Genomic DNA, 54,408 nt, shown 5'->3' with positions numbered 1-54,408 from the left:
CTACGACATGATTTCGGCTTTCCATAAATCGGTGCGCGGCTCGTCGCCAGACGCCGCCCTGTATTGGTATTGCCGGATGCTGGAAGGGGGCTGTGACCCTTTGTATGTGGCCCGCCGCCTGTTGGCCATTGCCTCAGAAGATATCGGCAACGCCGACCCAAAAGCGCTCACCATCGGCCTTAACGCCTGGGATACCTTTACTCGGGTTGGCCCCGCCGAAGGGGAGCGGGCCATTGCCCAGGCCGCCGTTTATATGGCCTGCGCCCCAAAATCCAACGCCGTGTACACCGCTTTTAAAGCAGCCCGGCGCGACGCCAAAGAAGCGGGCGACTTGCCGGTGCCGGTGCATATTCGTAACGCCCCCACCAAATTGATGGCCTCGCTCGGCTATGGCGCCGAATACCGCTACGCCCACAATGAACCTGGCGCTTACGCGGCCGGCGAGAACTTTTTTCCCCCCGAGCTTAAAGACAGGCGCTACTATCAACCCTCAAACCGCGGCCTTGAGCAGAAGATCGGCGAAAAGCTCAACTATCTGCTGGATAGGGACCGGCAAAGCCCGGTCAAGCGCTACTCGGACGCCGAGGGCTCTGGTACACTGCCCGAAGACTGAACGGATCTGAATTAACACCATGCTGGATAACAAATTTCTGCGCCAGGAACTCGAAGCGACTGCCGAGCGTCTGGCCTCTCGCGGCTTTAAACTGGATGTGGCCGCCATCCAAGAACTCGAAGAAAAACGCAAAGCCCTGCAGGTGCGCACCCAGGAGCTGCAAAACGAGCGTAACACCCGCTCCAAGGCCATTGGCCAGGCAGCTCGCAGCGGAGAAGACATCGCGCCGCTGAAAGCCGCTGTTACCCAAATCAACGACGAACTGGACAGCGTCAAAGCCGAACTGGACAAAGTGCTGGCCGACTGGGACGCCATCACCATGGCCATTCCCAACCTGCCCCACGAGTCGGTGCCGGTGGGTAAAGACGAAAGCGAAAACGTCGAAGTGCGCCGCTGGGGCACCCCGCGAGAGTTCGATTTTGAGGTCAAAGACCATGTCGATCTCGGCGGCGCCCTGAACGGCCTGTCTTTTGAAGACGGCGTGAAGCTGTCGGGGTCTCGCTTTGTGGTGATGCGCGGCGAGCTGGCCAAGCTGCACCGGGCCCTGGCCCAGTTCATGCTGGATCTTCACACCGAGCAGCACGGTTACCTCGAAACCTACGTGCCTTATCTCGTTAACGAAGACAGCCTCAAAGGCACCGGCCAGCTGCCAAAATTTGGCGACGATCTCTTTAACATCAAACCGGCTACCGAAGAGCGCCAGATGCTGTCGCTTATTCCCACCGCCGAAGTGCCGCTCACCAACCTGGTGCGCGACGAGATAGTTGACGCTGCCAGCCTGCCGCTGAAATTCACCGCCCACAGCCCGTGCTTTCGCTCTGAAGCCGGCTCTTACGGCCGTGACACCCGTGGCCTTATTCGCATGCACCAGTTCGACAAAGTGGAAATGGTGCAAATCGTCCACCCCGACACCTCCTTCGCGGCCCTGGATGAAATGACCCGCCACGCCGAAACCGTGCTGGAAAAACTCGGCCTGCCGTATCGCACCGTGGCCCTTTGCACCGGTGACATGGGCTTTGGCGCCACCAAGACCTTCGATTTGGAAGTGTGGCTGCCGGCGCAAAACACCTACCGCGAGATCTCCAGCTGCTCCAACGTTGGCGACTTCCAGGCCCGCCGCATGCAGGCGCGGTTCCGCAATCCCGAGACCAACAAGCCCGAGCTGGTGCACACCCTCAACGGCTCAGGCCTCGCCGTCGGCCGCACCCTGGTGGCGGTGATGGAAAACTACCAAACTGCCGATGGCCGCATCGAAGTACCCGAAGTACTGCGCGCCTACATGGGCGGCAAGACCCATATCGGTTAACAGCAGGGCGCCTTTGGCGCCCTTTTACCTTGAATAGTGGAAGGATTTAACCCATGTCCATTGAACAAGAGATCCGCGATGAAATGCGCGTGCTGGCGCAGATCGATGTGGAATTTGAAGTGCGCCGCCGTGTCGATTTCATCAAAAACACCCTCAAGGCCTCTGGCCTCTCGACCTTGGTGCTGGGCATCAGTGGCGGGGTGGACTCTTCCACCTGTGGCCGCTTGGCGCAGTTGGCGGTAGAGGAGCTCAATAGCGAGTCCAGCGTCGATAAAACCTACCGCTTTATTGCCGTGCGCCTGCCTTACGGCGTGCAAAAAGACGAAGACGAAGCCCAACTGGCCTTGGAATTTATTCAGCCCAGCCACGCCGTTACCGTCAACATCAAAGCCGGGGTTGATGGCCTTTCTGCCGCCGCCCACGACGGCCTGGCACCCACCGGGCTGGTGCCGGAAGACGATTTTCACCGCGACTTTGTGAAAGGCAACGTCAAGGCCCGTAGCCGGATGATCGCCCAGTACGAAATCGCTGGCCTCACCCGTGGCTTGGTGCTGGGCACTGACCACAGCGCCGAGAACATCACCGGCTTTTACACCAAGTGGGGCGATGGCGCCTGCGACTTGGTGCCGCTCTTTGGCCTTTCCAAGCGTCAGGTGCGGGCGCTCGCCAAACACTTGGGCGCGCCGGATGTGCTGGTTAACAAGGTACCGACTGCGGATCTTGAAACCCTCAACCCGCAATTGGCCGACGAAGCCGCCCTTGGCCTCACTTACGAGCAAATCGACGATTTCCTCGAAGGCAAAGCGGTGGATACCGGCGTGCGTGACCGCCTGGTGGAGATTTACCTTCGCACCCAGCACAAGCGCAAAGCCATCCCCACTATCTATGACTGATAAAGCCGGTACTGCCGACCCAGGCATAACTGAGCAAAGCGGGGCCGAAAGGCCCCTTTTGTTAGGGGAAAAGCCCTGGTTTTTGTATCTGGTGCGCACCAAACGCGGCCATCTTTATACCGGCATTACCCTTGATGTGGCGCGGCGCTTTGCCGAGCACCAGGCAGGGAAGGGCGCCAAGGCGCTGCGCGGCAAAGGCCCGCTGACCCTCGTTTACTCGGAGCTTGTTGGGACGCACTCCGATGCATTGAGGCGCGAATTGGCGGTAAAGCGCTTTACAAAAGCGCGCAAGGAAGCATTGGTGGCGGCTGGCCAAAGGGAGTTTGAGGCAGGCAGGTCTGCTGGTTGAGGTTCTAAGGTACTTCACGCTTCTCGTGTGTACATCAGCCGAGAGCGGAGCACTCACCAGGGAGCTGAATGGACGTACTGGAAGCGGTAAAGGCACTTGCCAGTAAGCCCACCCGAGGCAAGGGCCAGGATGTGGTTGAAAACCCAGCTTTCGAGCATCTTTTTAAAGGGCAGCCATGGCGTTTTGGGGCGATTTTAGGTAGTTATCACAGGGTTTACCGACGAGGAGCAGGTCATGGGACTGGTGGTATTAGCTGTCTTTATTTTGTGTGGCATCTATGTTCAGAATCGTGGCGTAGTGCAGCATGGCAAGTTATTGCGTAAGGTTACGGATCACGCCAACCTGATGGGGCCCATCAACTGCATCTTCTATTTGTTTTCCAGCGTTAAAAATACCCCCTTTCTCAAGGTCAATGATTTTCCCGAGCTGAAAGTCATTGATGACAATTGGGAAATGATCCGCGACGAAGCATTGAGCCTCAATGAAGCTGCGCAAATCAAGGCCTCTGAAGATCTGGACGACCTTGGTTTCAACTCCTTCTTTCGCACCGGCTGGAAACGCTTTTACCTGAAGTGGTATGGCGGTACCAACCTCAAGTCCGCCCAGCAGCTTTGCCCCAAGACGGTGGCGTTGCTGTCCGGTATTCCCAGCGTCAAGGCGGCGGTGTTTACCATGCTGCCGCCGGGTTCTCGCCTCGGTGAGCACCGCGACCCTTATGCCGGCTCCCTGCGTTACCACCTGGGGCTGGTGACGCCAAACTCCGAAGACTGCAACATCGTGGTGGATGGGCAAAAATACCATTGGAAAGATGGCGAGTCGGTAATGTTCGACGAAACCTTCCTCCACCACGCCGAGAACAACACCGATAAAAACCGCATCATCCTGTTTCTGGATGTCAAAAGGCCGGTGCGGTTCTTCCTTGTCGATTGGTTCAACAACGTCTTGTCCTACACGCTGATGGCCGCTTCTGCCACCAAGAACGTGAAGGGCGATAAAGTCGGTATTATCAACAAGGCGTTCCATTACCTGTTCAGGGTGCGCAACTGGGTTCGCCAGCTCAAGGGCATCAACAAGCCCCTGTACAACCTGGTCCAATACGGCTTCTATGCCGCTTTGATTTATCTGATTTTTTTCTAAGTCACATCCAAAGCAAAGACGCGGGCCAAGGCCCGCTTTTTTGTTGCCGGTGACAATGGCGGTGATGCCGAGATGCCCAAACCGGCACCCAGCTAGCCAAGAAAGAGACAAGCCAGAGCGATGGCGTTGCCATTTGCCCTCGCTTTGGGTTGGCAGGCGGTTATCGCGGAAAGACATCGGCACAGCGCTCCCTCTTTGATGCCCGAAGCGGGACTTAAACCCCGCCAAGGGAGCTTAAATCTCTTATGTGTCTTTCCTCCAATGCCCGGTTTTAACCCTTGCATCTTCCGGCTTCCTCGCAGGTGTAGGGCCACACCTTTTGGCCCGCTCCCTAAATAAGCGGTTTACCCTTTCTTTTTAGAGGGTTAGATTACTTGTCAGTGGAGTGACGACAGCCAGCGACTCGCCAGGAACGGCTTCCTGGCACCGGACAAAATCGATAACAAGGACGCTATCAGCATGTGGGGGCTGTAACTCAAGGGCGGTAGCGTGAATTCAATTTGTATCGACGTTCAACCTATTATGCTGATAATTAACTATTTTTTGGTTTAGGTCATGTGTGGTTGTTTCTTTAATGCCGGGATTATTCGGACCGTCTATGGTCTTTACCCAACGGGTCATCGTTGGCATGAGGATGTTCAAGTTTGTTCCTGACAAACTTGCCTGCTCGGCAGGGAAGGTGGGCATCGTAAGTTGCCGGGCCGAATAACTGTTTGGATGCACAGTGTATCTGTTGGTCCAACTACTTCAGGCCATTTATGACGATAAAGAACGCTCGTTTTCCCCGGTTTGACCAGTTTTACTTCATTGAAGTAGAAGACGTTATTTCTCATCCGATGTGATGATAATGAGCGCTTGTCTCGCATAAAAACGAGACCGCTCGCTTTTGTGGAACGATTCTTGGTTTTCACAAGAAAATCTATATGAAGATCAGCTGGTTAAGCTTTTAATGCCGACTGGTCATATGAGTGAAAGCGAGCGCGCTCGCTAATAAAACTGTTATAAGCAAGGAGTGTGAATGAAGCATAAATTGGTACTGGTTTCTTTAAATCAGCAACAAATCGAAAGTGCTAAAAAAGTGAACGGTTCACGCAAGCAGATTACTCATGCTCTTATATGCGGCCCTCATGGAAATTTATTCGGCACTGAGAAATTCTGTCGTAAATATTATTCTGCATGGGTAAGTGTATTTCCCCTCCTGTTTGATGAGGGTGTTGAAACGGATAATTTCGAAATAGTAGATTATGAGTCAACCTTCGATTTAGTTACAAAACTTATCGAAATCCATGACCCATTAGAGAAAGCTTCGAATCCTATATGGCAAGAAATTGAAAAGCCGCAAAAAAAGAAGAAAACAGGTTTTTTTCAAAAGTTGTTTTGTACCAAGTAATGCTTATAACAAGCAAATCATGGCGCTGCTTCGCAGCTGGGACCTACATTCCAGCGCTTCGCGCTTACATTACGGCCCCATATTTGGACGTTAGCCATCATGCCATCGATACCCAACTTCTGGGACATAGGTCCCCACACTGCACTGAACGTCGAGTCCACTTGGCGTGAATTTGTCTGCCATTCAGGTAACACCGTCGTCGAACAAGTTATCCCAAACCCGCGGACCTTTGAAAATGCAGACTTTCTTTTTCAGGAGAAAGGGGTCGTTGCTGAGCTCAAAGAGGTAGCTACTGAGTTCGGTTCCTCAGCTGCGTTCATCGCTGGCTTCGACGGATTAATGTCAAAAGTCATCGCCGAGAATCCACACTGGAAACCCGCTCTACTCGGTGGTAACGCACCGCTGCCGAATTGGTTTAATCGCGAGTTTGTTCGCCTCTTTCGGCCTCCCATTTCCCGAATTCTGAAGAAAGCAAATCGACAAATTCGTGAAACAAAATTGCACTTCGGAATTGAGGCCCCAACAGGAGTTCTCCTATTCGTGAACGATGGGTTTACAACCCTTGGGCCTGAGCCTGTTCGCGCGCTGGCGGCAAGCCTTCTTCAAAACTCCTATTCGTCCATCGACTGCTTCGTGTATCTCACGGTCAATCGCTACATAGCCTTTCCGGGCTCAGATGTACCGCGTCTCGTCTGGGCTCCGGTCTATAGTGACCGCGCTCCCGAATGGTTGGTCGACTTCATAAATTCCCTTGGAAGCTCTTGGTTCACATTCCTTGAGAGCAAAATTGGTCCATTCACGGTACCCAACATAGCGGTTGACGACGCTGATGCTCTCCACGGCAGTCATTCCATAGTGCCGCCGCCATCCAATGACGGCTAACAAATGGTTCAAGCCGTTCGCTTCGCTCACTCGGGACGGGCTAAAGCCCGCCCCTTAACCAAACGTTATGAGTAAAGAGGATGCCAGTGAACAATAGCCTTTTGTCACGTTCCGCCGAACTAGAAAGCGAACTCTCGGCGCTTCTGGGACTTGCCCCGTTCGATGACTCGGAGAGAATCAGGGCAAGCAGAATCATGTGTAGTGTTGCCCTTGAACATGCTGAAAGTGCAAAGGTGCTGATTTCGCTTGGTAACTTAACCTCTGCTACCGGAATTGTCCGTCTTCAGTATGAGGCGCTGGTCAGAGCTATGTGGTTGCTTTATGCGGCCTCAGAAATCGAAGTTTCGAAATTAACTAGTGAGCTAACCCAAGAATCAGCGAATACAGCAAACAAGCTTCCAATGCTCAGCAAAATGCTTGAGAAGCTACAGGGTAAAGCTCCACAGGAGGCTGTAGACATGCTGCTGGAATTCAAAGAGTATTCCTGGAAGCCGCTTAGTTCATATGTTCATGGTGGCATTCATGCAATTCATCGTCACAGCAAGGGATACCCGGCTCCGTTATTGGAACAGATGCTTCGTGCTTCAAACGGGGTTTCTGTAATGGCGGGAATGCTATTGATCATACTGCATGGTAGCGGTGAGCAGCGAGGTAAAATCCCCAAAATTCAAACTGAGTTTGCGGACTGCCTACCTAGTGCCAGACCGCAAAACTCATAACAAGTCACGCAAGGCGGACGCGCTTACGCACGCCGCTTCGTTCAGCGTTAGCTGTTAGCTGTAAAACAGTCAGGGCCAGAGGCTTCTTTCTGACCCTGCTTTGAATTAGTAATCGTCCTCTTCGGAGTAATCGCCATCAATGTAATCTTCTTCGGGAGGCGGGAGCATATGTTGCAGCTCTTCAATATATTCGTTCGCATCATTCAGTTCGCGCTGCAACCCATTAATTTCTTTCTGAAAGCCCACTTCTTTAACCCAATTGGCAACAGTTGCTTGCGAGCAACCGAGCACTGTCGCTACGTCTTTCTGCTTAGCTCCAAATTTTGTTACCAAAGAATAAGCCGCTACCATCGCCCTCTCGCGTGGTTGTCCTGCCTTGTTTTTGTAAACCATAATAAACTTACCCCTTCAGCCGTTATCAGAAATTTAATTTCTGATAAATTGGATCATTTAACCAAGAATTTGTCAAGTTGTTTTTTGGTTCGGTGCTAGCTAACAAACGGCTGTTGTCGCCCCTATGGGGCTGGGACGGCCTTTCCGCCGCTGCGCGGCAACAAGTCCGCCCTAAAGCCGGGCGTTAGAGGGATTCATGGAAACCAAGGAGATTGAGGCTAGATTCAGAGAAAAACTGGAAGACAGAGTTGATATTAAAGTTGCGGTCTATCGAGATGACCATGATGCTCTCTGTGTCTCTACTCGTTCGCCATGCGCCGACATCGGGCAACTGGTCGCACGAGTTGAAGCTACATCTATTACGCTCTCGTGCAACATAATTCACTCCCGCGTGGATCCTGCAGAGATGGAGCGTCGAGGCTATCCAGAGCCAGTAGACGCAATGTTAGATGAGGCGGTTTTGATGTTCGGCGACCTCGTTGAAGGTCGGGCCTTTTTGTCAAAGACGACTGCTCCCGATGGGACGGTCATCTGCAGTGGCTGGGGGCCAATCTCAGCAATTAACGACAAGAATGAGAAGTTCGAGATGATGCTGGTGGAGACTTATGGAAGTCCAATCATCGAAGAAAAATGGCTGTGGTCGGGCAAAATTGATAAATCGCTCTAACCATTGCATGTTGGCGGACTGGTTTTACGCTGCGCTCCAAACCAGCCGCAAATGCAGGCGTTATGCGTAAAGGAAAGAATCGTGAAAAATTTCAAGCTTAAAGCCGAGCAAATAAAGGAATTAGCTAAAGGGCATGGTGGTTGTATCGCTACAGATATGATTACGGTGGAAGGCAAGCCTGTTGGCTACATGTATCGCGAGGCGCCAAATAATCCTCAAGATAGTGGTTGGTGCTTTATGTCAGGCTATGAATCTCAAGAATACATGGATGAGCCAGCGAATCACGAAATTTACGACGTAAATACAATTGCAAACTACGACCCAGAAATTATCCCATTGTTAAATTCGCCTATAGGTAGCGCGTTTGAAAGAAATGAATCTGGCGTGTTCGTAGAAATCGATGAGTAATATACGCATAACAAACAAAGGCAGCATCGCCCTGCGGGCTGGACGCGCTAACGCGCGCCGCTGCTTTGGGCGTTAGGTTCATTGTCATCATTCTGTTTTCATGGGAGTTTAATTTAGATAATGGCAAAGGTTTATCTTTCATATTCTGGTTCTGATAGAGCCGCAGCGATTACATTAAGTGAATCGCTTAAAGACAATGGGCATGAGATCATCATGGATGTTGATTCCTTGCTACCTGGTCAAGACATATCATCTACTCTTTTTCAAAACCTGAGAAAATCTGATTTTATGATCGTGTTAATTTCAGATAACTCCAACAATTCCAAGTGGGTTATGAGCGAAATTGGTGCTGCCTTGTCATATTCGTCAGAACGACCTCAGTTCAGTTTAATCCCAGTGGTGCTTGGAGAGCCTGAAATACCAGACACTATAAAACACAAGCTCTATCTTCAAAGTATAAGTGGAAATATTGAAGAGGTAATCCCGAAAATCCTTGAAAGCATGTCTCTTTTACTTGGTAGGAGGGAAGCTCGAAAAGAGAAAAGCGACAATATTAAAAGAAGTACAGATGATTACATAAAGAGCATTATCAGTGATCTTGAGATTAAGCAAAAAAACTCAAAGCGAACTTATTACCTTTGGAACGTTATTGGCTTTTTGTTCCTAGCTGGTTCCGCTGTTTATTTATTGAGTAACGTATCTTTTACTAGTCCTCATGTTGATATGAAATCATTAGCCTACTCGTTAATAAAGACGGGTTTGGCTCTATCCTTTACTGTAGCTTGCTCTAGATATTCATTCTTGATGAGTAAAATAGCACTAGATGAGTCGATGACTCTTGGAGAGAGAATTCACGCAATTTCCTTTGGGAAAATCTTCATTCAGATGTTTAGTGATGAGTTTACCAAAGATGAAATGTACAAGGTTTTTGAAAACTGGAATACATCGCCGAAAAATACAACTGAACGTTATAAAACTGATGATTACGACCCTAATCTATTAAAAGTTTTCAAAGAGCTTGTTGAATCCATAAAAAAATGAACCTAACAAACTGTTTAAGAGTGATTCGCAACGCGTGGCATTTTTACTATGCGTTGCGTTGCGTTGCGTTGCGTTTAGTGTTTAAGGTGGTATGCGGGAGCTTTTGTATTGCGTTGCTCACACCTTAACAGGGCGTTATACGAAGGTGCAAATGAAAGACTATCTACCATATTTAACCTTAGTAATTGCGATTTATGGTGCAGTATTATCAACTATCACGTTACTTCGTGGTCGTAGAAGGTTGAGGCCAAAATTTGAAATGGGTTTTTTATGTTTTCCTGATAAAACAATAACAACGTTTGGTCTTTTAGAGATCACGAATTGTTCTTCTGTGGCTGTGTATATTAAGGAATATGGTTTTGAGGTTGAAGGAAATGTAATGCAAGTTAAGAAAATACCAAATGAAGTTCATTCTTCCTTAACTGAGGCTGGTTTTGATTCAAAAAAATTGTCTGCTGTAGATCTGCATAAGTCTAAAGAAACCTTCCTTGATGAAGTTCAGCTTATTCAAGGAGGTCAGTCTGCATCTCAATATTTCTATGCAAGAGACATCAAGAGAGTTTTTCTTGAACAACAGAAGGCAAAAATATTTGGCTATTGTGTAGATCAAACAGATAAAAAGTATCGCTGTAAAATTTCCAAAGAACTTATTTTGTCAAGCCAAGAGCCTGTTTAACCCCTAACAGCACGTATAACAAAGCAATCAACCGGATGGTGGACCTCACCCGCTTTAACGGACACGCATCGCTAACTCACCGAGAGGACGTCGATGCCTGCTTACAAGACCGGAAAACGCACCCAGCAGTACAGCCTGGGGTTCAAGAAAAAAGCCGTGCTGTGGAGCCATGAACCGCACCGGATCACAGTCAGGCGGATTGGTTCAGTGGATTTGGGAAACAACGCCCAAGTTGGTTGGCAACTGGCCAATAAAAGGCAGCGTAGCTGGTAGTTTACGCTGCTGTCGTTTTTAAAATAACGCCACTCTCCCCATTGCTCGCTTAGGGTGGCGGGCAAACTCCGGCGAGAGTGGCTGTGGTTTAGTCTGAAAGCTGGTTTGAAAATTGCGAGACGGCGGCCACCACTTTTTGGGCGCCTTCTTGAATTTCTTCGATAACCAGTCCCGCCTGTTTTACCAGCACCATTACCTTCTCTGCTTGCTCCCTGCCACCTTCGATGATCCCTACCGCGTTGGCGGTGAGGGTCTGGTTTTGCCCTACCACGCCGACGATTTCATCCGTTGCAGAGGTGGTGCGAGAGGCCAGCGACCGCACCTCGTCGGCTACAACGGCAAAACCACGGCCTTGTTCGCCGGCGCGGGCTGCTTCAATGGCGGCATTTAGGGCCAGCAGGTTGGTTTGGTCGGCGATGCTGCTGATGCTTTGAATAATGGCGCTGATCTGCTGGGACTGGTTATCCAGATCGGCAATGCCTTTTGAGGCTTTGCTCATTTGCTCTGACAGCCGCTGCATCACCGACTCGGTTTCCTTCATAACCTTGCGGCCATTACGGGCACTGGCATCGGTGGCCTGGGAGGTATCAAAAGCCACATTGGCTGCCTCGGAGATAGCTTCTTCTCGGCTCACCTGCTCGGTCACTATCGAGGCAAACTTAACGACCTTATAAAACTTGCCGTTCATGTCGGAAATCGGGTTGTACGAGGCTTCCAGCCAGACATTATTGCCATTGCAATCGATGCGCTGAAACCGGCCTGACGAGAATTGGCCGCGGCGCAATTCGCTCCAAAATTGCTCGTAGGCAGGGGAGTTAACCTCCTGGCCGGTACAAAACATGCGGTGATGTTTGCCTTTGATGTCCTGCAGGCGATATCCCATAGCCCGAAGAAAAATCTCGTTGGCGGTGAGTACCTGGCCCGTCATATCAAACTCAATGACCGCCGTTGAGCGTTGCAGGGCTTTTATCAGGTTCTCGTAATGCAACGAGCTTTCAATAGTACGGGTCAGGTTGGTCGCATAAAGGGTGAAATGACTAATGCCTTGGCCCCGGTATTGAACGGGGTGGAGAATAGCGCGAAGCCAGAACTGGGCACCTTTGCTGTTACCCAGTTGCAGCGCGCCAACCCAGTGCTCTTGGCTAACGATGGCTTCGCACATCCGTTTGTAATGGTCGGTGCCGCGATGCTCTTTGGGCACCAGTTCCTTGAGTGGCCGACCGGCGATCTCAGCGCCGCTTAATTGCAATTCGCGCTCGAACTCCTCATTAACGGTAAGCACCTTGCCTTGGCTGTCGAGTTGAAGAGACAGCATCTCGTTGTACAGGCCCTCACGCTCCTGCTTCAAGCTATACAGCTCGTCACGTAACGCCTGATTTTCCTTTTTGAGTTTGGAGCCAAACATTGATTGCGCCTCAGCTAAGCCGTGGTGTCAGTTGGATATAGTCTAGGTGCTTGGCCGGGTTTAACCGAACTAAAGTTTTATGCCAGGTCTTCGAAGGCCATGGAGGGAGGATGTATTCCTTGTTCTGTGATGTGAGAGCAGTGCCTACGCATATTTCATGCTATTTTGGCTCTGGCGCCAAAGTTAATCCTCTAGCACCAAAATAATTACAGTTTGTGGCAGGCTAGGTTCTTATCATTTTCATGAAAAAATACCCCGTTGCGCAGTGGTAATTTGGCTCGCTGTTACGTTGAAGTCTATCGTAATAAGATGCTGCGAGTATTTTGGGTTAAGCTCTGCCGGAGGGGGGGATAAAACCAATAGCTGGGCCCTCAGAAGGGGAAATAGCTTTACTTGATACGATTCATTGTCTTGACTTTGGCGATTATTATTGCCTCATTTAGCCGTGTTTGGGGTATCTCATCATCGCGTAGCAACTATCTCAATCAATTCCCCTTAAAATGGGGGGCGGTAGCACCGAGTTGTACGTTCTATGGCAACGGTGGCCCAACTGGCGTTTATCCATCTGTTATCTGGATCGGCCGTGTAAAGGCCATTTTGGAGTTCAGCGCTTTGCCTGTGGGGGCTACTTCATCGGTGGCTGGCAGAATGCCTTTCATTGGCTGATGTGGTGCCGGGACAGCTACTGAGTGTAAGGCTCGGTTCACTTAAGGCACGTAACAGCGCCATTTCGCAGTTCGGAAATGACAACCCAAAAAATACCTATTCCCTTAGTTTAAATAATTGAAAAGAGCAATAAATTCTCCGGATATTTTTTATTGCGGCAACGAAAAAATGAAACTCTAATCGGTCGCACCAATAAATATTTAATTTTCCCTTGCTTTTTTGGATTTTATCATGTCGAAAATGTTCTTATATTTTAATTGCCCTAAAAAGAATATAAAGATTGCCCTTGGGGTGCATTGTCGGTTCTAATAAAAAGGTGAGCAACGATGTATGCTCCAGAATTTTAGTATCTGTTTTCGTCATGGTGATAGCGAACGCAGAATGTTGACGCTCACCCCTTGAGAACAGAGCACATTATGAGTAAAGGTACAGTTAAGTGGTTCAACGCCGATAAAGGCTTTGGTTTTATTACTCCGGAAGATGGTAGCAAAGACCTGTTTGTTCACCACTCAGAAATTCAAGCCGGTGGTGGTTACGCCACTCTGGCAGAGGGCCAAGCCGTTGAATTTGAAGTAGGCCAGGGCCAAAAAGGTCCTTGTGCTAACAAGGTTCGCCCTCTGTAAGACGGCCACCGGTAACAAAAAGGGCGCTGATTCAGCGCCCTTTTTGTTGTACCTGTATCGCTTCTAGCCCTGTGACAATGCTTTATATCGTGCTCGACAAGGCGGGTGATCCCTGTAGAGGTTTCACGAGAAGGGGGTTTGAGATCCCCTCTCTCTTTATCTTGACTGATTAGTCCATAACCTTTAGGGTGCAGGCATGGCTAGACCAAGAGAATTTGATCGCGACAGCGTTTTGCAACTTGCCCGGCAGGTGTTCTGGGCGAGGGGCTACGCCGCGACCTCCACAGACGAGTTGCTAAAGGCGATGGGTATTGGCCGCCAAAGCCTCTACAACGCTTTTGGCGGTAAGTGGCAGTTGTACCTTGAGGTACTGGCTGATTATCAGCAGGGCTCAATCTCCGATCACCTCAGGCGGCTGCAACAGCCGGTATCGGCCCTTGAGGGGATCCGGGCCCTCTTGGAGGGGTTGGCGGTTGACGACGACACCTTGCGAGGCCTCGGGTGCATGGGCCTTGGGTCGACTTCCGAGTTTGGTGCCGGTGAGCCTGAGTTACAGGCCTTGCGCGATAAGGGTTCTGCTGCTCTTTTGGCACGGTTGACCCTTCGCATTAAGGAAGGGCAGGCGAGTGGTGAAATCGATACGCAGCCCGATCCGACGCTGATGGCCAGATATGTACTCATGAGTATGACCGGCATCCAGCTTGCGGCGCGAGGCGGCGCCAAACAGGACGAACTTTGCGAGCTAGCTCGCTTTGCGACAGACAGACTGCAACCCAGATAGCCAAGGGTGCCGATAAGGGTCGGCACTTTTTTTCAATCATTATTGACCAATTAGTCCATAACGAGGTGTTTGATGAAGCAGGTAACAAGTAACAACAAGGTAGCCTTGGTATTTGGCGGCTCAAGAGGGATTGGCGCAGCCGCCGTTCGCCGTCTTGCCAAAGACGGTTTTGCCGTGGGCTTAACCTATGTATCCCGCCCTGACAGTGCCGAGGAGATGGTAGCCGAGGTGATGGCCAATGGCGGGCAGGCACTGGCTATCAAGGCTGACAGTGCCGATGCCGAGGCTATCCAGCAGGCCGTGCAGCAACTGGTGTCCCACTTTGGGCGCTTGGATGTGGTGGTGGTCAATGCCGGGCTGTTGCGGCTGGGCCAGATAGACTCCTTCACCGTGGAGGCGCTGGACGAGATATTGAGCGTCAATATTCGCGGTGTGTACCTGGCAATCCAAGCCGCCGTGGCCAGGATGGGAGACAATGGCCGGGTGATCACCATTGGCAGCAACTCCGCAGTGCGGCCATTGACCCCTATCGGCACCGTCTATGGCATGAGCAAAGCGGCGGTAGCGGCGATGATTAAGGGCCTGGCCCTGGATTTGGCACCGAGGGGGATCCGGGTCAATAACATTCAGCCGGGCCCCATCGAAACCGACATGACCATCGACCAAATCGACATGATAAGGGGCATGGTTCCGCTTAAGCAGGTAGGCCAGCCCAATGACATAGCAGAGCTGGTGTCTTATCTGGCCAGTGAAGAGTCGCGTTATATGACAGGTGCCAGTTTGACCATCGATGGCGGCATGTCGCTGTAAGCTGCCGAAGAGGGGATAAGACAACAATAAAGGCGCCATCTGGCGCCTTTGCTTTTACTGGCTTTATGCCTCGTTATGAATTTCGACGCCAAAGCGCAGCCCACCGTCCAGCACCTGCCAGGCATTGATGTTCTGGCTGGGGGCAAAATTGGGGCGTACCACGGCGGCCAACGTGGCAAAGTGCGTATCGCCAGCGGCTACCGGTTGTGACGTTTGGGGCGGGCTCGGTGCAGTATGAGCCGGCACCCCTGGTGGGAACTTGGGCAGCCTGACAAACCGGTAATCGAGGGTGATATGAGAAGGTGCGTAGCTGTGCATATCGCCAGGGGCGGGCGCGGCGGCGTAGCGGGGCGCAGATACCTGCACCGCATAACGCACCCCATACCAATGGTTGCTGTCCTGATCGTTTCGATCGATTTGGTTGCAGGCCAACAACATGCGTTTGATATGGCCTTCAAAAACCCGGTGGGCGTTGTTGGCCGCCACGGTCAGTGGCGTGAGATTGTTGTCTCTCACGCCACTGCCACCCAAGTCGGCGTTGAGCAGGTGCCCGGCTATCCATTTCTTATTGCTGTGGGCGTTTAAAAGGCCCATCAGGGGTTGCAGGCTGGTGCTGTTGGTTTTGGAGCCCACCATTTGCCCGTCACCCAGGTCAGGCCCCAACAGGGCGGTCATGGTGGTGCCGCCCGTGCAAATTTGCCGATTGGCGGGGGTAGACAGGGGGCAGGGGCCGTAATTGTGGCTGCCGCCGTGTCGCAGCAGCACCACTTTATGGATGATGGACTGCTTACGGGTCCGGTCATTGGCATTAGCCGGTGGGATCTTACGTATCGCCATGCTTGCACTCCATTGCGGCAAAGATGAATTGGGTAGAAGGCAGCCTCGAAAGACGCAAAATTGACGCTAATACAATGGCCCCTGTCGGGAAAAGGCAGGCGAAAAATTAGTGATGGCGGCGATGCTTTAAGAGGGCGGGTAACCAAGCTGACGGCTGCTAGGGTTAGTTGTAGCAAAATGTTTAAAAGGAGTGCGCCATGAAGCCCTACCGCAAGTTTAAATGCAGCCTTTGCGAGCATATCTATGACGAAGAGCGGGGTGACCCTGACACCGGCATTGCCCCCGGCACCCGCTGGGAAGATGTCCCCGATGACTGGTTCTGCCCCGACTGCGGGGCCCCAAAAGCGGCCTTTGACGAGATATGAAAAGGGAGCCTGACGGCTCCCTTTTTTAGTACTGCACTTCCAGCATCAGGCCGAAGGTACGGGGCGCCCCTGCCTGCAAGCGGCTTACGGTGGCGTAGTTGGCCATGTACTCACGGTTGAGAAGGTTTTGGCCGTAAAGAGATAGGGTCCAGTTTGCCGCCTCATACCCCAGCTTGGCGCTCAGCAAGCCATAACTTGGGTAGCGGTCCTGGTTGTAGATGTCGGTATAGCTGCGGCTGCGGTAACTGTATTGCAGGTTGCCAAACCAGTTGGCCCAGCGGCTCTCGGCCCCAACCGAGGCGGTAAAGCGCGGGGCGTTGGCAAAGCTGTTACCGGACAAGTCCACCAACTGGCTACCGGAGGTGTCGAGGGTGGTGAAGTCCTTGAACTCGGTTTTGTTATAGGCGGCGCTGAAAAAGGGCTTAAACCAGTCGGCCAGTTGCCAATCGATGCTGAGCTCAAGGCCTAGGACCGTGGACCTGCCAGCGTTACGCACGTCGTAATCGAGGGAGTTCGTGCTGTCGCCCCTCACTTGCACTTGCTGGTCGCGCCAATCGATGTAATAGAGGTTGGCGTTAACAAAGAGCTGTTCGTCCAGCCAAGCCGAGCGCAGCGCCAGCTCAACGTTGTTGGTGTATTCGGGGTCGTAGCGGTAGTTGTAAATGGGGTTGCCACCGAGGTTGGTGCCGCTGCCGCCAGCCCGGTAGGCGCGTTGGTAGGTAAGGGTGAGGCTCATGTCGGGGTTAATGAGATAACCCAGGCTGAATTTGGGCAGCCATTCGGTGTTGGTGACATCCCCTTGGGCCAGTTGGTCTTCCGGGATAAGGCCACTTAGCGCCGGGGGTACGGCGGGCACGGTGTAGGCGGTAACGAACTCGTCGTTCTGGCGCCGCTCCTGGTCGATGCGAAGGCCGGCGGTGATTTGCCAATGGCTGGCAAAACGATAATCCCACTCGCTAAACAGCGCTTTGTTGGAGGCGTCATAGTGGTTGTACTGCTGGGAGTAGACGATGGGGTCGTACCCTATCATCTGCTCGATGTTGGGAATGTAGACGCTGGTGGCCAGCGCCACGTTCAGATCCTGGTCCCGGTTCATGTTGTAGTAGTAAAGCCCCACCACCCCACGCAAGTTCTCGCCGTTGTCATAGTTGCCCCGCAGTTCAAGCTGGCGCGCATTCTGGCGGTAGCTGCTATGGGTGTGGCCGAGATCGGCGGCGCTGTAGTCGCTGTCTTCGTCGCGGCGAAGGTCCTGATCGCTGTAGTTGGCTTCGCCAAAGATCTGCCAGTAGGGGCTGAGGTCATATTTGACCGTCAGATCGGCAATATTGACGCGGTTGGTCCAGCGGTGCGGCGCATTGGAGTAATCAATGCGGCTGTGGTCTTGCCGCCAGGCGGCGCTGTTGATGGCATTAACGCCGTCGGTGTTGTCGGTGCTGCTGAGGCGCAGGGTGATATCCAGGTCGCTCTTTGGCAGGTAACGCAGCGCTACCCGGCCGCTGCGGTGCACGCTTTTGGCGGCATCATCAATACCTCTGGTGGGGTTGTCGATAAAACCGTCTGAGCGCTGCTCGTCATAGCTGGCTCTAAGGGCCAGAGTGTCATCCAGCACCGGGGTATTGGCCATCACCGAGTAAAGCTGCTGGCCATAGTTGCCAATGCCCAGGCGAGCGGCGGCTTCGGTATCAAAATGTGGGGCGGCGCTTTGCAGCACGATGGCGCCGGCCAGAGCGTTCTGGCCCTGGCTGGTGGATTGCGGGCCGCGATACACCGCCACTTGGTCCATGTCCCACAGGCTAAATGGCCCGTACCAGTTTCCGACGCCGCTGATCACCGCCCCATCAACCCGGGTGCTGATGGTTTCGGCAGTACCGGCGCCGGTGCCGGCCCCCGTCTGGCTGATGCCGCGGATGTGATAACCAAAGGCGTCGCGTTGCACCCCGGGCACCCGATTGAGCAGATCTCCCAGTTCAAAGGAGGGCAGGGCGTTGATTTCCTGGTTGTTAAACACCGCCACGCTGTCGGTGGTTTCCTGCTCGGTGCGGGCGATCTTCTGGCCGATAACGGTCAGGCGTTCTACACCGCTGTCGCGAGGGGTATCGTCAGCTAAAGCAGGGGTGGCCAGCACCAGCGCCATCGCGCTAAAAAGGGGAGTTAAACGAAAAGCATCCATGGTGGGGTAAGGGTTATCAATGAGTTAGTTAATTTATAATATTGATAACTATTATCAATTGCAATAACTGGGATGGATGTGAATGTTAAAAACGCGCCACCAAGGCGCGTTTTTTAAGGGCCTAAAACTGCGGCGGGTAAGGCTCCGGCGCACCGGTGTCGGGGTTGATGCCGTCCAGCGAATGTAACAGCGGCTCACCGGTCAGCAGCGCCAGGGTCGCTTCACCATAGGCGTTAAACCAAAAGCGCCCCAGGGCTTTTAGTTTGTCGATATTCCCGGCACTGATGTCGTCCATCTCATCGCTGGGCGGATGAGGCAGGCCTGGTTGTCGGCGCAGCTCGGCGTTTACCCGAATGTAATTGCCGGTGTTGGCAAGGGTAATGGCCTGGTAGGCCACCACCCGCTCGTCGCTCAGCACATCGAGGATATGGCCTTGGGTCATCCACTGAATGGCGCCCCATTTCTTAGACTCCGGGCCGTTTATTTTGCGGGTGCGATGGCCGGTACCGATAGACAGCACCTTGATGTCGGCCAGGGGCGTGCCCCATTTGCGGCGCACTTCGGCAATGGCGCACAGGGTGGGGTTGTTGGCGGTAACGCCGCCGTCTACCAGCCATTGCTCTTTGCCGCCAATCACAGCATTGCGGGTAGGAAAGTAGGTGGGAGCGGCGCTGGAGGCATCGGCCGCGTCACTGGAAAACAGCTCGCGGTGCTCACTTTTGGTGGATTTGAGCACCACCGGCATGCGGTTTTCTACGCCGTAGGCCACCACCAGCACGTCTTTATTGGGCGGCACATCGGCCAGGCGGGCATGGCGAAAATGGGTTTCCAGGGTTTGGGTTTTACCGCTTGCCTCGTATTTGGGGGCGTTGATGCCGTCTACTTCGAACCAGCCCCGGTTGTCTTTGAAGATGGCTTGGGCGCTGTCGTGGTCGTAGAGGCTGTTGATCTCGGCCATGGTCATGTCGGTGGTAGCCAGTGCCAGAGCAATGATGCTGCCGGTGCTGGTGCCGGCATAAAAATCCACGCAGTCGCGCAGTTTTTTACCATGGCGCTCAACAAGTTCGTCTTCAACCTGGGCCAGAAACTGGCTGATGGCGGCGCCACGAATGCCGCCGCCGTCGAGGGATAAAATCACTTTAGGCATGGAATGTTCCTTTTCCTTGGGGTGGGCGCTGTTGTTGGCAGCGGCAAAAGCTTAGTCGAGGCTAGACGTTTTGCGCCGGGGAAAAGGCCAACCCTTTGTTTTTTAGGAAAATGAAACAACGTGAAAAAACCTGCATGAAAAAACGCGCCACCGGGGCGCGTTTTTTAGAGGCATTTAGCCGGTTTGGGCAAACCCGCTATCTTGGTGGCCTGCTTGGCCGGCCCCTCGGGAAACAGCTTGAAAAGATAAGGGGAATTCCCTTTTTGCTCGCCGTATTTTTCCTTGACCGATTTCACCAGCAGCCGCACCGCCGGCGAGGTTTTGTACTCGGCATAGAAGTCCCGCACGAAACGGACAATTTCCCAGTGGGCGTCAGTAAGGGTGATGCCTTCTTCGGCGGCCAGCGCCGGCGCCATGGCCTCGGTCCAGTCGTTGGTGTTGAGCAGATAGCCTTGCTTGTCTCTTTTGATGCCGTCGAGCATTTACCAGGTTACCGTGTTGTCGAAATCCAGGGTCAGGGACACCACCTTGGGCCACTCCACCGCCATTACCGAGGCCGGGCAGCGCGATGCCAGAGCGCGGGCCTTGGCGTCGGAGCCTACCCAATAACAGGGCAGGGAGGGTAAGGCTTCCAGTGCCTGATAGCAACCGTCACCCTGGAACAATACCGCATCGCTGCTGGCCATTAGCCCCTGGGCCTTGGCGAAAGCCTGGCGGCTGGAAATGATATGTAGAGTACTCATCCATCAAAACCTGTAGATGCAATCTTGCGTTGCGAGCAGTTCGCGGATCTCTTGGTCATCCAGTTCGCTGACCTCGATGCTCAAATCATCCTGGGTCAGTTGCCTGGCCGCCAAGTCCTTTTGGCTTACATACACCGCGTCGATGTCGTAAAGCGCCAGGGCCTTGAAGGTGGAAAGATAGTCTTTTGAGCCGGCTTGTAAAGGGTCTTGGCCTTTGACCAGTTGCCAAAGGGCGTCGCCGGTGAAGATAAGGCTCAGTGGCGCCTCATAGGCCGAGGCAGCCAGCACCGTGTCCAGGGCTTCGCGGCCGAAACTTCCGGCAAAGGGGGGGGCGGTAAATATCACCGCCATGGCTTTATCTACCATTGCACTGTCCTGTCCGATTGCGCCGAGGCGGTGATCAGCTCGCCAAGGCCGGCCTGGCGAAAGGGTGCGGCCATGGAGGGGGCCAGCTCGTGCTCGGCGGCCTGCTCGGTATCGAGAATGCCGCGCCGCTCGGCGGCGGCCACACACACCGCCAGCTCCAGGCCATGGGCATTGGCAAATTCGCGCCAAGCCTCGCCAAGGTGCGGCTCGTCACCTACTTGGGGCACCAGGCCGTTGGCGATACGCACCGCCTCGCCATAAAAAAACACCGAGGCCAACTGGTGGCCGCCAGCCAAGGCCGCCCGGGCAAAGGCAAGGCCTGCCTGGGGGCTTTCGGTAATCAACAAGGTAAAGGTTGCCATGCAATAAAAAAGGCCCCAACCGGGGCCTTTGCTTCTCGGTTGCCAATGTTAGTCGTCGTTCATGATACCCAGAATGTTCAGCAGACTCACAAAGATGTTGTAGAGGCTGACGAACAGGGTCACGGTGGCCATGATGTAGTTGCGCTCACCGCCATGAATGATCTGGCTGGTCTGGAACAAAATGATGCCGCTGGAGAAGAACACGAACAGGCCAGAGAGCACCAGGTGGAACACCGGGGCGTGCACGAAGAACCCGGCTACCACCATCAGCAGCAGCACCCAGAACCCGGCCTGCAGCATCCCCGCCATAAACGACATGTCCTTACCGGACACCAGCACATAGGCTGACAAGGCAAAGAAGATGGTGGCCGTGCCCCCCAGGGCCAGGAACACGATATCGCCCATGCCGGCGCCCAGGTACAGGTTAAGGATGGGCCCCAGGGTGTAGCCCATAAAACCGGTCAGGGCGAACACCGAGAGGATACCCCAGCCTGAATTGCTGGTTTTCGCGGTTAAAAACAGCAGGCCATAAAAGCCCACTATGGTAATGAGGGCTCCCGGATAGGGCAGCCCCATGCTCATGGATACAAAGGCCATGGCGGCGCTGAACGCCAGCGTCATGCCCAGCAGCCAGTAGGTGTTGCGCAGCACCTTGTTGGTGCTGAGCGCCCGGGCGGCTGTTTGTGTATGAACCTGATATTGCTGCATCAGAAAGCTCCTTAGAAGAAACACTTACTCTTTTGAACCCTGCCATCTTAACAAAGTTCAACGGCTTGGTTTATACGGTTTTGGTTGTGATTTAGGCAAACAATTCAAAGGCCTCTTTACAGCACCCGGGCATCTGGCTATAGTGCTCGCCGTCAGCAACGAAGCCGCTTTGTTGCTGATATTGGAAGGTTGGCAGAGCGGTTGAATGCACCGGTCTTGAAAACCGGCATGGGTTAACGCCCATCTAGGGTTCAAATCCCTAACCTTCCGCCAAATTGATGAAAAACAACGTTTTTCGAGGGTCCAGCTAACGCTGGGCCCTTTTTTATTGCCCGAATTTTACTGGCTGGTTTCCGAGCTGAGCACCTTGACCGGCACCGATTTGTACGACGGGGTGCCGCTGTCTTGGTCCATGTAATCAAGGGGCACCAAGCGGTTGGCCTCAGGATAGTAGGCGGCGACCGATCCGGGGGCGATGTTGAACTCGATGGCGGTGAGCTTTTCATAGCGCAGCTTGCGCCCCGGAGTCAGGGTTTCGATGTCCACCTTGTCGCCATGGGCAAGGCCTCTGGCTTCCATATCTGCCGGGTTCATAAACAGCACGTCGCGGCGCCAAAACACCCCGCGGTAGCGGTCATCCATGGCGTAGATGGTGGTGTTGTACTGGTCATGGCTGCGAATGGTGATAAGCCGCAGCATGTCGTCGCTGTGCACTTGTTTGTCTTCATGAAGCCCCGGGAATACATAAAACTCGGCCTTGCCTGATGGGGTTGTCCACTTGCGTTCAGTAGGGGGCAGAGGCAGGCGAAAGCCGCCAGGCTTGGCGATGCGGGCATTGAAATCCTCAAAACCGGGGATGGTTTTGGCGATCAGCTCGCGAATTTGCCCGTAATCGGCAATGAGCTTTGTCCAGGCAACCTTGCTGGCGGGCATAGTGGCATTGGCCATGCCTGCCACGATGGCGGGTTCGGAGCGAAGCTCCCCGGAGGCCGGTTTGAGCTTACCCATGGAGGCATGCACCATGGACATGGAGTCTTCCACCGTTATCGCCTGAGGGCCCATGGCTTGGATGTCCTGCTCGGTACGGCCAAGACAGGGGAACAGGAAGGTTTCTTTACCCACCAGAAGATGGCTGCGGTTGAGCTTGGTGCCAATATGTACGCTAAGGTCGAGCTTGCCCATGGCGGCAAAGCACTGGCCGGGGTCGGGCAGTGCCACAGCAAAGTTACCGCCCAGGCAAATAAGCGCCTTGGCATCGCCCGCCACCATGGCTTGCATGGCCCGCACTGCATCGTGGCCGTGCTTGGTGGGCGGGGTAAAACCCAGCACGTCTTTAAGTTTGCCCAAAAAATCGGCCGAGGGTTTCTCGGTAATGCCAACGGTGCGGTTGCCCTGCACGTTGGAGTGGCCCCGCAGTGGGCAGATCCCGGCCCCTTCCTTGCCCATATTGCCTTTTAGCAACAACAGATCGCAGATAAGGCGCACATTGGCGGTGCCCTCGTTGTGCTGGGTAATGCCCATGCCGTAGGTAATGATGGTGGCGTTTGATTTAGCGTATGCGGCGGCTACCGCTTCCAAATCCCCCTGGCTGATGCCGCTTTCGCGAACAATGTCCTGCCATTGGGTTGCCGCCAAGTCGGCTGCCAGGGCCTCAAAGCCGTTGGTGTGCTCGGCGATAAAGTCGTTGTCGAGGATATCGCCGCAGGCCTCTTGCATCTCCAGCAAAGACTTCATGATGCCTTTGAGGGCGGCGGCGTCACCGCCGGCTTTGACCTGAAAGTAGGATGAGGCAATGGGAGTTGAGCGGTAGGTGGCCATTTCCAGCATGTTTTGCGGGTCGGCAAAACGCTCCAGGGCCCGCTCACGAAGGGGATTGAATACCACAATGGGCACTCCGCGCCGCGAGGCTTCGTGCAGCACCCCCATCATCCTCGGGTGGTTGGTGCCGGGGTTGTGGCCCATGGCGATGATCATCTCACAGTGGTCAAAGTCGTCCAGGGATACCGTGCCTTTACCGATGCCGATAGAGCGGGGCAGGCCGACACTGGTGGGCTCGTGGCACATGTTGGAGCAGTCGGGGAAGTTGTTGGTGCCAAACTCGCGGGCGAACAGCTGAAACAAATAGGCCGCTTCGTTGCTGGCGCGCCCTGAGGTGTAAAACTCCACCGCGTCTGGATCTAACGAACGCAAGATCTCGCCGATGCGGGCAAATGCGTCGTCCCAGGAGACCGGCTGGTAGGTGTCGCTGGCGCTGTCGTAACGCATGGGGTGGGTGAGACGGCCCAAGTCTTCAAGCTCGTAATCGCTGCGCTGCAACAAGGTGCTGACCGGGTGACCGGCAAAAAACTCCGGAGTGACCCGCTTGTTGGTGGCCTCCCAGGTCACCGCCTTGGCGCCGTTTTCGCAAAACTGGAAGGTAGATTTGTGTTCTTTGTCTGGCCAGGCACAACCCGGGCAGTCAAAGCCATCGGGCTGGTTGGTGCGGAGCAGGGCCATAGGCGCCTTGAAGGTATCCATCTGCTCTCGCACCGCGGTGGCGGTGGCTTTGAGCGCCCCCCAGCCGCCGGCGGGGCCATTGTAATTGCGAACTCCAGGTACCTTGCGTTTGTTGGCCATGATGGTTCCTTACAGAATGCGGCAAGTCCCTGGCCTTTGGCCGAGGGCTCAGACGCGAAGGTGAAGGCAAGGCGCAGCCCCGTGGATGGTGCGCCAATACTCCCTGGCTTCTTGCCCGTTTGGTGTCTCCTTTAAAGGTCAAGCTAGGCAGGGGGGCAGGGGCTGTCAAGGTAGCGAAAAACAGCCATGGCGCTGGTTGCTTTTTCGTCAATGCTGGGCGCTAAGCCAAGGCTGGCGCGGCGGCGCGCCATCTTGGTTGGCGGTAAATCCAAGCCATTGTCGTAAAAGGCCTTAAAGACCGTCCACCAAGCTGCAACTGGTGAACGACCTTAAGCACCGCTGGCAAATGGGGCTGCCAAGGGCGCTTGCCTAGTCCTGTTTTAGTGCAGCGCTAGGCGCGTTATTATCGCCGTCCCAAGGGGCCTTGATGCCTTTTTAGCTAAGGCATCAAGGCAAAAAAGGCCTAGCTGACGATGCTTTACAGCGCGGCGCCATCGAGCCCAGGAAAATGCGGCCGGCATTATTGTGTCTTGAGCTTAAAACCGCCCCGGCGCACAATCTGGCCCCGTTGCACCGTCCGAGGAGAAAGCCCATGAGCAAAGAGCTGACTAAAGATCAGGTAAAGCGCTACAGCAGGCATTTAATGCTGCCGGCCATGGACTTTGACAGCCAGGAAAAACTCCTGGAAAGCCGGGTGCTGGTGGTGGGCATGGGCGGTCTTGGCTGCGCCGTGGCGCCCTACTTGGTGGCAAGCGGTGTGGGCGCATTGACCCTGGTAGACGACGACACCGTCGATATCAGCAACCTGCAGCGCCAAATCCTGTATCGCGAAGCCGACCTGGGTAAAAGCAAGGCCGAGCAGGCCGCTGCCAGCCTCAAGGCCCTGAACAGCGATGTGACTATTGAGGTGATTAAGGCGCGGCTAGACGGCGATGCCCTTGCGGCCCTTATCCCCCAATATTCTCTGGTGGTGGATTGCTGCGATAACCTTGCGACCCGCAACGCCATCAACCAGGCCTGTTTTACCGCCAAGGTGCCGCTGGTGTCGGGCTCTGCCATTCGCCTTGAAGGCCAGGTAAGCAGCTTTGCCATGGCCGGGGACAACCCTTGTTACCAGTGCTTGAGCCGGCTTTTTGGCGAGCAGCAGCTGAGCTGCATGGAAGCGGGGGTGTTAAGCCCAGTGGTAGGTATGGTGGGCACCTTGCAAGCCCTGGAAGCCATCAAGATATTGGCCGGGATAGGCAAACCCCTTTATGGGCGATTGCAGCTTTTTGACGCGGCCACCAGCGAGTGGCGCCAGTTCAAACTGCAAAAAGATCCCCAGTGCCCGGTGTGCGCAGGGAAATAAAAAACGGCGCCTGGGCGCCGTTTTTTATGCGTTTCGTGGCCGAAACGGCTTGATGATGTCTTCGTTGCATTCCAAGAACGGCCCTTCCATCAAGTCGATGCAATAGGGCACTGCCGGGAACACCGCGTCCAGGCACTGGCGAATGGCCTTGGGCTTGCCGGGCAGGTTGATGATAAGGCAGCTGCCGCGAAGCCCGGCGGTTTGGCGCGAGAGAATAGCGGTGGGCACGTATTTGAGGGATTCGTTGCGCATCAGCTCGCCAAAACCGGGCATCATCCTGTCGCACACCGCTTCGGTGGCTTCGGGGGTCACGTCGCGCTTGGCAGGGCCGGTGCCGCCGGTGGTGACGATAAGGCAGCAGCCTTTTTCGTCAGCGAGGGTCTTGAGGCTTTGCTCAATGAGCGGCTGCTCGTCGGGAATAACCAGGTACTCGGGCGCCCAGTCGCTGGTCAAATAATCGTTAAGGGTCTCGACGATGGCCTTGCCGGAGATGTCTTCATACACGCCGGCGCTGGCGCGATCGCTGACGGTGACAATGCCGATACGGGCTTTGCTGGTCATTAAACTGTCCTGTGGTAACGGCTTGCTGCCATTGATGATGGGCCAAAGGGTAAAGAAAAGGCGCCAGACCGGCAACCGCCGCGCTTTCATTGAGCCAGCCTATGGTCGCTTAGCTTATTTCAATTAGACGTCCCTTATGGGGCCCTATAGATTTTACGGTCCGAATATTTATCGGTGCCATCCTGGGCTTCTGTGGGAAGCTGGGTGAGGGCTGCTCGAGAACGGGATACTAAGGTCTAGGTTTACACCGGGTTACCGCGCTTTCACTATATGAGAAAGTCCAAGTATTTGATTCTCAGATCAATGCTCTCACTATTGGTTTGATGCGCCGTGGAGGCTTCAATGAGTGATAAAGGCAATATCAGAGATTACAACGGGCCTGCCGCAGGTTGGGGCGCCCTTAAAAGCGTAACCAAGAGCTGGCTCGGGAGCGAAAAGCCTCTCAAGAACCTGCGCGCCATGCTCAAAACCAACCAGAACAACGGTTTTGACTGCCCTGGTTGCGCCTGGGGTGAATCCCCGGAAAACGGCATGGTCAAATTCTGTGAAAACGGCGCCAAGGCCGTTAACTGGGAATCGACCGGCCGCTACGTTACCCCGGAATTTTTTGCCCAGCACAGCCTGTCGCAGCTGGCTCGCCAAAGCGACTACTGGCTCGAATACCAGGGCCGCCTGACCCACCCGATGCGTTATAACGCCGAGAGCGATCATTACGAAGCCATCAGCTGGGACGACGCCTTTGCCCTGGTGGCCCGTCATCTCAACGGCCTTTCTTCTCCTGACCAGGCCGAGTTCTACACCTCCGGCCGGGCCAGCAACGAAGCCGCCTTCCTTTATCAGCTCTTTGTGCGTGCCTTTGGTACCAACAACTTCCCCGATTGCTCCAATATGTGCCACGAGGCCAGCGGTGTGGGCATGAAAGGCGCGGTGGGCGTGGGTAAAGGCACCGTGGTGTTTAACGATCTGGAAAAGGCCGACGCCATTTTCGTGATTGGCCAAAACCCCGGCACCAACCACCCCCGTATGCTTGAGCCGCTGCGAAAAGCGGTTGAGCGCGGCGCTCGGGTGGTGTGTTTCAACCCGCTCAAAGAGCGTGGCCTGGAGCGCTTCCAAAACCCCCAGAACCCGCTGGAGATGCTCAGCAACGGCTCTGAGCCCACCAATACCTCGTATTTCCGCCCAGCGCTCGGTGGCGACATGGCTGCCATTCGCGGCATGGCCAAGTTCCTGCTGCAATGGGAACGCGAAGCCCAGGAAAAAGGCGAACCGGCGATATTCGACCATGAGTTCATCAAGGCCCATACCACCGGTATGGATGCCTACCTGGCAGAAGTTGACGCCACCTCTTGGGACAAAATCGTTGAGCAATCAGGGCTTAGCAAAGCCGAGATTGAGCAGGCGGCCACCCTTTATCGCCAGGCCGAGCGCGTGATCATGTGCTGGGCCATGGGTATTACCCAGCATCGCCACTCCGTGCCTACCGTGCAGGAAATTGCCAACCTGCAATTGCTGCGCGGCAACGTCGGCAAGCCTGGCGCCGGTTTGTCACCGGTCCGTGGCCACAGCAACGTGCAGGGTGACCGCACCATGGGTATCGATGAAAAAGCCCCGGCCTGGCTTATCGACGCCGTTGAAAAACGCTTTAATTTCAAGGCCCCGCGCCTGCCCGGCCACAACACCGTGCAAGCCATCCAGGCCATGGAAGAAGGCCGTGCCAAGGTGTTTATCGGTCTGGGCGGTAACTTTGCCCAGGCAACCCCTGATACCCCCCGTACCCACCAAGCCTTGCGCAACTGTGACCTCACCGTGCACATCGCCACCAAGCTCAATCGCTCGCACCTGGTAACCGGCAAAGACGCGCTTATCCTGCCGTGCCTGGGTCGTACCGAGATTGACATGCAGGCCGAAGGCCAGCAGGGCATCACCGTAGAAGACACCTTCTCCATGGTGCACATCTCTTTTGGCCAACTGCGCCCAAGCTCCGAGCTGCTGCGCTCCGAGCCTGCCATTATCGCCGGTATCGCCAAGGCCACCCTTGGCAACCACCCGGTGGACTGGGACCATCTCATCGCCGATTACAGCCGCATTCGCGACCTGATCGCCGATGTGATCCCCGGTTTTACCAATTTCAACGAAAAGCTCAAAAACCCCGGCGGTTTCCACCTGGGTAACAGCGCGGCCGAGCGTAACTGGAACACCGACAGCGGTAAGGCCCAGTTCAACGCCAATGCCCTGCCTGAAGAGCTGATCAACGCCGGTGTGCTGGCCCGTGGCGACAAGCCCGACCTTATCCTGCAAACCATGCGTTCGCACGATCAGTACAACACTACCCTCTACGGCCTGGACGACCGCTACCGCGGCGTGTTTGGCATGCGTGAAGTGGTGTTTATCAACGAAGCGGAGATCCGCCGCTTAGGCTTTGCCCCTGGTGACAAGGTTGACATGGTGTCCTTGTGGGACGACGGCCGTGAGCGCCGTGTCAGTGGCTTTACCCTGGTGGCATACGATATCCCGGAAGGTCAGGCGGCGGCTTACTACCCCGAGACCAACCCGCTGGTGCCCCTGGAGAGCTACGGCGACCGTACCTTCACGCCCACCTCCAAGTTCATTGCCATCAAGTTGGAAAAGGCCAAGGCCGATAACCTTATCGCCAGCGCCGCCGTCAACTAAGGCGCCAGGATGCAAAAAAGCCACCTCGCTGAGGTGGCTTTTTTTATGGGTTTTTGGCGCTGGCCATCACGGGGCGGGGCTGTACACCCTGGGGGCGCTTCGATGCGGCACATGAATAAGGTTTAACCGATAACGCCTGGCCCAGTTCACGGTAAGGGCGGTGGGGGCCGAGAGGGTAACCAGGGTGGCAATTTTGGCGCGCACCGCCTTGTGGATAAGCTCGAGGCTGCAGCGGCTGGTCATCACCACAAAGCCGCTGGCGGCATCGATGTGATGGTTAAAGAGCGCGCCAATCAGTTTATCCAGGGCGTTGTGGCGGCCAATATCTTCGCGGCACAGCAAGATTTCGCCCTTGGCGTCCACATAAAGGGCGGCGTGCAGGGCGCCACTGGCGCGGGCCACTTCTTGCGCCTCACTGATGCGCTGACGCAGGTTGTCAAAAAGCGCGGCGGGCGGCAGCGGCGCCGGGGTAAGGGCAATCAGCTCCGGCAGGGCCTGCTCTATGGCCTCAACGCCGCAAATGCCGCAGCCGGTGGTGCCGGCCATCAGGCGGCGACTTTTTTTCAGCTCCCAGAAATTGCGGCTGGCAATTTCCACCTCGGCGCTGTGGGATTCCTCACCGGCGCTTAGCTGAATGTCGTAGATATCGGCCGGCGACTCGACTATCTCGTTGGTCAGGCTAAAGCCCAACACGAAATCTTCGAGGTTACCGGGGGAGACCATCATCACCGCCTGGTTGATACCGTTGTAGCTGATGGCAAGGGCGGTTTCGCTGGCCAGCGGGAAGTGACCTTTGGTGCCGTCGAGTTCGGCAAATTCAAACTCGCTGGCCGCTTCAGGGGCGGCGTTGAAGCCGTCGGCGTCAGGCAGGATCATGACTTGTCACCCCAGCGGCCGGCCTTGTGCTGGTCTTGCTGACGGGCTTCAACCCAGTACTCGCCCTGGGTGCTGCGCTCCTTTTTCCAAAAGGGCGCCTGGGTCTTTAAAAAATCCATGATGAACTCGCAGGCGGCAAAGGCGTCGCCTCGGTGGCCGGCGCTGACCCCAACAAACACGATTTGATCGCCCAAATCGAGGGGGCCAACCCGGTGGACAAGCCGCACCCGCCCAAGGGGCCAGCGCGCGCGGGCTTGTACCACGATATCGGCCAGCACCTTGTTGGTCATGGCCGGGTAGTGCTCGAGGGTCAGGCCGGTTACCTGGTTGCCCTGGTTCATGTCGCGCACCAGGCCGACAAAAGTGACCACGGCGCCGTCTTGGCGGTTTTGCTGGCAGAGCAGAGCGTACTGTTCGGCCAGGCTGAAATCCTCGGTTTGCACCCCGATATGGTCTTGCATCTTAGCCTCCGGTCACCGGCGGAAACAGCGCCACTTCGTCGCCGGCCGCCAGGGGGGCCTGCTCGTCGCTCATGGTCTGGTTAACCGCCACCAGCGCCTTACCGGCTACCAACTGGCTGGCTTTATCGGCAAATTCGCGGGCCAGATACTCACGAAGGGCGGCAACGGTTGGCGGCACTTCGTTAAGGGTTAATTGCTCCTGGCCCAGTTGCTCGCGCAGCTGGCCAAAAAACAGCACGTTAATCATCGGCGGCCTCGCTCTGCCAGTGGCCGGTTTTACCGCCTTGCTTTTCCAGCACGCGGATGCCGTCAATCTGCATGCCGGGATCTACCGCTTTACACATGTCAAAGAGGGTCAGCGCCGCTACCGACACGGCGGTCAGCGCTTCCATTTCCACCCCGGTTTGCCCGGCCAGTTTGCAAAGGCTGGTAATGGCGATGCGCCGGTTGGCGTGGTCAATCTCAAAATCCACCGCCACTTTGCTCAGCATCAGCGGGTGGCACAGGGGAATGAGGTTCGCGCATTGCTTAGCGGCCTGAATGCCGGCGATACGGGCAACTGCCAGTACGTCGCCCTTGGGCATTTGGCCGTCGCTGATAAGGGCCAGGGTTTCGGCCTTCATGGTGATAAAGCCCTGGGCTCTGGCCTGGCGCTGGGTGACCGCTTTTTCGGTCACGTCCACCATGGAGGCTTCACCCTGGGCGTTAACGTGGCTAAGGGTGCTCATTTCAGTTGCTCTTGCTGACTTTGGTCACGAAGTTGCACGGCTTGGTGTCGATACTGAGCTGCGGCCCGATAAGCTGCTCCCAGGCGGTGCGGCAAGCATTGGTGGAGCCTGGCATGCAAAAAATCAGGGTGTCGTTGGCAAGGCCGGCAAAAGCGTTGGATTGCAGTGACGAAGTGCCAATTTCGTTAAAAGACAAGTGCCGGAACAGCTCGCCAAAGCCCTCTACCGGCCGGTCAAACAGCGGCTTGAGGGCGTCGGGGGCGCAGTCGCGGGGGTGAAAACCGGTGCCACCGTTAATCAGCACCACCTGGATGGCGGCATCGGCTATCCACTGGCTGACCAGGGCGCGCAGTTGGTAACGGTCGCTGGCAATGAGCTGGCGGTCGCCAAGGCGATGACCGGCACTGACCAAGGTCTCTGCCAGGTATTGGCCGGAGCTGTCTTCGGCCAGGGTGCGGCGGTCTGACAGGGTAAGTACGGCGATATTCAAAGGTTCATGGCTCATGAGAGGGTTTCACTCCTGGTGGCTTGTTGCCAATCGGCCGGGGTGTTGAGGTTTTGCAGCAGCGGCGCCGGTGGGCAGGGTAGGGCGATGGCATCGAGGTGGTCGAGCAGGCGGCGCACCCGGCCTTGGCCCTCGTTGGCCAGTAAATCGCCGAGAAAATCTTTGGCAGCCTGGCTGACGGGTAAATAGAGGGGCAAGAAGCAGTCGTCAAAATAACTGGGGCGACCATGGGCTTTGCCGGCGTCAACCAGGGCTTGTAATCGGGGCGCGTCCATAAAGGGCATATCCACCGGCAGCACCAGCAGCGCCACGCCATTGGGGGTCTGTGCCAAGGCGGCATGAATGCCCCCAAGTGGCCCGGCGTTGACAACGATATCCTGGATAAAACCGCTCTGGTTACGGCTGACCAGTACCTCTTGGCAGCCACTGGCGCCAAGCAGGGCTTTGGCACGTTCTAACAGCGATTGCCCGTCAAATTGCAGCTGGGCCTTGTCTTGCCCCATGCGGCTTGATTGCCCGCCGGCCAACACCAATCCGTACAGCATTTAACCACCCAGCATGGCCAGTTGTTTGGTGGCCCCGGTAAAGCCTTCGTGCAGCCAGTGGGTGGCTTCCTTTTTACCCATCAGGGATTGGAGCCGTGCTTGCAGGGCGGCTACGTCCCCTTCTTTTAGCAAGGGGCGCAGCGGCAGTCCTTGCTCGGCAAAGAGGCACAGGTGCAGGTTACCGGTGGCAGATACCCGCAGCCGGTTACAGCTGGAACAAAAATCCTTGCTGTAAGGCATGATAAGCCCGATGCGCCCGGCGTAGTCGGGGTGACTAAATTCCTGGGCCGGGCCTGCGGTTACCTTGCGCTCGGCTTGCTGCCAGCCAAGGGCCAAGAGCTGCTCTTTAATAGGCAGGCCGCTAACATGGTTGGCGTTGAAAAAGTCGTGGTTGTCGCCGGTTTGCATCAGCTCGATAAGGCGCAGGGACACCGGCACCTCTTTGAGCCAGTCAAGGGCAGTGCCCAGCAGCGCCTCGGAATAGGGTTTGAGCAGAACGCTGTTGATTTTGACCTTCAGCCCAAGGGCCAGTGCCCGGTCGACCCCTTGCAGTATGGTTTGCAGCTTGTCATGGCCGGTAATGGCCTTGAACTGGCGTGGGTCGAGGCTGTCGATGCTGACGTTAAGGTTGGTCAGCCCCGCCTCGGCCCAGGCATCAATCATCTGGGGTAGCTTGTAGCCATTGGTGGTAACGGCCACCTCTTTAATGCCCTCGGTCCCGGCGCAGGTTTTGATTATCTCCGGCAAGTCCTTTCTCAGCGACGGCTCGCCGCCGGTGATGCGGATCTTGGAGGTACCGAGGCCGGCAAAGGCCTTGACCACGGTGGTTATCTCATCGAGCTCGAGAAAATCGCGCGGGCTATCGCACTGATAGCCGTCGGGAAGGCAATAGCTACAGCGAAAATTGCATACGTCGGTAATGGACAACCGCAGGTAGTGAAAACGGCGACCAAATTTGTCTTGCAGCATGTGTCCTCACAACTGTCCGGGCGGGCAGGTTGGCCAGTATCGACCTCACCGGCAATCAACCTTAACTCACTGTAACATTTGGCCCTGCATCCATGGGGAACCGGCTACGAAACAATGCGTTGCCTAGCTGGCTGGCATCTGATTGCAAAGGGTACCGGCCGTGGCCGGTGCGGTCCAATTGAAATCCGTAACTCGCCAATAAGGGCTGTCTATTGACCGGCCGGAGCGCCTTGTTCTTTCAAGCTTAACAGGCCGGTGCCAAGGCGCTTAGCTGGTCTGGCCGCCGAAAAGGACGCGAGCCTCTTCAAAGCACTTTTCGGCAAGGGCCGAGCTGGGTTCACCCAGGCGGCGCAGCAGCCCGATAGGTGCCTTGGTGTGGGCGTTGGCAATGGGCAACATGCGCATGTCGCCGCTTAGGCTTTCAAGGCCGATGTGCTGGGGCATGATGGCACAGCAGATCCCGGCTCTGACCGCCTGCACCAAGTGAAATGTGGAGTCGCTTTCCATCACCGGCTGTGGGTCCAAGCCTTCGCTTCTGAGCCTGGCGGTAATGGATTGGCGAAAATGCATGGTCTTGGACAACATGCCAAGAGGTACTTCGCAGGCCTCTTGCCAGGAAAGCGCCTCTTGGGTGAACTGAAAATAGCGGCTGTCAAACAGCAAGCCCATGCTGGTTTGAGCCAGCTCCAGCACCTCGAACTGTTCAAGATTGATGTGCTCGAGATAGCACAGCCCTAAATCCAGATGGTTACGGCTAAGGCCGTCGATAATTTGCTCCGAGCTTAGCGCCGAGAGCTGAAAGCTCAGCTCCGGGTAACGCTCGGAGAGCGGCTTTAACAGCAACATGGGGTCAAAGCTTGATAGCGGCACCATGCCGATACGCAGGTTACCCACCAACTGGCCGCGAAAATTGGCCGCCTCGGCTTGCAAGCCGTCGTGGGCCGCCAGCAAGGTTTTAGCCCAGGCCAAAATGCGCTCGCCAGCCTCGGTGAAACCTTCAAAGCGGTGGCCACGGCGCACCAGGGTGAGATCAAGCTCGTCTTCCAGGCCGCTGATACGGGTGGAAAGGGTAGGTTGGGTAACGTGGCACAGCTCTGCTGCCTTGCCAAAATGGCGGGTCTGATCGAGGGCGATCAGAAATTTAAGCTGTTTGATATCCATAGATAGACCGGGGTAACTCTGCTGTTGTTATTGTGCGGTAATACCTTAAGAGAATACAGAAACTTGAACCCGCGTTGGCCCCGGCCCGACCTGTTCCCAGCTTGCCTTTAGCCCGCCCGCCAGTGTTATTCTTCGGCCATTGGCATATGCATTCCGGCAGGTCTAATTGCGAACAAGTGTCTTCTTGTTGTGTCTTTTTTATTCTTTATCAAGAAGATGTGGCGAGAAATCTGCTGTGAGTGTGTAAATGATTTACATAAAAAGTGTAAGGGCGATTAAGCCTGCCTGGCCCACTTCATGAGGCAAAAGATGAATAACCCACTGCTTCCCGTTACTGATGCCCTGAGCCAGATGCTAAGCCGCGTCGAACCTTCCAGCCAAACCGAATCGGTGGCCCTTGATAAGGCTTTAGGAAGGGTGCTGGCAGGGGATGTGGTAGCCGGATTCTCCGTGCCCGGTTTCGATAACTCGGCCATGGACGGTTACGCCTTGCGTTTTACCGACCTTACCGAAGGTGCCGCTCTTACCTTGTGTGGCGAAGCCCTGGCTGGCCACCCTTATAGTGGCGAGCTGCCCCAAGGTGGCTGTGTGCGCATTATGACCGGCGCCGTGATCCCCCAAGGGGCCGACACGGTGGTGATGCAGGAGCTGGCCCTGGTCGATGGCAATAACGTCCGCTTCAGCGCCGCCCCGCGCCAGGGAGATAACGTGCGCTTGAAGGGTGAAGACATCCAAGAAGGCAGCACCATTCTAAAAACCGGCCACCGCCTGCAGCCGGCGGATATTGGCCTCTTGGCTTCCCTTGGCCAGGGCCAGCTTAAGGTACACAAGCGTTTGAAAGTCGCTGTGATTTCCACCGGTGACGAGCTGCGCCTGCCGGGCCAGCCCCTGGCTGAAGGCCAGCTTTATGATTCCAACCGCTTTCTCATCAAGGCCATGCTCGAGCGCTTTGGCGCCGATGTGCTGGACCTAGGCCTGGTGGCGGATAACCCTTTGCAAATTGAAGCGGCCATCAAACGCGCCGTGGCCGAGGCCGATGTGCTGGTGACCAGCGCCGGCATGTCGGTGGGTAGTGCCGATCATACCCGCCAGATCCTCGAGAAAATGGGGGAGATTGGCTTTTGGAAGGTGGCCATCAAACCCGGTAAACCCTTTGCTTTTGGCAAACTGGGCGATTGCTGGTTCTTCGGCCTGCCGGGTAACCCGGTGGCGGCGGCAGTCACTCTCGATCAGTTGGTGCAACCGGTGCTTAAAGCCCTGACCGGCGAGCTGGCCGCAGAGGCCCACGGCTGGCAGGCAACCACGGTGGATAAACTGAAAAAGCAGCCTGGCCGGACCGATTACCAGCGCGGTTTTTTCTGGCAGGAAGACGGGCGGCTGATGGTGCGCAGCACCGGCAATCAAAACTCCGGGGTGCTGAGCTCAGTGGCCTATGCCAACTGCTACATCCTGCTGGGTAAAGATGCTGGCTCGGTGGAAGCCGGGGCAGGGGTAGTGATTGCCCCTTTTGGCAGCATGCTGGCAAGCTGAGTTTCGCTTAGCGCTAAAAAGGCCACCTTCGGGTGGCCTTTTGTGTCAGGCGCCTTTTTTGTGCCACTCGTACTTGCTAAAAGCGCTGTCCATGGGGGTCTTGGCCAGATGGTTGGTATAGTTGCTCATCACCTTCTGGGCGAGGCCCAGTACCACTTCCAGCACCTGGCGTTGGGTAAAGCCGGCGTCCAAAAAGGCCTGGACTTTCTCGTCTTCTACAAAACCGCGCTGGCGCATCATCGCCAGGGCAAAGGTGCGCAGGGCCTCGAGCTTGGCGGTGGGCAGCGGGGTTTCGTCGCGAAGGGCGTTACTTATCTCGTCGCTCACCCCCATGGCTTTGGCAATGGCGGTATGGGCCGGCACACAATAGTGGCAGTTGTTCTCCACGTTGATGGTCTGCCACACCACGGTTTTTTCGTCGTTGTCAAAACTGCTGTTTAAAAACAATTGGTGCAGCTGCTGGTAACCCTCCAAGAGCCCTGGGGCCTCGGCCATCACTGCATGCAGGCTTGGTAGGCGGCCAAAGGCGCTGATGGATTTTTGCAACAGGGCTTTGCTTTGCTCCGGGGCGTTGTCGAGGGTGTAGACGGTGAAATCGGTCATAGATGAGCCTGTGGTGGCAGTGAGTGTGCTGCCACTCTAAAAGCATTTTGAGCGATCACTCAAGTTAATTTTTGAGTGATCGCTCAGGTTGGTTTATCATCTGACCTAAATACGTCCCTTTGATTAAAAACGGCCCTTGATACCCCATGGCAAGAAGTACGCTTTTTAACCGCCAACAAGCCCTTGATGACGCCATGGCACTGTTCTGGCAAAAAGGCTTTTATGCCACCTCCATGAAAGATCTAGAAAAGACCCTGGATATGCGCCCCGGCAGCATTTACGCCACCTTTGGTAGCAAGGAAGGGCTGTTCCAGGAAGCCTTGGCGCGCTACGCCGAGCTTGGCGCTGGCGAGCTTGAAAAGAGCCTAGCAGCGGGCGGCGACCCTTTACATGGCCTGGCCGAGCATGTGCGCCGCTTGGGTTGCTTGGGGGATGCCGGTTTGCCGTCTTGCGCCTGCATGCTGGTCAAATCCTTGCTCGAACTAGGGGAGGGGGAGGCGGCCAGCAGAGCCTTGGCAGAGCATTGCCTTGCCGATATTGAAGCGCGCTTTGCAGCCGCTTTTGCCGAGGCAAAGGCCCTTGGCCCGTTGACTGATGATGCCGAGCCGGCGCTGCTGGCCAGCCGCTTGCAGGTAGCCATTATGGGGCTTCGCTCTTATGCCCAGCGCCGCCACGACCCTAAGCTGTTAAAGACCCTTGCCGAGGACCTTGCCGCTCAAATCGAGGGGATGCGGGTAGCCGCGGCCTGATAAATCGCGGTTTTTGTTTTATTTATGGGCACTTGTCGCGGTAATGGCCGGGAACAACTTGCTTGGCTGGCGGCCTTTGCTTAGATTGGAATGCAGATATTTATCGCCTGTTGGGGGCTTGCTTGATCAAGGTTTTGTTGGTTGATGATCACGACCTGGTGCGAACCGGTATTCGCCGCATCATCGAAGATACAAAAGGTTTCAAAGTGGTTGGCGAAGCCCAGACCGGCGAAGAAGCCATCAAGCTGTGCCGCGAGGATGCCCCCGACGTGGTGCTGATGGACATGAACATGCCCGGTATCGGCGGCCTGGAAGCCACTCGCAAGCTGGTCCGTTACTGCCCCGATACCAAGATCATCGTGCTGACCGTGGTCACTGAAGATCCCATTCCGCAAAAAGTGATGCAGGCTGGCGCCGTCGGTTACCTCACCAAGGGCGCAAACCCAGAAGAAATGATCAAAGCCATCAAGGCGGTCAGCGTTGGCCAGCGTTACCTGGCGCCGGATATCGCCCAGAAGATGGCCCTGCGCCAGTTCAGCGGAGTGGATGACAACCCCTTTAACCAGCTGTCCGAGCGGGAACTGCAGATCATGATGATGATCACCCGGGGCGAGAAGGTGCAGGACATCTCCGAGAAGCTGAACCTGAGCCCCAAAACGGTGAACAGTTACCGCTACCGCCTCTTTGAGAAGCTGGATATCACCAACGACGTGGAGCTGACCCACCTGGCCATTCGCCACGGGATGCTGGATACCAGCAAGCTCTGAGATGTTTGATGTCAAAGCCTTCCTGAAAAACCTCACCGGCCAGCCCGGTGTTTACCGCATGTATGACAGTGACGGCACCGTTATCTATGTGGGTAAGGCCAAGGATCTGAAAAAGCGGGTATCGAGCTACTTTATCCGCTCCCAGCAAAGCCCGAAAACGGTGGCGCTGGTGGCCAATATTGCCAATATCGAGGTGACGGTCACCAACACCGAAACCGAAGCCCTTATCCTTGAAAACCATCTGATCAAGGCCCACAGACCCAAGTACAACGTGCTGCTGCGGGACGATAAAAGCTACCCCTATATTTTGGTGTCCGGTCATCGCCATGCCCGCCTTGGCGTGCACCGGGGTGCCCGCAAGGAAAAGGGCGACTACTTCGGCCCTTACCCTTCTGCCGGTGCGGTGCGCGAGTCGTTAAAGCTGATGCAGCGGCTGTTTCCGGTGCGCCAGTGCGACGACAGCGTCTATCGAAACCGCTCCCGCCCTTGTCTGCAATATCAACTTAAGCGCTGTCTCGCCCCTTGTGTGGCGGGCTATGTGAGCGACGAGGCGTACGCCGAGCAGGTGAAACTTGCCAAATTGTTTTTGAGCGGCAAGAACCAGCAGGTGATTGCCGACTTGGTAGCCAATATGGAAGCGGCTTCCAAAGACCTGAAATTTGAAGACGCGGCTCGGTTTCGTGACCAAATTCAAGCCATGCGCACCGTTCAAGAGCGCCAATGGGTAAGCGGCGACGCCGAGGAGCTGGATATCATCGCCACTGCCGAGCGCCAAGGGGTGTTGGCGGTACAGGTGCTTATCGTGCGGGACAACAAAGTGCTGGGCTCGCGCAGTTATTTTCCCAAGATCCCTAAAGACACCGACAGCATCGAGGCCTTTGAGGCTTTCTTGCAGCAGTTCTACCTGGGCGGCATGCACGGCCGCCAGGTTCCCAGCGAAGTGCTGCTGGACCGCCAATTGCCTGAGCTGGAGCTGATTGCGGCAGCGGTGAGCGAAGATGCCGGGCGCAAGGTGCAGTTTAAAACCAATGTCCGGGGTGAGCGCCGCCGCTACCTAGAGCTGGCCCGCAAAAACGCCGAAACCGCCCTTGATGCCCAGCTGGCCCATAAAGGTACCCTTGCCGGACGTTATAAGGCCCTGAAAAGCTTTTTGGGGCTGGAAACGCCCATCGAGCGGATGGAGTGCTTTGATATCTCCCATACCCAAGGCACCCATACCGTGGCGTCCAACGTGGTGTTCGGCCCCGAAGGCCCGCTTAAATCCGATTACCGGCGCTTTAATATCGAGGGCATTACCCCAGGGGACGACTACGCCGCCATGGCCCAGGCTATGGCCCGGCGCTTTAAATCCCCTGAAGACACCTTGCCGGATATCCTCTTTATCGACGGCGGTAAGGGCCAGCTGGCCCAGGCCGAAGCCCATTTTGAAGACTGGCCGCGGGCGCCGCTGATCATTGGCGTTGCCAAAGGGGTCGACAGGCGTGCAGGGCAGGAAGTGCTTATTTTCGGCTATAGCGGCAAGGAACTGACCTTGCCGCCGGACAGCCCGGCCCTGCACCTGGTGCAGCACATTCGCGATGAATCGCACCGCTTTGCCATTACCGGCCATCGCGGCCAGCGAGCCAAAGCCGGGCGCACCTCGACCTTGGAGAACATCGAAGGGGTTGGCCCCAAGCGGCGCCAACAACTGCTGAAATTCCTGGGTGGATTGCAGCAAGTCAGGTCGGCCAGCATCGACGAACTGGCCAAGGTGCCGGGTATAAGTCGTTCATTGGCCGAGAAGATCCATGCTACACTGCACAGCCATTGAAGGGCCTCCCCGTACTGTCATGACCATCCCAAACCTGCTTACTCTGTTCAGGCTGCTGCTTATCCCCATTTTCCTGGTGCTGTTTTACGTGCCGGTGTCCTGGGCACATTATGGCGCTGCGTTTATCTTCTGGCTGGCCGCCATCACCGACTGGCTGGATGGCTATCTGGCTCGCAAACTCCAGCAAACCACCCCTTTTGGCGCCTTTTTAGACCCGGTTGCCGACAAGGTGATGGTCACTGCCGCCCTGGTGCTGATTGTTGAGGATTACCAGAGCCTTTGGGTGACGGTGCCGGCCATCATCATGATCAGCCGTGAAATTGTTATCTCTGCCCTGCGTGAATGGATGGCGGAGCTTGGCAAACGTTCCCATGTGGCGGTGTCCTGGATTGGCAAGGTAAAAACCACTGCCCAGATGCTGGCCTTGATTGGCCTGGTGTCTAGCTGGGAGCCCTTTGTGGTGCTGGGTATGCCGCTACTCTATATCGCGGTGATCCTGACCTTGTGGTCGATGATCAGTTACCTTGCCGCTGCCTGGAAGGATCTGTGGAGCAAGGCCGGGGCTTAATGCTCAAAACAGCGCCTGATTGCTGTTTTTTTGGCTAAACAGTCATAACTCAATGTTTTACGTTATTGACTCGCCCCGGCAGAAAGGTAGAATGGCTCGCACTTCCGGGGGGACCCGGCGGCTGTAGACCGGGCCTTACGCCAGGTTGTAGAGCAAAGACAATGCGGGAATAGCTCAGTGGTAGAGCACAACCTTGCCAAGGTTGGGGTCGCGAGTTCAAGTCTCGTTTCCCGCTCCAAATTTACGACGTAGTTGGTTAGGTTAACTGACTACGAGGTGTGAGAATCGCGACGGTCGCGAGCCGAATGTTGGCCCAGTCAAGTCTCGTTTCCCGCTCCAAATTCGATAGATGCCGGCAACCTACCGGCGTTTATTAAAAGAACAGCGATGTTCACCCAAGGCGCGATGGCAGAATGGCTATGCAGCGGATTGCAAATCCGTGGATCTCGGTTCGACTCCGGGTCGCGCCTCCAGTTAAAAGATAACGGCTTCAGGCGGTTATCTAGGCGACAAGCCTAACCCGATAATGGCGCGATGGCAGAATGGCTATGCAGCGGATTGCAAATCCGTGGATCTCGGTTCGACTCCGGGTCGCGCCTCCATCATTACACCAGCCCGGATGGTGAAATTGGTAGACACAAGGGATTTAAAATCCCTCGACGTTCGCGTTGTGCGGGTTCAAGTCCCGCTCCGGGCACCATACGCAAAACCCAGCTGCAGAGCTGGGTTTTTTTGTTTTTACCCTTCCTATCACCAATATGCCGTCACTTGCATCAAGTCGCCATCCGTATCCATTTTGGCTTCGATATGGCGGGTCACCACCTTGCCTTGGGCGTTGCCTTCGCCATAGGTCATGGTGACCAGATAATAGTCGGGATAGTGGTCTCCATAGTCGGTTTTGATATGCACGAAACTTGCCGGGTTATCCATATGCCCTTTAACGTATTTCACCAGCGCTAGGCTCGAGCTGTCTGATGGGGAAAGGCCCGTGGGCAAGCCGGCTGCTGGCGCTGGCAGAGCGTTGATCTGCGCCAACGTCATTTGGCCCGCCTGGCGGATACGGCTGTGGATGTCGTATGCAACCCAGGCGATAACCAGACCGGTGAACAGGGCCAAGGCCAGCATTTGGCTTAGGTAATGGCCACGGATGGCCGAAGGAGAAACGCTTGAGGATGGTTGGAAACGCAGCCTTGCTTTGAGTGTTGTCATGTTCAGCATCCTTGCTAGATATTCAGCAAAGATAGTGTGCTTTGACAGGAGTGCAACCGGCGAGGCAAGGAAGGCGAAATAGAGAACCGTGATATGTTTGGAAAAGCCCGGCACCAAATGCCGGGCTTTTTTGGCCTTACAGCTCGGCCAGCAGGCTAATCGACACCCAGCCTACCTGGCCGCCCACATCGATTTTGACCCAGTCGCCGGATACCTCAACAGGGACCACGTTATGGCCAAGGGGCAGGGTGCGGACAATACCGTAACCGGTGCCGGGGCCTTTGCGGATACGGGCACTTTTTACCTTAATGCGGTAGTTGTGACCGGGCACGGCATGGGGCGGGCCGCGATGTTCCCCTTTGCCTGCCATGGCGTGCTCGCTTTTGCCGAGGCGATGCTCGGGTTTGTGTTGCTCGGCCTTATTACCCTTGCCCTGGTGCAGGTTCTGGTCGTGATGCTGTTCTGGCTGGGGAGAGTGATTCTCCTGGCAAGGTTTGCCTTCTTTGCAGGGCGCGGCTTGTGAAACAGCAGGGAGCAGCAGGCTGGCCGCCGCCAGCAGGGGGAGAGTGACTTTCATGGTTGTGCTCTTGGTGGGTAATTGAGCCGATTCTAAGGTTGCATGGCGCCTTGGCCGCAACAGCTCTAGGGCCTGCGTTCAGTTAGGGTTGCGGTTCACAGGCAAAATTGCTACCTTTGGCCCCGCTTTGGGGAGTAGCCGACTTTCCTTCTGGGAAAGTGCCTGTGTCAACATTCTCGGTCCTCATGACCGTGGTGCAGGCGACCGAAAGGTAGGTGAGACCATCGACAGTTTCGCGCCATAAAGGCTGGGCGCGCGTACTGTCGTGGTAACTACCGCCCGGCCTGGATAATCTAACCGTGAGCTTTGTATCTCTGCTTTTTATCGCTTTTGCCATGTCAACCGACGCCTTTGCCGTTGCTGTTGCCAGAGGCGCCACTCTTAAACACCCCCATTTTGGCCGTGCCTTTAAAACCGGCGTGCTGTTTGGCTCGGTAGAAGCCATTTCCCCCCTGATCGGCTGGCTGATTGGCATCGGCGCTGCCAGTTATATCGTCAAATGGGACCACTGGCTGGCCTTCGGCTTGTTGTTGGCTCTGGGCCTTAAGATGATCCATGAAGGCCTGCAAAAACCCGAAGAAGGGGAAGAGGCTGACGACAAGGCCAAACGCTCCCGAGTGATGATGCTGCTGACCGCTGTTGCCACCAGCATCGACGCCATGGCCATTGGCCTGGGGTTTGCCTTTATCGACGTCAATATCTTTGAAGCCTCACTCCTTATCGGCCTTGCCACTCTGACCATGGTGACCTTCGGCATCATGCTGGGCCAGCGCCTTGGCGCGATGATCGGCAAGCGGGCTGAGCTGCTGGGGGGCCTGGTGTTGATCGTGGTCGGTAGCGTTATCCTTCGCGAACATCTTTTGGGTCTTGCCTGATAAAATGCTTTCACATACGGAAAATCATATATATGATTTTCCGTATGTCTTAGGAGCCGTCATGATAGATACCCTCACCTTCATAAAATGCCTTGCTGAGCCCACCCGGCTTAACGCCATGCTGCTGCTGGCCGAAGAAGGGGAGCTTTGCGTTTGCGAACTGACCGAGGCCCTGGCCGAAAGCCAGCCGAAGGTATCGCGCCATCTGGCGCAGCTGCGCCAATGTGGGTTGCTGCTTGATAGCCGTGACGGCCAGTGGGTGTTTTATCGTCTGCACCCCGAGTTGCCGGCCTGGGCCAAAGGCATGTTGGGTGAAGCGGCAGCGGGTGCTAACCCGGCGCTGACAGAGGCCAAAGCGGTGCTGGGCGCCATGGCCAACCGGCCGGGCAAGCGCTGCTGCTAAAATTTTTTATCTTAAAACATATGGAAATCCATATATGAAGATCCTCTTTGTCTGTACCCATAACCGTTGTCGCAGCATTCTGGCCGAGGCGGTCAGCCGCCAATTGGGCGGTGCCTTGCTGGAGGTCAGAAGCGCTGGTAGCCAGCCGGCCGGGCAGGTGCATCCTTTGAGCCTTAAATACCTGGCACAAGCGGGCTATAGCACCGACGGCCTTCGCAGCCAGTCCTGGGACGCGTTTGAAGACTTTGCCCCTGATCTGGTGGTCACGGTATGCGACAGCGCCGCTGGCGAAGCCTGCCCGGTGTGGTTCGGCAAAACCGTTAAAGTGCATTGGGGCCTCAAAGATCCCAGTGCACTCTCTGGCAGCGAAGAGGACGTAAAAGCGGCTTTCCTGGCTACTATTGGCACCTTGGAAAAGCGCATCCAAAGCTTGCTAGATGCTGGCCCGCTGGCAGGTGAGGCCCTCAAGGCCAAGATGGAGGCACTGGCCCATGTCTGAGCTGCCCAATATCGATGCCAAGCTCTTCAAGGTGCCGGCGGCGGCCGACTTTAACAGGCCTCTTAGCACCCATGCGCCCCGTATTTTGCTGCTCTACGGTTCACTGCGTGAGCGCTCCTACAGCCGCCTGGTGGTAGAGGAGTCGGCAAGGCTGCTTGGCGCCATGGGCTGCGAGGCCCGCATTTTTAACCCCGCCGGCTTGCCGCTGCCCGATGGCGAGCCCGACAGCCACCCCAAGGTGCAAGAGCTTCGCGATCTGGTGCTGTGGTCTGAAGGGCAGCTGTGGTGCTCTCCCGAGCGTCACGGCAGCATGACCGGCATCATGAAGGCGCAAATCGACTGGATCCCCCTGTCGATGGGGGCAGTGCGGCCCACCCAGGGAAAAACCCTGGCGCTGATGCAGGTCTGTGGCGGCTCCCAATCTTTTAACGCCGTCAACCAGATGCGCATCCTCGGGCGCTGGATGCGGATGCTGACCATCCCCAACCAATCGTCGGTGGCCAAGGCCTTCTTGGAGTTCGAGGAAGATGGCCGCATGAAGCCCTCGCCTTACTACAACCGCATCGTCGATGTGTTAGAGGAGTTGGTGCGCTTTACCTTGCTGACCCGCGACCACAACCCGGCGCTGCTGGACCGCTATTCCGAGCGGGTTGAAAGCGCCGAGGCCCTGTCCAAGCGCGTTAACCAAAGGAGCCTGTGATGGGGATCTTCGAGCGCTATTTAAGCTTTTGGGTGGGCCTTGGGATTGTGGCTGGCCTGCTGCTGGGCAGCCTGATGCCTAGCCTTTTTGCAATGCTGGCCGGCCTTGAGCTCTTTCACGTCAACCTGGTGGTGGCAGTGCTCATTTGGCTGATGATCTACCCGATGATGGTGCAGGTGGATTTTTCCGCCATCAAAGATGTGGGGCGCAAACCCAAGGGCCTGGCCCTAACCCTGGTGGTGAACTGGCTTATCAAACCCTTCACCATGGCGGCGCTGGGCTGGCTGTTTTTTAAGGTATTTTTTGCAAGCCTGGTGGACGCTGCCAGTGCCCAGCAATACATTGCCGGCATGATTTTGTTGGGGGTAGCGCCGTGCACCGCCATGGTGTTTGTGTGGAGCCAGCTCACCCAGGGCGATGCCAACTACACCCTGGTGCAGGTGTCGGTGAACGATCTGGTGATGGTGTTCGCCTTTGCCCCCATCACCGCTTTGCTGCTGGGAGTCAGTGACATCCAGGTGCCCTGGCAGACCTTGCTGCTGTCGGTGCTGCTGTATGTGGTGTTGCCGCTGCTGGCCGGGGTGCTAACCCGCCATAAGCTTGATAAAAAAGACGACCACCAGCGCCTTGGCGATTTTTTAAGTAAGGCCAAGCCATGGTCCATGCTCGGCCTTATTGCCACCGTGGTACTGCTGTTTGGCTTTCAGGCCCAAACCATCCTGGCCCAGCCGCTGGTGATTGTGCTTATCGCGGTGCCGCTATTGCTGCAAAGCTACGGCATTTTCGCGCTCACCTACTTTACCGGCTGCAAGCTGCGCCTTAGCCATCAGGTGGCGGCGCCGGCGGCCATGATTGGCACCTCCAACTTCTTTGAACTGGCAGTGGCGGTGGCTATCTCGCTGTTTGGCCTGCACTCGGGGGCAGCCCTTGCCACCGTGGTCGGCGTCTTGGTAGAAGTGCCGGTAATGTTGTCTCTGGTGGCCTTTGCCAACCGCACTCGCCATTGGTTTAGCGATAAAGGCTTAGCACCAGGCGCTGAAAAATCCGCTCCTTAAGGTTGGCCGGGGCCGTTAAGCCAAGGTAAGCGAGGGCCTTGTCACCCTCGCTACTGGCGCTTGCCGTCAACGCCTGCCAACAAAGCGCCAGCTTACCGGTAACGGAGCTGGCGCTTTTTTTAAGCCCCCCTAAGCGCCGGGCCAGTTCCAGCTCGGCATCGGTGAGTTCGCTGCCAAAGGGCAAGGGTTCCAGTTTGCCGCGAAAAGGCGCCAGAGCATTTTCAAGGGTGGCCGGCAGATTGTTGCGGTACTGAGCCGGTAACTGGTAGGCCGCTGGCAACTTGCCGGCCGCTTTGGCCTTGGCGATGAGCGCATCCTGAAAGCGGCTGTCGGCAATTTTTATCATCGCCTCGATGCATTCGCTGTCGGTCTTGCCGCGAAGTTCCGCAATGCCGTATTCGCTGATAAACACATCCCGCAGGTGGCGGGGGATGGTGCTGTGGGGGTATTCCCAAACGATGTTGGACTCCAGGCTTTTACCGCTACCGCGGGTGGCTTTTACTAGGAGCACCGAACGACCATCCGGCAACTGATGGGCCATGGACACAAAGTTGTATTGGCCCCCCACGCCGCTCACCACTTGGCCGTCTGCCAATTGGTCGGAGACCGCATGGCCAAGCAGGGTGGCTTTCATGGTGATGTTGATAAACCGTGCTTTTTGCCGCTGCAGCTGCTCCAGGCGGTAGTGGGTGTAGATGCGGTTGACTTCGCTGACGCTGGTCATGCCAATCAAGGCGCGCCGCGCCTCAGGAAGCGCGTGCAAGGCTTTATAAAACGCGCTGGGGCCGATAAAAAAGGCGCCATGCAGGGCAATGCCGCCAGCAAGCTCTCGCCCGGCGCTGTGGGCGTTTAGAAAAGCGAGGGTGGCGGCGTCAGTCAAATCGTTGGCCAGGGCGGCACTGCCCAGGTGAAGTCGGTCTTCATGGAGTGTGATATCGGCGATATTAAACCGCTCGAGCCAGGCAAGATGGCGCTCGCTCAAGACAGCAGGCAATGCCCCCGCAGCCACCAGCCGGCTAAAGGTATCGGCGGGCAGTACATCACCCAACACGTTGTCGTTAACCAGTTGCTGGAGGGTTTCGTCTTCGTAGACCCGGCGGCGCACCAGGCCCTTTTCAAAAAGGCGATACACCGGGTAGGAAATCAGCTCGCTGGCCACGTAAAGGCCCTCGTTCAGGGGCGGCCGGGGCGGCTCATCAAGGGCGCCAAGCATGGCGTGGTAGTCGGTGGGCGAGTCTTGGCGCAGCAGCAAGCCTTTTACCGCCGCGTCGGCCAAGGCGCCGATACCCACCTGCAAGGTGCCGCCATCTTCTACCAGGGTTGAAGCCCGCAGGCCAATGGCGTAGTCGATAAGGCCAATGGGTTCTTGGGGCGTGGCAAAGAGCGGGTAGCCGTCGTCGTTGTCATCGACGATAAGGTCGAAAAACTCGGGCGCGACCTCGGCATCGTTCCCCAGGTAGGGCATTTGCGGGTTCACTTCGCCAATCACCAGGGTAGGGCGCTCGGCCTGATGCATGGCCGGGGCTACGTCGAGGGTGAGGTCGGGGTTGGAGCCCAAACTGTAACGATGGCCGTCAGGGTGCTTGGCTACGGCTTGCACCAAAAGATTGATGCCGCGGGCCAGGATGTCACGCCCGGCGTGGGTGTAGTTGCTGGAAATGTAGTGCTGCTGGGCCCGAGGGTTATGCAAAATGGCGCCGGAGCGGGTGTAAAACTCCAGTACTTCAATGTTGGCCGGCAGGGTGCCGCTTTCCCGGTCATCAAGGTACTCAAGGCGCGGGTAGCCTCGCCACACTCGTTCACGAAGGGGCGCCATAAAGCGCTCTTCAAGAAAGCTTTTGCCGACCGGTGGGTTAAGCGACAGCGCCGTTATCAAGGTCAGCTTGATATGAGGGTGGGCCTTGGCATGGCGGTAGAGGGCATTTAGCAGCCGGTTGGCCTTGCCGACCCCAAGGGGCGCACCTACCACCCAATTTGGCCCGAGCTGCGCCTCAATCTGCTCCATCAATCCTTGCTGCATGGCTACCCCTATGTTTTGCAGGTTGTTGATACGCTAGCAGAAAACATTTGCGTAATCGCTAACAGAAACTGGTCTGTTAAGTCGCTGCAAGGCTGGTTGGTGCCTGCCCTTACTGTTATCTTCAGCTCAAGAATACGCAGAGGTTAGTGACTGATGGAATTTCGCGATCACCAGTTGAGCATGTCGGTGCTGATGACACCGGATATGGCCAATTTTTCCGGCAAGGTCCATGGCGGCGAGCTGCTGTCGTACCTTGATAAAGTGGCCTACGCCTGTGCCAGCCGTTACGCCGGCAGCTATGTGGTAACCCTGTCGGTAGACCGGGTGATGTTTCGCCAGGCCATTAACGTCGGCGAACTGGTGACTTTTTTGGCCTCGGTCAACTACACCGGCCGCACCTCCATGGAGGTGGGCATCAAAGTGGTAACCGAGGATATCCGTAACCGGGTGGTGCGCCACACCAACAGCTGCTACTTCACCATGGTGGCCATGGACGATAATGGCAACACCATTCCGGTGCCGCCGCTGGTGCCGCAATCAGAAGAAGAAAAACAGCGTTTCGAAGCGGCCAAGCTGCGCCGCAAACTGCTGCAAGAGCAGGAAGCCGCCCACGACGCCATTAAAAAGGAAGTGCAGCAGCTGGAGCTGTAAAAGACAGAGGCACGGATGCGATACCTTTTTACCCTGGCGCTGTTGTCGGGCCAATGATGTTGGAAGGTTTGGGTCTATAGGCTCTGATTTAGTCGTCTCAGATCTCAACCACTACCAATGCACAGCGCCGAACCTTGCCGATATCCGCCGGGTATTGGAGAAGGGCCAATGGGTAGATCCCCAGAACCTTCACAACCATTACGCCAGCACCGGCTGTTCTGTTAAAGGGCAGGTGATGCAGGGCGGCCAGATACGGTCCTTTACCTTTGATTTTGGCGGTATTGTCTACTTTGATGACGGCGAGATGTTGGCCTGCGGCAAAGGCTGCTGCAACGACAATTTTGCTTTTTGCAGCTTTGATCCCGGCCCTTAACGGGGGAAATGCTCCGTCAATAAAAAACCGCCCTTTGGGCGGTTTTTTAATTGGCGTTACTTAACGCGCATACCGGGCTGGGCGCCGTCGTCTGGGCTCAGTACCCACAAGTCTTTGCCGCCGGGGCCGGCGGCCAGCACCATGCCTTCGCTCATGCCAAATTTCATCTTACGGGGCGCCAGATTGGCCACCATCACCGTGAGCTTGCCTTCCAACTCTTCCGGGGCGTAAGCGGACTTGATACCGGCAAACACCTGGCGGGTTTCGCCGCCCAAGTCCAGCTCCAGGCGCAGCAGCTTGTCGGCGCCTTTCACGTGCTCGGCCTTGGCAATGCGGGCGATGCGAAGGTCAATCTTGGCAAAATCCTCATAGCTTATCTCAGGGCTGATGGGGTCATCCGCCAGGGGGCCGGTTACCTTCTTGGCCATGCTTTCCTTGGAGGCTTCTACCATGGCTTCAACCTTGGCCGGCTCGATGCGGCTCATCATCGCCTGGAAGGGGTTGATGGCGCAGCCCACCAGCAGTTCGCTACGGTTGTCCCAGGTAAGTTCCACGCCGAGGAAGCTTTCCACTTTCTTGGCAAGCTCCGGCAGTACCGGCTTGAGGTAGGTCACCAGCACTTTGAAGAGGTTCAGGCTCAGGGTGCAGACTTGGTGGGCTTCACTCAGGGTGTCATCGTTTTTCACCAGCACCCAGGGGGCGGTGTCGGCAATGTAGACGTTGGCCTTGTCGGCCAGCGCCATGATCTCGCGCACGGCGCGGCCAAACTCGCGGCCTTCGAAGGCTTTGGCAATGTCGTCGCCTTTGGCGACGAATTCGTCAAACAGTTCTCGAGGAGAAGTGCCTGTTTTTAATTTGCTTAGTACGTTTTCTTCATCAGAAATTGTAATGCTATCGGCCAGTTTGCCGTCGAAACGCTTGGCGATAAAGCCGGCGGTGCGCGAGGCGATATTGACCAGTTTACCCACCAAGTCGGAGTTCACCCGCTGGGTGAAGTCTTCGAGGTTCAAATCCAGGTCGTCGATGCGGTTAGAGAGCTTGGCGGCGTAGTAATAACGCAGGTATTCCGGGTCCAGGTGGTCCAGATAGGTGCGGGCCTTGATAAAGGTGCCACGGGATTTCGACATCTTGGCGCCGTTGACGGTGACATAGCCGTGGGCAAAGACGTTGGTGGGCTTGCGAAGGCCGGCGCCGTCGAGCATGGCCGGCCAGAACAGGCTGTGGAAGTAGATGATGTCTTTGCCGATGAAGTGATACACCTCGGCGTCGGAATCGGCTTTCCAGAAGGCGTCAAAATCAAGGCCGGTTTTGTCGCAAAGGGCCTTGAAGGAGGCGAGATAGCCGATGGGGGCGTCCAGCCACACGTAGAAATACTTGCCGGGGGCGCCGGGGATCTCAAAGCCAAAATAAGGCGCGTCGCGGGAGATGTCCCAGCGTGCCAGGCCCTGCTCGAACCATTCCTGGAGCTTGTTGGCCATTTCTTCTTGCAAGGAGCCGGAGCTTATCCAGGCCTTGAGCATGTCGCCAAAAGCGGGCAGGTCGAAGAAGTAATGCACCGAGTCTTTCAGTACCGGGGTAGCGCCAGACACCACCGACTTGGGATCTTTAAGATCGGTGGGCTGATACGTGGCGCCGCACACTTCGCAGTTGTCGCCGTTTTGGTCATCGGCACCGCATTTGGGGCAGGTGCCTTTGACAAAACGGTCCGGCAGGAACATTTGCTCTTGCGGGTCGAACAGCTGGGAGATGGTTTCGGTTTTGATGTAGCCGCCGTCGTTGAGGCGGTTATAAATCATCGCCGACAGCTCGCGGTTCTCATCGCTGTGGGTGCTGTGGTATTGGTCAAAACCAATCAGAAACTGGGCAAAATCGGCCTGGTGCTCTATGTTGGTTTTGGCAATCATCTCTTCAGGCGTGATGCCTTGCTCGCGCGCCTTGAGCATGATCGGGGTGCCGTGGGCATCGTCTGCGCAGACGTAGTAGGTCTCAAAACCACGCAGCTTTTGAAAACGGACCCAGATATCGGTCTGGATATATTCCAGCATGTGGCCCAGGTGAATAGGCCCGTTGGCATAGGGCAGGGCGCTGGTAACCAGAATGCGGCGCGAAGTAGCCATCTTTATCGCTCTTGATTGCTTGGATGATTGAAGGGCGACAGTTTACGCCAAATTTAAGGCTCGTTGAACTCAAGTTCGGGGCCAATGTGCTGAAAGCCAAGCACTTTAAAAGCGCAGCTGCGCTGCCAAGGCAAAGGCCCCGGTGCTAGACTGTGGTGACTACCCAACACCTTGAACCGCCATGCGTTTTTTTCAAAATAAGCCACAGCCAAGCCTCAATGACATCCGCTGCCCTCTCTCGGGGCTGGCGCTGGCGGCGCTCGCCCTTAGCCTTGAAGACGAACCCGAGCGCCTGGCGCTGCGCCTGCCTTACCCTGTTGACGCCTTCGCCTCGGAGCTCGAAGAAGCCTTAAAGCCGGTGCTGGCCGGGCGCACCTTGCATCTTGAAGGCGCCTTGCCGGCCTTTGGTAAACCCCTGGGTAAGGTCAAAAACCTGATTGCCATTGCCTCTGGCAAAGGGGGCGTCGGCAAATCCACCACCACCATCAACCTGGCCTTGGCCCTCAAAGAACTGGGGCTCAAGGTAGGGGTGCTGGACGCCGACCTTTTCGGCCCGTCGCTCCCGATGATGGTGGGCACCCGAGGCCAGCACCCGGACAGCCCCGACGGCAAGACCATGTACCCCATCGAAGCCCTGGGGCTTTATACCCAGTCCATCGGGTATCTGGTGGACGACAGCGACGCTGCCGTCTGGCGCGGCCCCATGGCCAGTACCGCCCTGATGCAACTGGTGAACGAGACCCACTGGCCTGAGCTGGATGTGCTGCTGATTGACATGCCCCCCGGCACCGGCGATATCCAGCTGACGGTGTCGCAAAAGCTGCCGCTCACCGGCGCCGTGATTGTCACCACCCCGCAAGATTTGGCCCTGAGCGACGCCATCAAAGCCATGGCCATGTTTGAGAAGGTCAACACCCCGGTTTTGGGGCTGGTAGAGAACATGAGCTATCACCGCTGCAGCCAATGCGGCCACCATGAGCCGTTGTTTGGTGACGGCGGCGGGGTGCGCCTGGCCGAAGAAAAAGGCGTGGCGCTACTTGGCACCATTCCGTTGACCCTTAACATCCGCCACCACACCGATGCCGGCCAGCCGGTGGTATTGAGTGACCCGTCAGGGGACGATGCCCATGGCTACCTGCAACTGGCCAGGAAGCTACTGGGGGAGATGCTGAAAAGACCGGTGCCGCCGGCCCCCATCGACGTCAAAATGGTGTAGACTCGCCGCAATTTTTTGCCAGGCAACCAATTAAGGGACAGCGCCCCATGGAAAACCCTTGTGTCATTATCGGTATCGCTGGTGCGTCAGCATCAGGCAAGTCATTGATTGCAAGAACCATTTTTAATGAACTCAAGGCAGAAGTGGGGCGAGAGGAAATCGCTGTCATCACCGAAGACAGCTATTATCGCGATCAAAGCCAGCTGTCCATGGAAGAGCGGGTTAAAACCAACTACGACCACCCCCAGGCCTTTGAGCACGACTTGCTGGTTGAGCATCTGCAAGCCCTTAAAGACGGCCAGGCGGTAGAGATCCCCGAGTATTCCTACGAAGAGCACACCCGCAAGACCAGCACCCATACTGTCACCCCCAAGAAGGTGATCATCCTCGAAGGCATTCTGCTGCTGTCCTACAAGCCGCTTCGGGATATGCTGCAAGCCTCGGTGTTTGTCGACGCGCCCCTGGATATCTGCCTGATGCGCCGCCTGCAGCGGGACGTGGCAGACAGGGGCCGGACCATGGAGTCGGTGCTCAAGCAATACATGGAGACGGTGCGCCCCATGTTCTTGCAGTTCATTGAGCCATCCAAGCAATATGCGGATATCATAGTGCCCCGGGGCGGTAAAAACCGTATCGCCATCGACATGCTTAAAGCTAAGATCCGCCAGCATCTGTAGGAATACGCCATGCGTTTGTGTGATACCCATATCGAAGAATACCTGGCCGACGGCCGCATCGTGATTGAGCCGCCGCCGGGCAAAGACGCCATCAGCGGCGTCAGTGTCGATGTGCGCCTGGGTGACAAATTTCGCGTATTTAACGGCTACACCGCCCCTTTTATCGATTTGTCCGGCCCGCGCAGCCAGGTCAACGCCGCCCTTGAGCGGGTGATGAGCGACGAAATCGTTATTCCCGAAGGCGAAGCCTTCTTCTTGCACCCCGGCGAGCTGGCCCTGGCGGTGACCTATGAATCGGTCACCTTGCCTGATGACATCGTCGGTTGGCTCGATGGCCGCTCCTCCCTGGCGCGCCTGGGGCTGATGGTGCACGTGACCGCCCACCGTATCGACCCGGGCTGGTCGGGGCGCATCGTGCTGGAGTTCTACAACTCCGGCAAACTGCCTCTGGCCCTGCGCCCGCACATGAAGATCGGTGCTTTGAATTTTGAAACCCTGTCCGCCCCGGCGGCTCGCCCTTATAACAAGCGTGTTGATGCTAAATACAAGGATCAACAAGGCGCGGTGGCCAGCCGGATAGACCAGGACAGTAAGTAAGGAGCCCATGCTCGAGATCTCAGGCCGGGTTACCATCCCGGCCCATGAACTGCAATTTTCGGCCCAGCGCGCCCAAGGCGCCGGCGGCCAGCACGTCAACACCACCGACTCGTCGGTGCTGCTTAAATTCAATTTCGAAGACTCCCAGAGCCTGCCTGACCACTACAAGGACGGGCTCAGACGCATGAGCTCGCACCTGGTTCACGGCCCGCTGGTGGTGATCAAAGCCCAGGAGCACCGCTCCCAGCACATGAACCGCGAAGTGGCGCTTGAGAGGCTTAAGGCCTTGATTGAGCAGGCCGGTATTCGCCCCAAGGTGCGCCATGCCACCCGCCCCACCCGCGCCTCCAAAGAGCGGCGCATTCAAAGCAAAAAGGGCCGGGGCGACGTGAAGGCCAAACGGGGCAAGGTCCGTGTCGATTAACCGCTTGGGCGGCGGTTTGGAACAGTAGCCAAAAGGCGGCTATGGTCATTGCAAATGACCAGGAGGATGCCGCCGTGAGTTTTTACAACCATCCCCAGCACTTAAGTCGTGCCAACCTGGCACACCTGAGCACCTTGAGCGCCGAGCTGAGCGAGCAGCTCTTTCAAGGCCCGGTGCTTACCCAGGGCAATAGCCGCATCGGTATCGAAGCCACCCGCCACCACCTTATCCTGGTGGTGCAATGCCTTGAAGCCAACACCCGGGACTGGGCCACCGACCTTAGCGCGCAGCTGGTGCCCTGGCCGCCCCTTGGCCGGGTCCATCAGGGCTTTTTGCGCCAGGCCCAAGAGCTGCTGCCCCGCATCAGGCCGGTGCTGGCTAAAGAGCTTCGCTCCGGCATGGCCCTGTGGCTTTGTGGCCATGGTCTCGGCGGCGCTGTGGCCTCGGTGCTGGCCGCCGAACTGGCCCTTAATGAAGATATCGAGCTGACCGGCCTTTGCACCTTCGGCAGCCCAAGGGTCTTTGACAACCAACTGGCGGGCGCCATGGAGGCACTCTTGGGTGAGCGCTACTGGCGGGTAGTGAACGACGAGGACGTGATAACCCGGCTACCGCCACGCTGCTTTGGCTATCGCCATGGTGGCCAGTTGAGTTACTTTGACGCCACAGGCCGATTACACCTTGGCGGCGGCCAGCCCTGGTGGGAGGGATTTTGGGATCGCTGCCACTACCATGGCCAGTGGCTTTTTGCTAAAGATATGAAAGACATCGCAGAACACGCAGTAGACGAATACCAGCTACTGAGCCTGGGGAGCAAA

Annotated in this window: 58 protein-coding genes, 5 tRNA genes, 2 pseudogenes and 1 riboswitch (2 of these 66 cut by a window edge); of the genes and pseudogenes, 39 read left to right on the top strand and 26 right to left on the bottom strand. The window is 56.1% G+C overall.

Annotation, left to right across the window (positions count from 1 at the left end):
• From EDC28_RS09680 to EDC28_RS09645, 8 genes are all read left to right on the top strand, one after another.
• Window positions 1-613, top strand: the 3' end of a protein-coding gene (locus EDC28_RS09680) for a replication-associated recombination protein A (RefSeq protein WP_123421463.1). 731 nt of this gene lie to the left of the window's left edge; 613 of the gene's 1,344 nt are visible here — the last part of the coding sequence; the start codon falls outside the window, past its left edge; it ends in the stop codon at window positions 611-613.
• 19 nt (window positions 614-632) lie between these two features.
• Entirely contained in the window at window positions 633-1,919 is a 1,287-nt protein-coding gene (gene serS / locus EDC28_RS09675) for a serine--tRNA ligase (RefSeq protein WP_123421462.1), read from the top strand.
• Window positions 1,920-1,972: 53 nt separating this feature from the next.
• A complete protein-coding gene (gene nadE / locus EDC28_RS09670) occupies window positions 1,973-2,812 on the top strand; it encodes an ammonia-dependent NAD(+) synthetase (protein ID WP_336391518.1) in 840 nt (279 codons plus the stop codon).
• Complete coding sequence (locus EDC28_RS09665) at window positions 2,805-3,161, top strand: GIY-YIG nuclease family protein (RefSeq protein WP_123421461.1); 357 nt, start codon at window positions 2,805-2,807, stop codon at window positions 3,159-3,161. Before nadE ends, EDC28_RS09665 begins: the two co-directional genes overlap by 8 nt.
• A 234-nt stretch (window positions 3,162-3,395) precedes the next feature.
• Window positions 3,396-4,298 carry an aspartyl/asparaginyl beta-hydroxylase domain-containing protein gene (locus EDC28_RS09660; protein ID WP_123421460.1) on the top strand — a complete coding sequence of 301 codons (903 nt, stop codon included), beginning with the start codon at window positions 3,396-3,398 and terminating at the stop codon, window positions 4,296-4,298.
• 1,018 nt (window positions 4,299-5,316) lie between these two features.
• A complete protein-coding gene (locus EDC28_RS09655) occupies window positions 5,317-5,688 on the top strand; it encodes a hypothetical protein (protein ID WP_123421459.1) in 372 nt (123 codons plus the stop codon).
• Between the two features lie 99 nt (window positions 5,689-5,787).
• Window positions 5,788-6,570, top strand: coding sequence for a hypothetical protein (locus EDC28_RS09650; protein ID WP_123421458.1), 783 nt, complete (start codon window positions 5,788-5,790; stop codon window positions 6,568-6,570).
• 86 nt (window positions 6,571-6,656) lie between these two features.
• Window positions 6,657-7,289 carry a DUF6988 family protein gene (locus EDC28_RS09645; protein ID WP_170164078.1) on the top strand — a complete coding sequence of 211 codons (633 nt, stop codon included), beginning with the start codon at window positions 6,657-6,659 and terminating at the stop codon, window positions 7,287-7,289.
• Between the two features lie 105 nt (window positions 7,290-7,394).
• Here the strand turns inward: EDC28_RS09645 and EDC28_RS09640 are convergent, their stop codons facing one another.
• On the bottom strand, window positions 7,395-7,682 hold the full coding sequence (locus tag EDC28_RS09640; protein ID WP_244946566.1) for a helix-turn-helix domain-containing protein: 288 nt from the start codon (window positions 7,680-7,682) through the stop codon (window positions 7,395-7,397).
• A 196-nt stretch (window positions 7,683-7,878) separates the two neighbouring features.
• On the opposite strand from EDC28_RS09640, the gene EDC28_RS09635 reads away from it, so the two are divergent.
• The 4 genes from EDC28_RS09635 (at window position 7,879) to EDC28_RS19995 (ending at window position 10,474) form a co-directional block, all read left to right on the top strand.
• Complete coding sequence (locus EDC28_RS09635; RefSeq protein WP_123421457.1) at window positions 7,879-8,349, top strand: hypothetical protein; 471 nt, start codon at window positions 7,879-7,881, stop codon at window positions 8,347-8,349.
• An 81-nt stretch (window positions 8,350-8,430) separates the two neighbouring features.
• On the top strand, window positions 8,431-8,757 hold the full coding sequence (locus tag EDC28_RS09630) for a DUF2185 domain-containing protein (protein ID WP_336391517.1): 327 nt from the start codon (window positions 8,431-8,433) through the stop codon (window positions 8,755-8,757).
• A 120-nt stretch (window positions 8,758-8,877) separates the two neighbouring features.
• Window positions 8,878-9,798, top strand: coding sequence for a toll/interleukin-1 receptor domain-containing protein (locus EDC28_RS09625; protein ID WP_123421455.1), 921 nt, complete (start codon window positions 8,878-8,880; stop codon window positions 9,796-9,798).
• Between the two features lie 151 nt (window positions 9,799-9,949).
• Window positions 9,950-10,474 (top strand): hypothetical protein, encoded by a 525-nt coding sequence (locus EDC28_RS19995; protein ID WP_148049831.1) that lies wholly within the window; start codon window positions 9,950-9,952, stop codon window positions 10,472-10,474.
• 361 nt (window positions 10,475-10,835) lie between these two features.
• On the opposite strand, the pseudogene EDC28_RS20500 reads toward EDC28_RS19995, so the two are convergent.
• Both EDC28_RS20500 and EDC28_RS20495 read right to left on the bottom strand, forming a co-directional pair.
• A pseudogene (locus EDC28_RS20500) lies at window positions 10,836-11,276 on the bottom strand (methyl-accepting chemotaxis protein); the annotation flags it as partial.
• Between the two features lie 99 nt (window positions 11,277-11,375).
• Window positions 11,376-12,062: pseudogene (locus EDC28_RS20495) on the bottom strand (PAS domain-containing protein); the annotation flags it as partial.
• 1,172 nt (window positions 12,063-13,234) lie between these two features.
• Here EDC28_RS20495 and EDC28_RS09600 point away from each other — a divergent pair.
• The 3 genes from EDC28_RS09600 to EDC28_RS09590 all read left to right on the top strand — a co-directional run bounded on the left by EDC28_RS09600 (window position 13,235) and on the right by EDC28_RS09590 (window position 15,032).
• Window positions 13,235-13,441 (top strand): cold-shock protein, encoded by a 207-nt coding sequence (locus EDC28_RS09600; RefSeq protein ID WP_050660114.1) that lies wholly within the window; start codon window positions 13,235-13,237, stop codon window positions 13,439-13,441.
• Window positions 13,442-13,637: 196 nt separating this feature from the next.
• Window positions 13,638-14,222: a TetR/AcrR family transcriptional regulator gene (locus EDC28_RS09595; protein ID WP_123421450.1), complete on the top strand. Its 585-nt coding sequence runs from the start codon at window positions 13,638-13,640 to the stop codon at window positions 14,220-14,222.
• 72 nt (window positions 14,223-14,294) lie between these two features.
• Window positions 14,295-15,032, top strand: coding sequence for a 3-oxoacyl-ACP reductase family protein (locus tag EDC28_RS09590; RefSeq protein ID WP_123421449.1), 738 nt, complete (start codon window positions 14,295-14,297; stop codon window positions 15,030-15,032).
• Between the two features lie 63 nt (window positions 15,033-15,095).
• On the opposite strand, the gene EDC28_RS09585 is transcribed toward EDC28_RS09590, so the two are convergent.
• Window positions 15,096-15,869, bottom strand: a complete 774-nt coding sequence (locus EDC28_RS09585; protein WP_123421448.1) for a hypothetical protein — start codon at window positions 15,867-15,869, stop codon at window positions 15,096-15,098.
• 197 nt (window positions 15,870-16,066) lie between these two features.
• On the opposite strand from EDC28_RS09585, the gene EDC28_RS09580 reads away from it, so the two are divergent.
• Window positions 16,067-16,234 carry a rubredoxin gene (locus tag EDC28_RS09580; protein WP_050660110.1) on the top strand — a complete coding sequence of 56 codons (168 nt, stop codon included), beginning with the start codon at window positions 16,067-16,069 and terminating at the stop codon, window positions 16,232-16,234.
• Between the two features lie 25 nt (window positions 16,235-16,259).
• Here EDC28_RS09580 and EDC28_RS09575 read toward each other — a convergent pair whose 3' ends face one another.
• From EDC28_RS09575 to EDC28_RS09545, 7 genes are all read right to left on the bottom strand, one after another.
• Complete coding sequence (locus EDC28_RS09575; RefSeq protein WP_123421447.1) at window positions 16,260-18,404, bottom strand: TonB-dependent receptor; 2,145 nt, start codon at window positions 18,402-18,404, stop codon at window positions 16,260-16,262.
• A 121-nt stretch (window positions 18,405-18,525) separates the two neighbouring features.
• Window positions 18,526-19,551, bottom strand: a complete 1,026-nt coding sequence (locus tag EDC28_RS09570; protein ID WP_123421446.1) for a patatin-like phospholipase family protein — start codon at window positions 19,549-19,551, stop codon at window positions 18,526-18,528.
• A gap of 164 nt (window positions 19,552-19,715) precedes the next feature.
• Complete coding sequence (locus tag EDC28_RS09565) at window positions 19,716-20,033, bottom strand: TusE/DsrC/DsvC family sulfur relay protein (protein ID WP_050660107.1); 318 nt, start codon at window positions 20,031-20,033, stop codon at window positions 19,716-19,718.
• Complete coding sequence (locus tag EDC28_RS09560) at window positions 20,034-20,294, bottom strand: DsrH/TusB family sulfur metabolism protein (RefSeq protein WP_050660106.1); 261 nt, start codon at window positions 20,292-20,294, stop codon at window positions 20,034-20,036.
• Window positions 20,295-20,297: 3 nt separating this feature from the next.
• On the bottom strand, window positions 20,298-20,660 hold the full coding sequence (gene tusC / locus EDC28_RS09555) for a sulfurtransferase complex subunit TusC (RefSeq protein WP_050660105.1): 363 nt from the start codon (window positions 20,658-20,660) through the stop codon (window positions 20,298-20,300).
• Window positions 20,654-21,022: a sulfurtransferase complex subunit TusD gene (gene tusD, locus EDC28_RS09550; RefSeq protein ID WP_050660104.1), complete on the bottom strand. Its 369-nt coding sequence runs from the start codon at window positions 21,020-21,022 to the stop codon at window positions 20,654-20,656. The genes tusC and tusD overlap by 7 nt, the downstream gene beginning before the upstream one ends.
• A gap of 48 nt (window positions 21,023-21,070) precedes the next feature.
• Window positions 21,071-21,730 (bottom strand): Bax inhibitor-1/YccA family protein, encoded by a 660-nt coding sequence (locus EDC28_RS09545; RefSeq protein WP_123421445.1) that lies wholly within the window; start codon window positions 21,728-21,730, stop codon window positions 21,071-21,073.
• A 183-nt stretch (window positions 21,731-21,913) separates the two neighbouring features.
• Here EDC28_RS09545 and EDC28_RS09540 point away from each other — a divergent pair.
• A tRNA-Ser gene (locus EDC28_RS09540) sits at window positions 21,914-22,003 on the top strand.
• A gap of 66 nt (window positions 22,004-22,069) precedes the next feature.
• Here EDC28_RS09540 and EDC28_RS09535 read toward each other — a convergent pair.
• Entirely contained in the window at window positions 22,070-24,346 is a 2,277-nt protein-coding gene (locus tag EDC28_RS09535; protein ID WP_123421444.1) for an FdhF/YdeP family oxidoreductase, read from the bottom strand.
• Between the two features lie 592 nt (window positions 24,347-24,938).
• On the opposite strand from EDC28_RS09535, the gene EDC28_RS09530 reads away from it, so the two are divergent.
• Entirely contained in the window at window positions 24,939-25,694 is a 756-nt protein-coding gene (locus tag EDC28_RS09530) for a molybdopterin-synthase adenylyltransferase MoeB (protein ID WP_123421443.1), read from the top strand.
• Between the two features lie 24 nt (window positions 25,695-25,718).
• On the opposite strand, the gene mog is transcribed toward EDC28_RS09530, so the two are convergent.
• Window positions 25,719-26,255 (bottom strand): molybdopterin adenylyltransferase, encoded by a 537-nt coding sequence (mog, locus tag EDC28_RS09525; RefSeq protein WP_123421487.1) that lies wholly within the window; start codon window positions 26,253-26,255, stop codon window positions 25,719-25,721.
• 342 nt (window positions 26,256-26,597) lie between these two features.
• Between mog and EDC28_RS09520 the strand changes: the two genes are divergently transcribed.
• Window positions 26,598-28,925, top strand: coding sequence for an FdhF/YdeP family oxidoreductase (locus EDC28_RS09520; protein WP_123421442.1), 2,328 nt, complete (start codon window positions 26,598-26,600; stop codon window positions 28,923-28,925).
• A gap of 66 nt (window positions 28,926-28,991) precedes the next feature.
• Here EDC28_RS09520 and fdhD read toward each other — a convergent pair whose 3' ends face one another.
• The 8 genes from fdhD to EDC28_RS09480 all read right to left on the bottom strand — a co-directional run bounded on the left by fdhD (window position 28,992) and on the right by EDC28_RS09480 (window position 34,170).
• The gene (gene fdhD, locus EDC28_RS09515) at window positions 28,992-29,801 is read right to left on the bottom strand and encodes a formate dehydrogenase accessory sulfurtransferase FdhD (RefSeq protein WP_123421441.1); all 810 of its coding nucleotides are present in this window, start codon (window positions 29,799-29,801) and stop codon (window positions 28,992-28,994) included.
• A complete protein-coding gene (gene moaE / locus EDC28_RS09510) occupies window positions 29,798-30,262 on the bottom strand; it encodes a molybdopterin synthase catalytic subunit MoaE (protein WP_123421440.1) in 465 nt (154 codons plus the stop codon). Before moaE ends, fdhD begins: the two co-directional genes overlap by 4 nt.
• 1 nt (window position 30,263) lies before the next feature.
• Window positions 30,264-30,509 carry a molybdopterin converting factor subunit 1 gene (gene moaD, locus EDC28_RS09505; RefSeq protein WP_123421439.1) on the bottom strand — a complete coding sequence of 82 codons (246 nt, stop codon included), beginning with the start codon at window positions 30,507-30,509 and terminating at the stop codon, window positions 30,264-30,266.
• Entirely contained in the window at window positions 30,502-30,990 is a 489-nt protein-coding gene (moaC, locus tag EDC28_RS09500; protein WP_123421438.1) for a cyclic pyranopterin monophosphate synthase MoaC, read from the bottom strand. Before moaC ends, moaD begins: the two co-directional genes overlap by 8 nt.
• 1 nt (window position 30,991) lies before the next feature.
• Complete coding sequence (gene moaB / locus EDC28_RS09495) at window positions 30,992-31,495, bottom strand: molybdenum cofactor biosynthesis protein B (RefSeq protein ID WP_123421437.1); 504 nt, start codon at window positions 31,493-31,495, stop codon at window positions 30,992-30,994.
• Complete coding sequence (mobA, locus tag EDC28_RS09490; RefSeq protein ID WP_123421436.1) at window positions 31,492-32,040, bottom strand: molybdenum cofactor guanylyltransferase; 549 nt, start codon at window positions 32,038-32,040, stop codon at window positions 31,492-31,494. Before mobA ends, moaB begins: the two co-directional genes overlap by 4 nt.
• Complete coding sequence (gene moaA, locus EDC28_RS09485) at window positions 32,041-33,009, bottom strand: GTP 3',8-cyclase MoaA (protein WP_123421435.1); 969 nt, start codon at window positions 33,007-33,009, stop codon at window positions 32,041-32,043.
• 267 nt (window positions 33,010-33,276) lie between these two features.
• Window positions 33,277-34,170, bottom strand: a complete 894-nt coding sequence (locus EDC28_RS09480; RefSeq protein WP_123421434.1) for a LysR family transcriptional regulator — start codon at window positions 34,168-34,170, stop codon at window positions 33,277-33,279.
• 309 nt (window positions 34,171-34,479) lie between these two features.
• Here EDC28_RS09480 and moeA point away from each other — a divergent pair, with 309 nt between their 5' ends.
• Window positions 34,480-35,700 (top strand): molybdopterin molybdotransferase MoeA, encoded by a 1,221-nt coding sequence (gene moeA / locus EDC28_RS09475; RefSeq protein ID WP_123421433.1) that lies wholly within the window; start codon window positions 34,480-34,482, stop codon window positions 35,698-35,700.
• A gap of 45 nt (window positions 35,701-35,745) precedes the next feature.
• Here the strand turns inward: moeA and EDC28_RS09470 are convergent, their stop codons facing one another.
• Window positions 35,746-36,303: a carboxymuconolactone decarboxylase family protein gene (locus EDC28_RS09470; protein WP_123421432.1), complete on the bottom strand. Its 558-nt coding sequence runs from the start codon at window positions 36,301-36,303 to the stop codon at window positions 35,746-35,748.
• A gap of 146 nt (window positions 36,304-36,449) precedes the next feature.
• On the opposite strand from EDC28_RS09470, the gene EDC28_RS09465 reads away from it, so the two are divergent.
• The 8 genes from EDC28_RS09465 (at window position 36,450) to EDC28_RS09430 (ending at window position 40,897) form a co-directional block, all read left to right on the top strand.
• Window positions 36,450-37,052: a TetR/AcrR family transcriptional regulator gene (locus EDC28_RS09465; protein ID WP_123421431.1), complete on the top strand. Its 603-nt coding sequence runs from the start codon at window positions 36,450-36,452 to the stop codon at window positions 37,050-37,052.
• A 122-nt stretch (window positions 37,053-37,174) separates the two neighbouring features.
• A complete protein-coding gene (uvrY, locus tag EDC28_RS09460; protein ID WP_050660061.1) occupies window positions 37,175-37,819 on the top strand; it encodes a UvrY/SirA/GacA family response regulator transcription factor in 645 nt (214 codons plus the stop codon).
• 1 nt (window position 37,820) lies between these two features.
• On the top strand, window positions 37,821-39,629 hold the full coding sequence (uvrC, locus tag EDC28_RS09455; RefSeq protein ID WP_123421430.1) for an excinuclease ABC subunit UvrC: 1,809 nt from the start codon (window positions 37,821-37,823) through the stop codon (window positions 39,627-39,629).
• Between the two features lie 19 nt (window positions 39,630-39,648).
• Complete coding sequence (gene pgsA / locus EDC28_RS09450; RefSeq protein WP_050660059.1) at window positions 39,649-40,197, top strand: CDP-diacylglycerol--glycerol-3-phosphate 3-phosphatidyltransferase; 549 nt, start codon at window positions 39,649-39,651, stop codon at window positions 40,195-40,197.
• 163 nt (window positions 40,198-40,360) lie between these two features.
• Window positions 40,361-40,435, top strand: a tRNA-Gly gene (locus tag EDC28_RS09445).
• Window positions 40,436-40,596: 161 nt separating this feature from the next.
• A tRNA-Cys gene (locus tag EDC28_RS09440) sits at window positions 40,597-40,670 on the top strand.
• 55 nt (window positions 40,671-40,725) lie between these two features.
• Window positions 40,726-40,799: transfer RNA gene (locus EDC28_RS09435), tRNA-Cys, on the top strand.
• Between the two features lie 11 nt (window positions 40,800-40,810).
• Window positions 40,811-40,897 (top strand) — tRNA-Leu (locus EDC28_RS09430).
• 50 nt (window positions 40,898-40,947) lie between these two features.
• On the opposite strand, the gene EDC28_RS09425 is transcribed toward EDC28_RS09430, so the two are convergent.
• Entirely contained in the window at window positions 40,948-41,406 is a 459-nt protein-coding gene (locus tag EDC28_RS09425) for a hypothetical protein (RefSeq protein ID WP_148049830.1), read from the bottom strand.
• Between the two features lie 136 nt (window positions 41,407-41,542).
• Window positions 41,543-41,983, bottom strand: a complete 441-nt coding sequence (locus tag EDC28_RS09420; RefSeq protein WP_123421428.1) for an SH3 domain-containing protein — start codon at window positions 41,981-41,983, stop codon at window positions 41,543-41,545.
• A gap of 122 nt (window positions 41,984-42,105) precedes the next feature.
• Window positions 42,106-42,267, top strand: a riboswitch (yybP-ykoY riboswitch).
• A gap of 15 nt (window positions 42,268-42,282) precedes the next feature.
• Between EDC28_RS09420 and EDC28_RS09415 the strand changes: the two genes are divergently transcribed.
• From EDC28_RS09415 to arsB, 5 genes are all read left to right on the top strand, one after another.
• Window positions 42,283-42,858, top strand: coding sequence for a manganese efflux pump MntP (locus EDC28_RS09415; protein WP_123421427.1), 576 nt, complete (start codon window positions 42,283-42,285; stop codon window positions 42,856-42,858).
• Between the two features lie 61 nt (window positions 42,859-42,919).
• On the top strand, window positions 42,920-43,261 hold the full coding sequence (locus EDC28_RS09410) for a metalloregulator ArsR/SmtB family transcription factor (RefSeq protein WP_050660055.1): 342 nt from the start codon (window positions 42,920-42,922) through the stop codon (window positions 43,259-43,261).
• Between the two features lie 34 nt (window positions 43,262-43,295).
• A complete protein-coding gene (locus tag EDC28_RS09405; RefSeq protein WP_123421426.1) occupies window positions 43,296-43,760 on the top strand; it encodes an arsenate reductase ArsC in 465 nt (154 codons plus the stop codon).
• Window positions 43,753-44,460, top strand: coding sequence for an arsenical resistance protein ArsH (gene arsH, locus EDC28_RS09400; RefSeq protein WP_123421425.1), 708 nt, complete (start codon window positions 43,753-43,755; stop codon window positions 44,458-44,460). The genes EDC28_RS09405 and arsH overlap by 8 nt, the downstream gene beginning before the upstream one ends.
• Window positions 44,460-45,515 (top strand): ACR3 family arsenite efflux transporter, encoded by a 1,056-nt coding sequence (gene arsB, locus EDC28_RS09395; RefSeq protein ID WP_123421424.1) that lies wholly within the window; start codon window positions 44,460-44,462, stop codon window positions 45,513-45,515. Before arsH ends, arsB begins: the two co-directional genes overlap by 1 nt.
• Here arsB and EDC28_RS09390 read toward each other — a convergent pair.
• Window positions 45,469-47,535, bottom strand: coding sequence for an acetyl-CoA hydrolase/transferase C-terminal domain-containing protein (locus tag EDC28_RS09390; protein WP_123421423.1), 2,067 nt, complete (start codon window positions 47,533-47,535; stop codon window positions 45,469-45,471). The two genes, arsB and EDC28_RS09390, sit on opposite strands and share 47 nt — an antisense overlap.
• 153 nt (window positions 47,536-47,688) lie before the next feature.
• On the opposite strand from EDC28_RS09390, the gene EDC28_RS09385 reads away from it, so the two are divergent.
• Window positions 47,689-48,186 carry an acyl-CoA thioesterase gene (locus EDC28_RS09385; RefSeq protein ID WP_050660050.1) on the top strand — a complete coding sequence of 166 codons (498 nt, stop codon included), beginning with the start codon at window positions 47,689-47,691 and terminating at the stop codon, window positions 48,184-48,186.
• A 429-nt stretch (window positions 48,187-48,615) separates the two neighbouring features.
• Here the strand turns inward: EDC28_RS09385 and metG are convergent, their stop codons facing one another.
• On the bottom strand, window positions 48,616-50,676 hold the full coding sequence (gene metG, locus EDC28_RS09375) for a methionine--tRNA ligase (RefSeq protein ID WP_123421422.1): 2,061 nt from the start codon (window positions 50,674-50,676) through the stop codon (window positions 48,616-48,618).
• Window positions 50,677-50,857: 181 nt separating this feature from the next.
• Between metG and apbC the strand changes: the two genes are divergently transcribed.
• The 5 genes from apbC to EDC28_RS09350 form a co-directional block, all read left to right on the top strand.
• Window positions 50,858-51,892: an iron-sulfur cluster carrier protein ApbC gene (gene apbC, locus EDC28_RS09370; RefSeq protein ID WP_050660047.1), complete on the top strand. Its 1,035-nt coding sequence runs from the start codon at window positions 50,858-50,860 to the stop codon at window positions 51,890-51,892.
• 47 nt (window positions 51,893-51,939) lie between these two features.
• Window positions 51,940-52,569, top strand: coding sequence for a uridine kinase (gene udk / locus EDC28_RS09365; protein ID WP_050660046.1), 630 nt, complete (start codon window positions 51,940-51,942; stop codon window positions 52,567-52,569).
• Window positions 52,570-52,578: 9 nt separating this feature from the next.
• Window positions 52,579-53,166 (top strand): dCTP deaminase, encoded by a 588-nt coding sequence (dcd, locus tag EDC28_RS09360; protein WP_050660045.1) that lies wholly within the window; start codon window positions 52,579-52,581, stop codon window positions 53,164-53,166.
• A gap of 7 nt (window positions 53,167-53,173) precedes the next feature.
• On the top strand, window positions 53,174-53,590 hold the full coding sequence (arfB, locus tag EDC28_RS09355) for an alternative ribosome rescue aminoacyl-tRNA hydrolase ArfB (protein ID WP_050660044.1): 417 nt from the start codon (window positions 53,174-53,176) through the stop codon (window positions 53,588-53,590).
• A 74-nt stretch (window positions 53,591-53,664) separates the two neighbouring features.
• Window positions 53,665-54,408, top strand: the 5' portion of a protein-coding gene (locus EDC28_RS09350) for a lipase family protein (protein WP_170164077.1). 6 nt of this gene lie beyond the right edge of the window; the window shows 744 of its 750 coding nt (coding positions 1-744); its start codon is at window positions 53,665-53,667; its stop codon lies beyond the right edge, outside the window.

The organism is Gallaecimonas pentaromativorans, from assembly GCF_003751625.1.
GTDB lineage: Bacteria > Pseudomonadota > Gammaproteobacteria > Enterobacterales > Gallaecimonadaceae > Gallaecimonas > Gallaecimonas pentaromativorans.
Note: the sequence above shows the minus strand (reverse complement) of the source record. Positions and strands in the feature narration are given on the sequence as shown.

Excerpts from the sequence above, each read along its gene's own strand:
- EDC28_RS09650 (WP_123421458.1), top strand. The coding sequence starts at position 5,788 with ATGCCATCGATACCCAACTTCTGGGACATAGGTCCCCACACTGCACTG.
- arfB (WP_050660044.1), top strand. The coding sequence starts at position 53,174 with ATGCTCGAGATCTCAGGCCGGGTTACCATCCCGGCCCATGAACTGCAA.
- EDC28_RS19995 (WP_148049831.1), top strand. The coding sequence starts at position 9,950 with ATGAAAGACTATCTACCATATTTAACCTTAGTAATTGCGATTTATGGT.
- tusC (WP_050660105.1), bottom strand. The coding sequence starts at position 20,660 with ATGGTAGATAAAGCCATGGCGGTGATATTTACCGCCCCCCCCTTTGCC.
- EDC28_RS09405 (WP_123421426.1), top strand. The coding sequence starts at position 43,296 with ATGAAGATCCTCTTTGTCTGTACCCATAACCGTTGTCGCAGCATTCTG.
- pgsA (WP_050660059.1), top strand. The coding sequence starts at position 39,649 with ATGACCATCCCAAACCTGCTTACTCTGTTCAGGCTGCTGCTTATCCCC.
- EDC28_RS09595 (WP_123421450.1), top strand. The coding sequence starts at position 13,638 with ATGGCTAGACCAAGAGAATTTGATCGCGACAGCGTTTTGCAACTTGCC.
- metG (WP_123421422.1), bottom strand. The coding sequence starts at position 50,676 with ATGGCTACTTCGCGCCGCATTCTGGTTACCAGCGCCCTGCCCTATGCC.
- EDC28_RS09590 (WP_123421449.1), top strand. The coding sequence starts at position 14,295 with ATGAAGCAGGTAACAAGTAACAACAAGGTAGCCTTGGTATTTGGCGGC.
- uvrC (WP_123421430.1), top strand. The coding sequence starts at position 37,821 with ATGTTTGATGTCAAAGCCTTCCTGAAAAACCTCACCGGCCAGCCCGGT.
- moaE (WP_123421440.1), bottom strand. The coding sequence starts at position 30,262 with ATGCAAGACCATATCGGGGTGCAAACCGAGGATTTCAGCCTGGCCGAA.
- serS (WP_123421462.1), top strand. The coding sequence starts at position 633 with ATGCTGGATAACAAATTTCTGCGCCAGGAACTCGAAGCGACTGCCGAG.
- EDC28_RS09560 (WP_050660106.1), bottom strand. The coding sequence starts at position 20,294 with ATGAGTACTCTACATATCATTTCCAGCCGCCAGGCTTTCGCCAAGGCC.
- moeA (WP_123421433.1), top strand. The coding sequence starts at position 34,480 with ATGAATAACCCACTGCTTCCCGTTACTGATGCCCTGAGCCAGATGCTA.
- EDC28_RS09665 (WP_123421461.1), top strand. The coding sequence starts at position 2,805 with ATGACTGATAAAGCCGGTACTGCCGACCCAGGCATAACTGAGCAAAGC.
- moaC (WP_123421438.1), bottom strand. The coding sequence starts at position 30,990 with ATGAGCACCCTTAGCCACGTTAACGCCCAGGGTGAAGCCTCCATGGTG.
- EDC28_RS09575 (WP_123421447.1), bottom strand. The coding sequence starts at position 18,404 with ATGGATGCTTTTCGTTTAACTCCCCTTTTTAGCGCGATGGCGCTGGTG.
- moaD (WP_123421439.1), bottom strand. The coding sequence starts at position 30,509 with ATGATTAACGTGCTGTTTTTTGGCCAGCTGCGCGAGCAACTGGGCCAG.
- dcd (WP_050660045.1), top strand. The coding sequence starts at position 52,579 with ATGCGTTTGTGTGATACCCATATCGAAGAATACCTGGCCGACGGCCGC.
- EDC28_RS09535 (WP_123421444.1), bottom strand. The coding sequence starts at position 24,346 with ATGGCCAACAAACGCAAGGTACCTGGAGTTCGCAATTACAATGGCCCC.
- tusD (WP_050660104.1), bottom strand. The coding sequence starts at position 21,022 with ATGGCAACCTTTACCTTGTTGATTACCGAAAGCCCCCAGGCAGGCCTT.
- moaA (WP_123421435.1), bottom strand. The coding sequence starts at position 33,009 with ATGCTGCAAGACAAATTTGGTCGCCGTTTTCACTACCTGCGGTTGTCC.
- udk (WP_050660046.1), top strand. The coding sequence starts at position 51,940 with ATGGAAAACCCTTGTGTCATTATCGGTATCGCTGGTGCGTCAGCATCA.
- EDC28_RS09585 (WP_123421448.1), bottom strand. The coding sequence starts at position 15,869 with ATGGCGATACGTAAGATCCCACCGGCTAATGCCAATGACCGGACCCGT.
- mog (WP_123421487.1), bottom strand. The coding sequence starts at position 26,255 with ATGACCAGCAAAGCCCGTATCGGCATTGTCACCGTCAGCGATCGCGCC.
- arsB (WP_123421424.1), top strand. The coding sequence starts at position 44,460 with ATGGGGATCTTCGAGCGCTATTTAAGCTTTTGGGTGGGCCTTGGGATT.
- moaB (WP_123421437.1), bottom strand. The coding sequence starts at position 31,495 with ATGAGCCATGAACCTTTGAATATCGCCGTACTTACCCTGTCAGACCGC.
- EDC28_RS09465 (WP_123421431.1), top strand. The coding sequence starts at position 36,450 with ATGGCAAGAAGTACGCTTTTTAACCGCCAACAAGCCCTTGATGACGCC.
- EDC28_RS09580 (WP_050660110.1), top strand. The coding sequence starts at position 16,067 with ATGAAGCCCTACCGCAAGTTTAAATGCAGCCTTTGCGAGCATATCTAT.
- EDC28_RS09390 (WP_123421423.1), bottom strand. The coding sequence starts at position 47,535 with ATGCAGCAAGGATTGATGGAGCAGATTGAGGCGCAGCTCGGGCCAAAT.
- EDC28_RS09660 (WP_123421460.1), top strand. The coding sequence starts at position 3,396 with ATGGGACTGGTGGTATTAGCTGTCTTTATTTTGTGTGGCATCTATGTT.
- EDC28_RS09530 (WP_123421443.1), top strand. The coding sequence starts at position 24,939 with ATGAGCAAAGAGCTGACTAAAGATCAGGTAAAGCGCTACAGCAGGCAT.
- EDC28_RS09410 (WP_050660055.1), top strand. The coding sequence starts at position 42,920 with ATGATAGATACCCTCACCTTCATAAAATGCCTTGCTGAGCCCACCCGG.
- EDC28_RS09600 (WP_050660114.1), top strand. The coding sequence starts at position 13,235 with ATGAGTAAAGGTACAGTTAAGTGGTTCAACGCCGATAAAGGCTTTGGT.
- EDC28_RS09565 (WP_050660107.1), bottom strand. The coding sequence starts at position 20,033 with ATGCTCGACGGCATCAAAAGAGACAAGCAAGGCTATCTGCTCAACACC.
- EDC28_RS09570 (WP_123421446.1), bottom strand. The coding sequence starts at position 19,551 with ATGCCTAAAGTGATTTTATCCCTCGACGGCGGCGGCATTCGTGGCGCC.
- arsH (WP_123421425.1), top strand. The coding sequence starts at position 43,753 with ATGTCTGAGCTGCCCAATATCGATGCCAAGCTCTTCAAGGTGCCGGCG.
- EDC28_RS09425 (WP_148049830.1), bottom strand. The coding sequence starts at position 41,406 with ATGACAACACTCAAAGCAAGGCTGCGTTTCCAACCATCCTCAAGCGTT.
- EDC28_RS09420 (WP_123421428.1), bottom strand. The coding sequence starts at position 41,983 with ATGAAAGTCACTCTCCCCCTGCTGGCGGCGGCCAGCCTGCTGCTCCCT.
- EDC28_RS09480 (WP_123421434.1), bottom strand. The coding sequence starts at position 34,170 with ATGGATATCAAACAGCTTAAATTTCTGATCGCCCTCGATCAGACCCGC.
- EDC28_RS09655 (WP_123421459.1), top strand. The coding sequence starts at position 5,317 with ATGAAGCATAAATTGGTACTGGTTTCTTTAAATCAGCAACAAATCGAA.
- EDC28_RS09520 (WP_123421442.1), top strand. The coding sequence starts at position 26,598 with ATGAGTGATAAAGGCAATATCAGAGATTACAACGGGCCTGCCGCAGGT.
- EDC28_RS09545 (WP_123421445.1), bottom strand. The coding sequence starts at position 21,730 with ATGCAGCAATATCAGGTTCATACACAAACAGCCGCCCGGGCGCTCAGC.
- EDC28_RS09640 (WP_244946566.1), bottom strand. The coding sequence starts at position 7,682 with ATGGTTTACAAAAACAAGGCAGGACAACCACGCGAGAGGGCGATGGTA.
- EDC28_RS09625 (WP_123421455.1), top strand. The coding sequence starts at position 8,878 with ATGGCAAAGGTTTATCTTTCATATTCTGGTTCTGATAGAGCCGCAGCG.
- fdhD (WP_123421441.1), bottom strand. The coding sequence starts at position 29,801 with ATGATCCTGCCTGACGCCGACGGCTTCAACGCCGCCCCTGAAGCGGCC.
- apbC (WP_050660047.1), top strand. The coding sequence starts at position 50,858 with ATGCGTTTTTTTCAAAATAAGCCACAGCCAAGCCTCAATGACATCCGC.
- EDC28_RS09635 (WP_123421457.1), top strand. The coding sequence starts at position 7,879 with ATGGAAACCAAGGAGATTGAGGCTAGATTCAGAGAAAAACTGGAAGAC.
- EDC28_RS09385 (WP_050660050.1), top strand. The coding sequence starts at position 47,689 with ATGGAATTTCGCGATCACCAGTTGAGCATGTCGGTGCTGATGACACCG.
- EDC28_RS09470 (WP_123421432.1), bottom strand. The coding sequence starts at position 36,303 with ATGACCGATTTCACCGTCTACACCCTCGACAACGCCCCGGAGCAAAGC.
- nadE (WP_336391518.1), top strand. The coding sequence starts at position 1,973 with ATGTCCATTGAACAAGAGATCCGCGATGAAATGCGCGTGCTGGCGCAG.
- mobA (WP_123421436.1), bottom strand. The coding sequence starts at position 32,040 with ATGCTGTACGGATTGGTGTTGGCCGGCGGGCAATCAAGCCGCATGGGG.